Raw genomic sequence first — 56,293 nt, 5'->3', positions numbered from 1 at the left:
TGGTACGAGCTGCGCTACACCGACCCTCACAACACCGAGCGCATCGCCGATCCGGCCAATGAGCGCTACTGGATGGGTCCGCAGGAGCAGCGTCGTGCCCATGACCCAGGAGGCGTCGACTTCTACATCGGCGGCGTCGAGCACATGGTGCTGCACCTGCTGTACGTGCGGTTCTGGCACAAGGTGCTGTTCGATCTCGGCTATGTCTCCAGCGAGGAGCCGTTCTATCGTCTCTTCAACCAGGGCTACATCCAGGCCTTCGCCTATACCGACGAGCGCGGCGCCTATGTGCCGGCCGACGATGTCACCGAGGCCGAGGACGGCACCTTCTGGTACGAGGGCCGGCAGGTCCAGCGCGAGTACGGCAAGATGGGCAAGTCCCTGAAGAATGTCGTCACGCCCGACGAGATGTACGACCAGTTCGGTGCCGACACCTTCCGCGTCTACGAGATGAGCATGGGCCCGCTCGACGTCTCCCGTCCGTGGGAGACCCGCGCGGTGGTCGGCTCGCAGCGCTTCCTGCAGCGCGTGTGGCGTCTCGTCGTCGACGAGGAGACCGGCGCGACGCGAGCCACGGATGACGAGCTCGACCGCGAGACCCTCGGCGTCCTGCATCGCACGATCGACGGCGTGCGCGGCGACATGGAAGAGCTGCGGTTCAACACGGCGATCGCCAAGCTCATCGAGCTCACCAATCACCTCACCAAGCAGTCGGTGACCTCCCGGGCGGCACTCCAACCGCTCGCGCAGATGCTCGCACCGTTCGCGCCGCATCTGGCCGAGGAGCTGTGGGAACGACTCGGACACGATGCCACGATCACCTACGTCCCGTACCCGCAAGCCGATCCGCGGTATCTGGTGGCCGAGGAGGTCACCTGTGTCGTACAGGTGCAGGGCAAGGTGCGCGGCAAGCTGCAGGTCAGCCCGGACATCGCCGAGGACGCTCTCACCGAGCTGGCGCTCGCCGAGCCCAATGTCGTGCGCACGATCGACGGACGCGAGATCCGCAAGGTGATCGTCCGTGCCCCCAAGCTCGTCAACATCGTCGTCTGAGCCGCATCCACCCTCCCTGGAGCGGTGACCTACGCACGTCTCGTTCCGCGGGGCGGTGGGTTACGCACCTCTCAACCGGCGCGGGGGGGGGGGTAACCACACCCCCCCCCGGGGCCGGGCGGGGGGGGGGGGGGCCCCCCCCCCCCCCGCCCGCGGGGGGGGCGCCCCCCCCCCCCCGCCCCGCAGGGCGAGGGGTGCGTAACCCACCGCCGACGGACGTGAGACGGATAAGGTGACGACATGATCGAGCGCGGGCGGGTGAACGCATGAGCGTCGCGATCGTCACCGACTCCACTGCCTCGCTCGACCCGGACGACGCGTCACGCGAGCGGATCGCCGTCGTCCCCACCACGGTCGTCATCGGATCGCGCGTCTATACCGAGGGTGTCGACATCGACGCCGAGGTGATCGCCGGTGCCCTGCGCGACAAGGCCACGGTCAGCACCTCGCGTCCGAGCCCGGAGGCCTTCGCGGCGGTGTACGCCGGTCTCGTCGCCGAGGGAGCGACCGAGATCGTGTCGGTACATCTGAGCAAGCGAGTCTCCGGGACGATCGACTCGGCTCGACTAGCGGCCTCACGGTGCGAGGTGCCGGTGCATCTCGTCGATACCGGCCAGGTCGGCATCGCGACGGGTTTCGCCGCCGGCGCGGCGGCGCGCATGCGCGATGACGGCGGATCGAGCGCCGAGATCGTCGCCGCGGCGCGGCGCGCCGGACAGCAGTCCACCGTCCTGCTCTATGTCGACACCTTGGAATACCTCAAGCGCGGTGGTCGTATCGGCGCGGCGCAGGCATTGATCGGGTCGGCCCTCGCCGTCAAGCCGATCCTCACTGTCGCCGACGGAGCGGTCGTGCCGCTGGAGAAGGTCCGGACGTCCTCCAAAGCGCTCGCGCGCGTGGTGGAGCTGGCGGTCGAGGCATCGCAGCGGTTCCCCCGCGGCTTCGACACCGGGGTGCAGCATCTCGCGGCCCAGGAGCGTGCCGATGACGTCGCCGGGCGCCTCGCCGAGGCGTGGGGGCGAGGGTCCGTCCCCGTCGACGAAGTGGGCGCCGATATCGGTGCCCACGTCGGCCCCGGGATGATCGCCGTCACCGTGACCGGTCGCTGATCTCGGGAACGAGGAACCGCCGGACGAGACCCGGTTATCCCCAGGACCCGGACCTTCAGCGGCTGTCCACAGATGCCGTCTGAGGTGGTGACGAGTCGCTGACCGGCTTCGTACGGTGCTGACGTGGCCAGACGAATCGTTCCCGGGGTACCCGACGAGACGCGTGCCGAGATCGCGCGTCGACGACTCGCGGAACTCGCCACGGCCTTCGACGCCACCTGGCAGCCGGCTCCGGACGACGAGCCGGCCGATCCCGAGGAGCCGCTCGATGACGACACCGAGCCACGACATGCGCGAACGATGCAGCGGCGCTGGGGTGACCGTCAGCTCGCCGTCGTCGCCGTCCTCGGTCTCGCGGCCGCAGTGCTCGTCGCGTGGTGGGTGATCGCCGGACGCCCCACGGAGTCCGACGACTCCGCGCCCCTCGCCTCCATCTCGGCCTCGACGCCGCCGTCAGCGCCGGCGGACGAGGCCGAGAGTCCAGAGGAACTGGTGATCCACGTGACCGGGGAGGTACAGACTCCGGGCATCGTCATCGTGGCACCGGGAAGTCGCGTGCACGAGGCGATCGAGGCTGCTGGCGGCGTGGCTGGGGCACCCGACCTGTCGACCCTCAACCTGGCCCGGGAGATCCAGGACGGAGAGCAGATCGTCGTGGGTGGCCCGCCCGCCGAGTCCTCGAACGGAGACGCTGGCGGAGGAGCGGCCCCCGGCGGTCGGATCAACATCAACACGGCCGACTCTTCCACGCTGGAGGAGCTCCCCGGGGTCGGGCCCGTGACGGCCCAAGCGATCATCGACCGCCGCACCGACCACGGCCCCTTCCGTGCCGTGGAGGATCTGCTCGATGTCAAAGGCATTGGTGAAGCGACCCTCGCCGAGCTGCGCGACCGTGTCGTGGTGTGATGCTCGGCCACGACCTGCGCATGGTGCCGGGAGCCTGTGCCGTCTGGGCGGTGGCGGTCTGGGCCGTCACGAGTACCGGTCACGTCGTGGCGATCGTCGCAGCGGTGGCAGCGCTCGCTGCGGTGCTCCTTCTCGGGCGCCGGCCGGGTCTCGCGGTCATCGCGATGGCGATCGGCCTCGTGGCGATGTCGGCGGGAGCGCGGATCATGGCGGTGGAACATCATCCTCTGCATTCCTGGGCGGAGGACGGCCGCTGGGTGACGGTCGAGGCCACCGTGCATCAGGACGTGCGCGCGTTCGGGCCTCAGCGAGAGCAGGGAGTCGTCGAGCTCACGGTGCAGCGTGCGCGCAGCAGTGGCGGATCGACCGAGGGCCGGGCTCGGCTGACCGCCTTCGTCCGCGGTGATCTCGATGGGCTCGTGGTCGGACGGCGGGTGGTGGTCGAGGGCGCTCTCACCGCAACGGAGGACTCCGATGCGGTCGGCGTCCTGGCGGTCCAACGGTGGCAGCGAGTCGGTGATGCCGCCTGGTGGTGGGAGGCGAGCGAGCGGGTGCGTGAGGGCGTCCGGTCCGCGGTGGCCCCCTATCCGGGAGCAGGAGCCGCGATCGTACCGGCCCTCGTCACCGGCGATGTCACGGCAGTCGACGATGATCTTCGGGAGGACTTCCAACGCTCTGGTTTGACACATTTGACGGCTGTATCAGGCAGCAATCTGACCATCGTCCTCGGCGCGGTGCTGCTGATCGTGCGAGGCATCGGCGCGAAGCGTCTGACGATCCCGGCGGCGCTCCTGGCCGTCATCGTGTTCGTGCTGGTCGCCCGCCCGGAGCCGAGTGTCCAGCGCGCGGCCGTCATGGGCACGGTGGCGGTGGTCGGACTGGGGTGGGGGACGAGGGACGGCCTGCGGGCAGTGGCATGGGCGGTCATCGCGCTGCTGGTGATCGACCCGTGGATGGGTCGCGCGGCGGGATTCGTCCTGTCGGTGTGCGCCACCACGGGGATCGTCACGCTGGGGCCGATGTTCACGCGGCGGTTGGAACAGTGGCTGCCGACGTGGATCGCGATGGCGCTCGCGGTCCCCCTGGCGGCACATCTGGCCTGTGTGCCGATGGTCGCGGCGATCTCCGAGGAGGTCTCCCTGGTCGCCGTGGTGTCGAATGTCGCGGCCGCACCGGCCGTCGCCCCGGCCACGATCCTGGGACTGGCCGGTGGTCTCGCCGACCTGCTGTGGGCTCCGGCCGCACGGTTGATCGGTGCTGGTGCCTTCGGCGCTGCCTGGTGGATCGCCGAGGTGGGCCAGCGATCGGCGTCGTGGGACGGTGCGGCGATCGCCTGGGAGCAGCCGTGGTGGTCGCTCGTGTTCGTCGTCCCGGTCGTTACGGCGATCGTGCTGGTGGTGCTCAGCCGTCCCGTGTTGGCGGCCGGGCTGTCACTGGGTCTGCTGGTGGCGATCGTCCGGCCTCCGCAGACCGGGTGGCCGCCCGACGAGGTGATCGCGGTGGCGTGCGACGTGGGGCAAGGCGATGCGAGTGTCGTGCCGTTGGGGGAGGGCGATGCGATCGTGGTGGACACCGGCATGGACCCGGGGCCGATCGATCGATGCCTGCGCCGGCTCGGTATCGAGCGAATTCGGCTGCTGGTGTTCAGCCATGCCGATGCCGATCACGTGGCGGGCTGGCGCGGGGCTGTCCGCGGGCGCGAGGTCGAGCACGTCATGGTCGGCCCCTCCGGCGGGCCGGAACTCCCCGATGTCCCGCGGTCCACACCCGGCCCCGGGGAGTCCGTCATGGTCGGCGAGGTCGAGATCGAGACGCTCTGGCCCGATACGGACCACCCGGCGACCGACCGCAATGACGCGAGCCTCGTGCAACGCTTCACGATCAACGGTGTGCGGGTGCTGTTCACCGGCGATCTCGGCGAGCAGACGCAGACGCGGGTCGCCGCACGCGAGGATGTCACCGCCGACGTCCTCAAGGTGCCGCATCATGGCAGCGCCGATCAGTCGGCGCGATTCCACCAGCAGACGGGTGCGGTGGCCGCGACCGTGAGTGTCGGGGAGAACGACTACGGGCATCCGACACGGCGTTCCTTGGACATCCTCCGAGACGCGGGGATCCGCACGTGGCGCACTGATGAGCTCGGTGACATCGCCATCGTCCAGCGCGACGGGGAGCTACGCGCGGTCTCACCCTGATCTCGCGAGCGGGGCGTCCCGGACTGCGACGGGGATCGCCGGCTGTCGGCTCGCGCAGATATCCTCGACACGTGGCCACGGCATTCGGCAAGATCCTGCTCATCACCGGCAATGCCGAGTTCCTCGCCGAGCGTACGCGCCGTCGCGCGCTCGACGCCGTGCGCGAGGAAGTGTCCGATGTGGAGGTCTCGGAGACCTTGGCCGGACAGCTCGCGGCGGGCGAGCTGGCGTCGCTCACCAGTCCGTCCCTCTTCTCGGCCGCGACCGCGGTCGTCGTGCTGGAGCTGGAGAACCTCGCGGAGGCGCCTGCCGCCGAACTGGTCGCCTACGCCGGCTCTCCGCAGGACGATGTCGCCGTGATCGCGGTGCACGGCGGGGGCAACAAAGGCAAGGGAGTCCTCGATCGTCTGCGCAAGGCATCCGTGGTGCATGAGGTCAAGGTGCAGCCACCCAAGTACGAGCGGGATTTCGCCGGATGGGTGCGCTCGGAAGCACGCGATCTCGGACGCTCGATCGATGAGGCGGCCGCGGCCTTCCTGGTCACGGCCGTGGGCCAGAATCTGCGGGCGCTCGCGGGGGCGGTCGATCAGCTGGCCGTGACCTCCGCACCGGGGGAGGCCATCACCCTCGACATCGTCCGACGCTATTTCGGTGGGCGAGCTGAGGTTCGCGGCTACGAGATCGCCGATGCGGCGATCGAGGGCCGGCTCGCCGACGCTCTCGAGCGGGCCCGATGGGCCGAGGCGGCCCGCGTCGCTCCTGTGCTGGTCACCTCGGCCTTCGCTAGCGGGCTGCGACAGCTGGCGCAGTTGGCGAGCGCCCCCGGAGGGATGCGCGACAATGAGCTCGCGTCCCAGGTCGGAGCGCCGCCGTTCAAGATCCGCGCCCTACGTCAGCAACTGCGCTCCTGGGAGCCCACCGGCCTCCAGCGGGCGCTGCAGGCAGTCGCCGAGGCCGATATCGCGGTCAAGGGCGGAGGAGCCGAGCCCGGCTATGCCGTGGAGCGCATGATCCTGCGCGTCGCCGCCGCCCGCCAGCGCCACTGAGCCTCACGCGCGGTCAGCCATCACGCCGGACCGCGGTCTGACTCTCGTTCCCTCATCTTTCCGCAAACCTGCCCTGGATGCCGTCGAGATCCCCTACGATCAGCGCAGGTGGGACCGGGCCATGGCCCGAACGGGTGAAAGGGAGATCTCTGATGGAGGACGAGACCCTTGCGCGCGCTCGACATCACCTGGCGATCAATCAACCACGGCGAGCGGTGGACGTGCTGCAGTCGGCCGCTGGAGAACTCTCGGCACAGCGGTACGAGGCGATGGCCTTGGCCTTCTCCGATCTGGGTGAGTATGAGGAAGCCGCCAGAGTCGCTCGTCGTGGATTGACCCTCGATCCGGCGAATCGCGAACTTTCGGTCGTGCTCGGAGTGGCGTTGAGTCAGTTGGGCGAGCACGCCCAGGCGCTGCAACTGCTGTACCGTGCGGTCGCCGCGCAACCGGAGAACCTCTGGTTCGGGGCCGTCTATGCGGAGGGACTGATCAACGCGGGCAGTCTGGCTGCGGCGAGCCGGGCGATCGTCCAGCTCAGCTCCCTGGCGCCGAACGCGTTGATGACGCGCAGAATCCTCGCGCGTTATCACTTCGTCACGGGGGATCTCGAGGCGGCGCAGAGGGTCGCTCGGGGGCTGCTCGCCGACCACCCCGACGATGACTTCGCTCCGCTGATCCTGGGGGACATCGACGCTGCCCGATATCGCCATCAGGAGAGCGCCCGGTGGTTCTCTCGGGCGGCACCGCACCACCTGGACAACCCGCGGGTCATGGCGGTCGTTCGCGAGGAAGTCGCGCTGACGCGATGGTTCATTCGGCCGTACACGGGCCTCACCCGCGGGCAGGGGGCATGGTGGGGCTGCCTGGCGCTGATGGCCTTCCTCGTCGCCCAGGGGCTGATTCGGGCGGGTCATGAGGGGTGGGCTCTCGGGCTGCTCGGCGTGATGACCGCCGCTGGGTGCTATCTGTTGTGGGCCCATCTCTTTGTACGCGCCGCAGCTCGTTCCCGCAGTGGACCTCGGACCTAGTGGACCGACCGGTCCCACGACCTTCTATCAGACCCGTCCCGCTACTCGGTGAGGAACCCATGTCCGACCGGATCGAAGCCCTGCGAGCAGCCGTGGAGGCTGATCCCGCCAATGCGACCTTGCGCACGATGCTTGCCGAGCTGCTCATGGAGTCCGGTGATGTGTCCGAGGCGCTCGACCACTACGAACGTCTCCTCACCGAGGGTGAACTCAGCGGTGCCGATGCGGTCGGTATTGCCCGGCTGGCTCTGAGCGTCGGGCGTCTAGGTATGGCGCGCGGATGTATCGAGATGGCCCGCCATACCGGTGAGGTCGAGGGGCTCGGTGAACTGGACCGGCAACTCGGGGAGCTTCTCGGCTCGGCCGTGGCAGCGCGCGAGGACCGACGAGCGAGCTATCTCCCAGGTGAGGGGGTAGCACTGACGTTCGCCGATGTCGGGGGAATGAAGGACGTCAAGAAGATGCTGCATCGGATGATCATCATGCCCTTCGTGCGACCCGAACTGTATGAGAAGTACGGACGTCAGGCCGGCGGAGGCGCTCTGCTCTACGGGCCGCCGGGGTGCGGGAAGACGCTTCTGGCCCGCGCCATCGCCGGCGAGTGCGGGCTTCCCTTCGTCGATCTTGGCATCGACGATGTCCTTTCTCCCTTCCAAGGGCAGGCCGAACTCAATCTCTCGCAATCATTCGAGATCGCTCGGGATATTGCGCCGTGCGTGGTCTTCATCGACGAGATCGATGCGCTTGGTTACGCGCGTTCGCGGGCGCACGGCGAGATGGCCCGACGGATGACCAACACTCTGCTGCAGGAACTCGACGGAGTGGGACGCGATATGCGGGGTATCCTCGTCCTCGCCGCGTCCAACGCTCCATGGGATATCGATGGCGCCCTGTTGAGGCCGGGCAGACTGCATCGGCAGGTCTTCGTTCCACCGCCTGACGAGGCGGCCAGGGCCGAGGTCGCGGCAGTGCGTCTTCGTGACATTCCGGACTCGGCGGTCGACCCCCAGCGTCTGGCACGGCTCACGGAACTGTACTCGGGTGCGGACCTGCATGCGCTGATCGATCTGGGAATCGATCAGGCCATCGAGCGCGCCTTGGAGACTGGGAATCAGGGCGATCTACGACATGAGGATGTAGAGGCGGCGTTGACCACGATCAAGCCGTCCGTGATCGACTGGCTCGTTCGGGCTCGTGACTACGTGGAGTTCGCCAATTCCACTGGGCGGTGGGCTGATGTCGAGAGCTATCTGTCCAGGCGTGCCGTCCGCAGGAGACTGTCAGGCTCTTCATAGTGAGGGCGGGCGGCATTCGCAGGAGACGAGATCCGCCCGGGAATGACGAAAGCCCCGTCCGCGGACGGGGCTTTCGAGGACGACCGGCTCAGAGAGCGGCGGCCTTCTTGTCGATGGCCGACTTGCGGTTGGCGGCCTGGTTCTTGTGGATGACGCCCTTCGAGGCGGCCTTGTCGAGCTTGCGCTTGGTCTCGCGCGCAATCTCCTGCGCCTTGTCCTGCTCACCGGCCTCGGCGGCCTCGTTGAAGCGACGGACGGAGGTCTTCAGAGCCGAACGCACGGCCTTGTTGCGCTCGCGCGCAGCCTCGTTCTGGCGGTTGCGCTTGATCTGCGACTTGATGTTCGCCACGGGGCAAAACCTGTTCTCTCGTGAAACTGCTGATGAAGATGGTGATGGCGCCGGACGTCGACAGACGTGATCGGGCACGCGATCCTCAACGATAGCAGCACACGCGCTGCCGACTCAAATCGCATCGACCTCTACGATGGAGGCCGTGGCTACCCTCTTCACCATCCTCGTCATCCTGCACGTCCTGTTCTGGGCCGTCGCCCTGTTGGCGATGAACTTCACTCCGCCGCAGATCACCCCCGGTACGGCTCACGCCACGGCCGCGGCGCTGGTGACCGGCCTGCTGCTGGTCGGGCTGTGGGAGATGACCGATGTGTACGACGAGGGGCCCAATCACGCCAAGATCGGCGTCAAACTCGTCGTCGCGCTCGCTGCCGTCGTGGTCGCGTACACCCAGCAGCGCAAGCCCGCCCCCAACTCGATGGCCTACGTGCTGGCGGGCCTCATCGGCCTGAACGTCGTCATCGCGATCGCCTGGTAGCCGCCTCGTGTCCACTCTCCACGGCCCGGCCCCGGGTTCGACCCCGGCCGAGGTCCTCCGCAATTTCTGCATCATCGCGCATATCGACCACGGCAAGTCCACCCTCGCCGACCGCATGCTCCAGATCACCGAGGTGGTCGACGAGCGTGCCGCGCGGGCCCAATATCTCGACCGCATGGACATCGAGCGCGAGCGTGGCATCACGATCAAGAGCCAGGCCGTGCGCATGCCGTTCACGCCTGCCCGAGGCGAGAGCGCCGGCACCGTTCATGTGCTCAACATGATCGACACGCCCGGTCACGTCGACTTCACCTACGAAGTGAGCCGCAGCCTCGAGGCCTGCGAGGGTGCGATCCTGCTCGTCGACGCCGCCCAGGGCATCGAGGCGCAGACCCTCGCCAATCTCTACCTCGCGCTCGAAGCCGACCTGCACATCATCCCGGTGCTCAACAAGATCGACCTGCCGGGAGCGCAGCCGGAGAAATACGCTGAGGAGCTCGCCGGCATCATCGGCGGAGACCCGGCCGACGTGCTCCGGGTATCGGCCAAGACCGGCGAGGGAGTCGCGGACCTGCTGGAGGCGATCGTCGAGCAGGTGCCCGCCCCGGTGGGCGATGCCGACGGCCAGCCGAGGGCATTGATCTTCGACAGCGTCTACGACACCTACCGAGGGGTCGTCACCTACGTGCGCGTGGTCGACGGCCAGCTCAACCACCGTGACCGCATCAAGATGATGTCGACCGGGGCCGTGCACGAGATGCTCGAGGTCGGGGTGATCAGCCCTGAGCCGATCAAGGAGCGCAGCCTCGGCGTCGGCGAGGTCGGCTATCTGATCACGGGCGTCAAGGAGGTCCGTCAGTCGCGGGTCGGCGACACCGTCACCTCCAACAACCGCCCCGCTGATGAGGCGCTCGGCGGTTACCGGCATCCCAACCCGATGGTGTTCTCCGGGCTCTACCCGATCGACGGTGACGACTACCCGACGTTGCGCGACGCCCTCGACAAGCTGCAGCTGAACGACGCCGCGCTCCAGTTCGAGCCGGAGTCCTCCGGGGCCCTGGGCTTCGGCTTCCGTATCGGCTTCCTGGGGCTGCTGCACCTGGAGATCGTGCGCGAGCGGCTGGAGCGCGAGTTCAACCTCGACCTCATCTCCACCGCACCGAATGTGATCTACCGGGTCGTCATGGAGGACGGCAGCGAGGTGGTCGTCACCAACCCGAGCGAGTACCCCACGAGCGGCAAGATCGCCGAAGTCTACGAGCCGATCGTCAACGCCACGCTGCTCGCACCCGCGGACTACATCGGCGCGATCATGGACCTGTGCCAGTCGCGTCGCGGCAAGCTCGAGGGCATGGACTATCTGTCCGAGGACCGTGTGGAGATCCGCTACACGCTGCCCATGGGCGAGATCATGTTCGACTTCTTCGACCAGCTCAAGTCGCGTACCAAGGGATACGCCTCCCTGAACTACGAGCCCTCGGGCGAGCAGGCCGCCGACCTGGTCAAGGTCGACATCCTGTTGCAGGGCGAGATCGTCGACGCCTTCAGCGCGATCGTGCACCGCGACTCGGCCTATGCCTACGGTGTCGCGCTGGCCGGGAAGCTCAAGGAGCTCATCCCTCGACAGCAGTTCGAAGTGCCGATCCAGGCCGCGATCGGAGCGCGCATCATCGCCCGCGAGACGATCCGCGCGATGCGCAAGGATGTCCTCGCGAAGTGCTACGGCGGCGATATCAGCCGTAAGCGCAAGCTGCTGGAGAAGCAGAAGGAAGGCAAGAAGCGCATGAAGATGGTCGGTCGTGTCGAGGTCCCCCAGGAGGCCTTCATCGCCGCCCTCTCCACCAGCGAGCCCAAGCCGTCCTGACCTCCGTTCCCGTCGCGCGCGGTTCCTCGTTGAGTGTGGGGGGGGTATCTCCCTGGACGGAGCGCAGCGGAGTCCTTGGGGGAACGTTTGGACGAACCCCACCCTCTATGCTCGAGCGATGGCGCGGGTCGAGTCGGTCAATGTGGGACGGGTCCGACCGACCGCACACGGGAAGCTGAAGCGGACCGCGATCGACAAGCGGTCCGTCGCAGGCGCCGTATGGATCGGCGAGCTCGGCATCGACGGTGACGAGATCGCCGACCTGGCCCATCACGGTGGCCCTGACAAGGCCGTCTACGCCTTCGCGCGGGAGGACTACGCGCATTGGGAGACCGAGCTGGGCAGGCAACTGGACAGCGGCGTCTTCGGCGAGAACCTGACGACCATCGGCCTCGACATCCAGAACGCGCGGATGGGGGAGCGGTGGCGCGTCGGTGACGCCCTGCTCGAGGTCACCTCGGTGCGCATCCCCTGCTCGGTGTTCGCGGGATTCCTGGACGAGCCCCGGTGGGTCAAGCGGTTCACCGCCCACGGTGTCCCCGGCGCGTATCTGCGCGTGCTCGAGCCCGGGCACGTGGCGGCCGGCGCCCCGGTCGTCGTCGATGAACGCCCCGACCACGACCTCACGGTGGGACTGGTGTTCCGGGCTTGCACCACGGAACGCGAACTGTTGTCGCGGGTGGCCGAGGAACCACGGATCAGCGCCGCGCTCCGTCAGAAGGCAACAACTCGGTGAAGTCGGTGTGAGACAAGCTACTCATCAGTTAAGGTGATCTCCACCACAAGTCCCCCGCGAAGGAGCACGATGCCTGCCCCGACCCCCACGCCCGAGCAGCTGGAGATCATCAACAACCGTGCCCGCAGCGTCGGAGAGATGTTCTTCGACCGTGTCGCCAAGTCCGGCGGTGGTGAGGCATTCCGGTACCCGGACGACCAGGAGAACTGGCAGTCGATCACCTGGTCAGAGGCCGGCGAGCACGTGAGCAAGCTGGCCGCCGGGCTCATCGCCCTCGGCATCGAACGCGAGCAGCGCGTCGCCATCGCCGCCGGTACTCGCTACGAATGGATCCTGGCCGATCTCGCGGTCAACTCCGCCGGTGCGGCCACCACCACGGTCTATCCCACATCCGTCGCCGATGATGTCGCGTACATCCTCGCCGACTCCGACAGCCGTGTGGTCTTCGCCGAGGACGACGAGCAGCTCGCCAAGCTGCGCGAGAAGCGTTCGGAGCTGCCGAGCGTCGAGAAGGTCGTCCTCTTCGACGGCGAGGGTGACGACGACTGGGTCATCACCTTCGCGGAGCTGGAGACGATGGGTCAGTCCTATCTGGAGGAGAACCCCGAGGCGGTGCGGGAGCGCGTGGCGGCCACCGAGCCCGACGATCTCGCCACCTTGATCTACACCTCCGGCACCACCGGCCGGCCGAAGGGCGTCCGGCTCAGCCATGACGGCTGGACCTACGAGGGTGCCGCGGTCGCGGCCGGTGGATTCCTCACCGTCGACGACCTGGAGTTCCGCTGGCTGCCGATGGCGCACTCCTTCGGCAAAGTCCTGCTGACCACGCAGCTGCAGGTCGGGTTCCCGGCCGCGATCGACGGCCGGGTGCCGAAGATCGTGGACAACCTCGCGGTCGTCCAGCCGACCTTCATGGGTGCTGCGCCGCGCATCTTCGAGAAGGCCTACGGCCGCATCGTCGGGATGATGGAGGAAGAGGGAGGCGCCAAGCTCAAGATCTTCCGCTGGGCCGAGAAGGTGGGGCTGGAGCACTCCCGTCTCGAGCGTGCCGGTAAGTCCATTCCCGCGGTCCTCAAGATCAAGTACGGCATCGCCGACAAGCTGGTCTTCACCAAGATCCGCGACCGCTTCGGCGGCCGGGTCCGCTTCTTCATCTCGGGTGCGGCGGCGCTGTCCTCCGATATCGCCGAGTGGTTCCACGCCGCGGGCGTCCTGATCCTGGAGGGTTACGGGCTCACCGAGACCTCGGCCGGGTCCTTCGTCAACCACCCCGACGACTTCAAGATCGGCTCGGTCGGCCTACCGATGCCGGGCACCGAGGTCAAGATCGCCGAGGACGGCGAGGTCCTCATCAAGGGCCCGGGTGTCATGCGCGGGTACCACAATCTCGAGGCGGAGTCGGCCTCCTCACTCACGGGCGACGGTTGGCTCGCCACGGGCGATATCGGCGAGCTCGATGCCGATGGCTTCCTGCGGATCACCGACCGCAAGAAGGACCTGTTCAAGACCTCCGGAGGCAAGTACGTCGCCCCATCGCATATCGAGGGCGCGTTCAAGGCGGTCTGCCCGCTCGCGAGCCAGATGGTCGTCCACGGCAATGAGCGCAACTTCTGCTCCGCGCTCATCACCCTCGACCCCGACGCGGTGGAAGCGTGGGCGCAGCAGCACGGCATGGCCGGAGCGTCGTACAGCGAGGTCGTCTCCTCCGACGCGATGCAGAGCGAGATGGAGGGCTACGTCAAGGAGCTGAATTCCAAGCTCAACCAGTGGGAGACGATCAAGAAGTGGGCCATCCTCGATCACGATCTGTCGATCGAGTCCGGGGAGATCACGCCGAGCCTCAAGGTCAAGCGTCGCGTCGTGGAGGACAACTACAAGGACATCCTCGACGGCTTCTACGCCTGACGCCTGAGATCAGCGTCGCCCCCAGCCAGTAGGCTGGTTCCGTGACCGCCGAAGGAGCGACCGCCAGGGAGTGGGGTCGCTCCTTCGGCTTGTATCTGCACGTGCCGTTCTGCGATGTGCGCTGCGGTTACTGCGATTTCAACACCTACACGTCCGATGAGCTGGGGGAGGGCGCTACCCGCGCGCAGTACGCCGACTCGGCGCTCCGGGAGATCGACCTGGCCGCCCGGACGACCGGCCCGCGCGAGGTGGACACGGTCTTCGTCGGCGGTGGCACGCCGACCCAGCTCGCCTCGGCCGAGCTCGTGCGGATGCTGCGGGGGATCGACGACGCCTGGGGCCTGGCCCCGGATGCGGAGGTCACCACCGAGGCCAATCCCGACAGCGTCACGCCCGCATCCCTGGCGGAGTTGCTTGAGGGCGGTTTCACCCGGATCTCCTTCGGCATGCAGTCCGCTGCCCCGCATGTCCTCGCGATGCTCGACCGCACGCACGACCCGGCCAATGTGCCGCGGGCGGTGCGATGGGCGCGCGAGGCCGGCTTCGAGCAGGTGAGCCTCGATCTCATCTACGGCACGCCCACCGAGTCGATCCAGGACTGGCGGCGCAGCGTGGAGGAAGCGCTGTCGATGGAGCCCGACCATGTCAGCGCCTATGCGCTCATCGTCGAGGACGGCACGGCCTTCGCCCGCAAGGTGCGTCGTGGCGAGGTGACGATGCCCGATGACGACGAGACCGCCGACAAGTATCTGCTCGCCGACGACCTCTTCGAGCAGGCGGGTCTCGGCTGGTACGAGTTGTCGAACTGGGCACGCGACGACGACGCCCGGTGCCGCCACAACCTCGGCTACTGGTATTCCGGCGACTGGTGGGGCATCGGCCCCGGCGCGCATTCGCATCTCGACGGCGAGCGGTGGTGGAATATCAAGCATCCGGCGGCCTACGCGCAGCGGCTCGCGTCCGGCGGATCGCCGCGGGCCGACGGCGAGACCCTCGACGAGGACATCCGCGCACTCGAGGACGTCATGCTGCGCATCCGGTTGCGTGAGGGCATCGAAACGAGGGCGTTGGCGGGAGACCCCGCTCCGATGATCGCCGAGGGTCTGCTGACGGCGCAGGACGATCGCGTCGTGCTCACCCGCGAGGGTCGCCTCCTGGCCGACCACGTCGTCCGCCGACTCACCTGATGCACCGCATCCCAGTTGTGGCCAGTTGTGGCCCGTTTTCGGATCGGAGAACGGGCCACAACTGGCCACATCTGGGAGGTACGGTCCTGGCGTCTCAGTCGGTAGGCAGCGTGGCGAAGTCGATCAGTTCCTCGACGCGGCCGAGGAAGGCCGGTTCGAGGTCGGTGTAGCTGTCGACCCGGCTCAGGATGTGCTTCCACGCGCGAGCGATATCCGCCTGGTCCTGGTGCGGCCAGCCGAAGGAGGCGCAGATGCCCTTCTTCCACTCGACCGAGCGGGGGATGGTCGGCCATGTCTCGATCCCGAGCCGTTCGGGCTTGACCGCCTGCCAGACGTCCACATACGGGTGCCCGACGACGAGGACATGCGGCTGTCCCGAGAGCTGCTCGGCGATGCGCGATTCCTTCGAGCCCGGGACCAGGTGGTCCACCAGTACGCCGAGGCGGCGCTCGTTCGTCGGCGCGAAATCGCGCACGATCGCCGGCAGATCGTCGATGCCACCGAGATACTCCACGGCCACACCCTCGGCCCGCAGGTCGTCTCCCCAGACCTTCTCGACGAGCTCGGCATCGTGACGTCCCTCGACGTAGATACGACTCGGCAGCGCGACCTTGGCACGGGTGTCGACCGCGATCCGCGAGCCGGAGGCGGTGCGGGTCGCCTTCTGCGGCGCGGCGCGGACCGGGGCCACGAGCACGACGGGCTTGCCCTCGAGGAGGAAGCCCGGGCCGAGCGGGAAGGTGCGGCGCGTGAGGTGGCGGTTCTCGAGCTCGACCGTGCCGAGATCGCGTTCGACCTTCATGATCTCGCCGACGAAGCCGCTGGTGGCCTCTTCGACCACGAGTCCCAGGTCGGCCGGCTGCTCGGTGGAGCGCCCACGCGGGGGCTTGCGCCAGTCCCCGCCGAGCACATCGGAACCGTAGCGGTCAAAGGTCATGGACGACCTCCAGCAGTCGTTGGTGGAAGGACTCGATCTCGTCCTTGGAGCCGCTGTCGAGGGTGGAGTCGGCGATGAGGCCCAGGGCGAGGTCGACCGCGGCCGGCCAGCTGTCGGGGACATCGGCAGAGGGGGCCTCGGGCGCGATGAGGGCGCCGAGCGCGACCCGCGGTGGTTCGCCGGGGAGCGTCACGACCATGACGAGCTCGCCGCCCGCCGGGCCGTCGCCGAGATAGGAGACCTCCACGAAGGCGTCGCCGACCTGCGCGGACCACACCCCGACCAGCGAGCCGCCGCGAGACTCGTGCGCGATCCGCTGCCCGTCCGGTGTCGTCACGGCATAGGGGGTGTAGGTCAGCACGTCATCGCCGGAGGTGACCGTGATCGCTCCGTCGGGCCGTATGTTGAGCTCGGTCATCTGGCTAGACTGGCACTTGACCATCGAGAGTGCCAGCGCGACACGGGGAGGTGACCGCGATCATGTCGGAGGAACGCCGGCTGGACGTGCTCCGCGCCATCGTGGAGGACTATGTCGCGACCCAGGAACCGGTGGGGTCGCGCGCGCTGGTCGACCGGCACCATCTCGGCGTCTCGCCGGCCACTATCCGCAACGACATGGCCGCCTTGGAGGACGAGGGGTACATCACCCAGCCGCACACCAGCGCGGGTCGCATCCCGACCGACAAGGGTTACCGGATGTTCGTGGACCGGCTGGCGACGGTCAAGGCGATGTCGCCGGCCGAGCGCCGCGCCATCGAGACCTTCCTGGCCGAGGCCCTGGACGTCGACGATGTGGTGCGCCGCAGCGTCAAGGTGCTGGCGCAGCTGACCAATCAGGTCGCGATCGTCCAGTACCCCTCCCTGACGCGCTCGACGGTGCGTCACGTCGAGGTCGTCGCGCTGGACGGCGCGCGGGTGCTGCTGGTGGTCATCACCAGCAGCGGACGCGTCGAGCAGCGCATCGTGGAGCTGGTGGAGACACCGAGCGAGGACCTCCTGTCGGATCTGCGCGGACGGCTGGTGCGCGCCACGGTCGGCCAGCGCCTGCCGGAGGCGGCGTTGCGGCTGGCGGAGCTGATCGACGGGGTCGATCCGCGTGACCGCCCGATCGTGACGAGTATCGTGACGACGCTGAGCCACACGCTGTCGGGGGAGCGCTCCGAGGAGCGCATCGCCGTCGGCGGCACGGCGAATCTGGCGCGTTTCGGTGCCGACTTCGACACCGCGATCCGTCCGGTGCTCGAGGCGTTGGAGGAACAGGTCGTCCTGTTGAAGCTGCTCGGCGAGGCGACCCGCGGCCCGGGTGACGCGGCACAGGTGCGCATCGGGATGGAGACCGGGCACGACGGCCTGTCCGGTACGGCGGTGGTCTCGTCGGGTTATGGGTCCGATGCGGAGATCCTGGCGCGGCTCGGTACCGTCGGACCTACGCGCATGGACTATCCGGGCACGATGGCCGCCGTGTCGGCCGTGGCCCGTTACGTCGGACGAATCCTCGCGGACGGTTGATCCCGCGATCGGGTGAGAGAAGGACATGGCACAGGACTACTACGCACTGCTGGGTGTCTCGCGTGATGCGAGCGCCGAGGAGCTGAAGAAGGCTTATCGCAAGGCCGCGCGGCGGCTGCATCCGGACGTCAACGACGCTCCGGATGCCGCCGAGCAGTTCAAAGAGGTCTCGCTGGCCTATGAGGTCCTCGCGGATCCGGACAAGCGAGCCGTCTACGACCGTGGCGGCGATCCGCTCTCCAGCGGCGGCATGGGCGGCGGCTTCGGCCAGGGTGGCTTCAACTTCGACGACATCATGGACGCCTTCTTCGGCCAGGGCGGCGCGAGCCGCGGGCCCAAGTCGCGGGTCCAGCGCGGATCCGACGCGTTGCTGCGCGTGGTGGTCACGCTTCCCGAGGCCGCCTTCGGCGTGACCCGCGAGCTCAAGGTCGACACCGCGATCGTCTGTCTGCTGTGCAACGGGTCTGGGGCGAGCGAAGGCTCCGAGCCCGTCACCTGCGGCACCTGTCACGGACACGGCGAGGTGCAGTCGGTGCAGCGTTCGCTGCTCGGTGATATCCGTACGGCTCGGCCGTGCCCCACCTGCCGTGGTTTCGGCACGATCATTCCCGACCCGTGCTCGGAGTGCGGGGGCGACGGACGCGTCCGGGCTCGTCGCACGATCTCGGTCAACATCCCCGGGGGCGTCGACGACGGCAACCGCATCCAGCTCGCCGGGGAGGGCGAGGTCGGCACGGGCGGCGGCCCTGCGGGCGATCTCTACGTCGAGGTTCGCGTGCAGCGGCACGAGGTGTTCACCCGCCAGGGGGATCAGCTCGCGTGTCAGATCGCCGTTCCCATGACGGCCGCCGCGCTGGGCACCCGCATCGAGATCCCGACCCTGGAGTCCGAGCGTCCCGATCTCGGGGACGTGCCGGCCACGGTCCCGATCGACATCCCCTCGGGGACGCAGTCGGGCGAGACGGTCACGGTGCGCGATCAGGGGGTCCAGCGGCTGCGCGGCAGTGGACGTGGGGACCTGACGGTGCAGGTGATCGTCGAGACCCCGAACGACCTCGACGATCGCCAGCGTGAGCTGCTCGCCGAGCTCGCCTCGCTGCGCGAGGAGGAGCGCCCCGAACCGGTGGTCGGTCACTCGCATCGTCACGGCGTCTTCGGCCGCATCCGCGACGCCTTCAAGTGACCTGGCCTGGACCCCTCCCGTGGGCGGTGAGTAGGCGTCCTTTTCCGCTCAGGAGCGGTGGGGGGGGGTGGGGGGGGGGTGGGGGGGGGGGGGGGGGGCCGCCCCCCCCCCCCCCCGCCGCGGGGGCGATGGAGTAGTCGGCGGAGGGTCGCGGCCACCCTAGACTGACCGTATGGCTGCTGACTGCGTGTTCTGCAAGATCGTCGACGGACAGATCCCGGCCGAGGTGATCGCCGAGTCCGAGCACACCATCGCCTTCCGGGACATCAGCCCCAAGGCGCCGGTGCACGTGCTGGTCATCCCACGTGAGCACGAGCCCGATATCGCGAGCCTCGCCGAGGCCTCGCCGCTGGTGGCCGCCGAGCTCCTCGCGCAGTCGCGGGCCATCGCCAGTCAAGAGGGGTACGAGGACTACAACCTGGTCTTCAACACCGGCGCGAATGCCGGCCAGACGGTCTTCCACGCGCACGCGCATGTGCTCGCCGGGGTCGACGTCTCCAAGCTCTTCCTCGCCTGAGCGCGACGGTGGCGGTAGATCGTCAACCTTTCGTCCCCGTCGGCGGTAGATCGTCAACCCCATCGGCCGCGGATAAGGTTGATGGTCTACCGCCACCGTCGAGGTGACGTTGATGAGATACCGCTACCTCGGGACGTGGGACTCTGTAGCGAGACGCCTGTCGGCGCGACAGCGTAGACTGGCACCTGTATGACTGATGACATCAAGGCTCGCCACGTGTTCACCGTGCCGTCGAGCGTTCCCGCCGTGGCCCTGTTCGGCCCGGCCGATGAGTTCCTGAGACTGGTCGAGGATTCCTTCGATGCCCGCGTCCACGCCCGCGGCAATGAGATCACCGTCGAGGGCGACCCCGCCGAGGCGGCGCTCGTCGAGCGCCTGCTCGATGAGCTCGTCACGATCCTGCGCACCGGCCAGGCTTTGAGCCGCGAGACGGTCGAGCGCAGCATCTCGATGCTGCGTACCGAGACCCAGGAGCGGCCCGCCGAGGTGCTGAGCCTCAACATCCTCTCCAGCCGCGGCCGCACGATCCGTCCCAAGACCCTCAATCAGAAGCGCTATGTCGATGCGATCGACAAGCACACCATCGTCTTCGGTATCGGCCCGGCCGGCACCGGCAAGACCTACCTGGCGATGGCCAAGGCCGTGCAGGCGCTGCAGGCCAAGGAGGTCACGCGGATCATCCTCACGCGCCCGGCCGTCGAGGCGGGGGAGCGGCTCGGGTACCTGCCCGGCACGCTGAGCGAGAAGATCGACCCGTACCTGCGTCCGCTCTACGACGCCCTGCACGACATGCTCGACCCGGAATCGATCCCCAAGCTGCTCACCAGCGGCGTCATCGAGGTGGCCCCGCTCGCGTACATGCGCGGCAGGAGCCTGAACGACGCCTTCATCATCCTCGACGAGGCGCAGAACACCACCGCCGAGCAGATGAAGATGTTCCTGACCCGCCTCGGCTTCGGTTCCAAGATGGTCGTCACCGGCGATGTCACCCAGGTCGACCTCCCCGGTGGTGCCACCAGCGGCCTCCGGATCGTCGAGAACATCCTGGGCGATGTGCGCGACATCCACTTCTCCCGGTTGACCAGCAACGACGTCGTCCGGCACAAGCTCGTCGGGCGCATCGTCGCCGCCTACGACCAGTACGACGCGGGGCGGCGCGACGATGCCGGCCGCGAGCGTGCCTGAGCGGGTGGGTGACGGTGAGCGTTGACGTCCTCGACGAGTCCGGCGAGGGCGTCGACGTCCTCGATCTCACCCGGCTGTGTCGCTTCGTGCTCCGCCGGATGCGGCTGCACCCGCAGACCGAGATGACCATGCGACTGGTGGATGCCGACACCATCGCCACGCTCAATGAGCAGTGGATGGGCAAGAAGGGCCCTACGGATGTGCTCTCCTTCCCGATGGACGAGCTGACCCCGGGCCGCGAGGAACCCGATGAGGACGACGATCCGGGGTATCTGGGCGACATCGCCCTCTGCCCGCAGATCGCAGCACAGCAGGCCCCGGCCGCCGGACACGACCGAGACGACGAGATTGCCCTGCTCACGGTGCACGGCATGCTGCACCTCATGGGTTACGACCACGCGACCCCCGAGGAGCATGCCGAGATGTTCGGCATCCAGGGACGTCTCCTCGTGGAGTGGCACGAAGCCGCCGCCGGACAGGACCCGGACGCACCGTGAACGACCGGGTGACGAGATGGGGGTGACGACCCCGCTGGTGCTGGCGGTGGTGCTCGCGGTGCTGGCCGGCATCCTGGTGAGCATCGATGCCGCCATCTCCTCCTTTTCACGGGCCCGCGCCGAGGAACTGGCCGAGTCCGGCAGCGCCGGCGCCAAGAGGCTCGGCACGATCCTGGAGGATCCGGCGCCCTATCTGAACACGGTCCTCCTCTTGCGCATCCTGGCCGAGACCGCGAGCATCGTGCTCGTCGCGGCGGTGGTCGCCGACCATGTCGAGGGACTGTGGACCAATGTGCTCATCGCCATCGCCATCATGACGGTGGTGAGCTTCGTCGTCATCGGCGTCGGTCCTCGCACGATCGGCAAGCAGCACGCCGAGCGCATCGCGGTCGCCTCCGCCTTCGGCGTCGTCGTGCTGACCGCCCTGCTGGGGCCGATCCCCAAGCTCCTGATCCTCATCGGCAATGCGCTGACCCCTGGCAAAGGGTTCAGCGAGGGACCGTTCGCGTCCGAGGTCGAGGTGCGCGAGCTGGTCGATCTCGCCGCCCGCAGCTCGGTCATCGAGACCGACGAGTCGCGGATGATCCAGTCGGTCTTCGAGCTCGGCGACACCATCGTGCGCGAGGTCATGGTGCCCCGCCCCGATCTGGTCTTCATCGAGCAGCACAAGACGCTGCGACAGGCGATGAGCCTCGCCCTGCGCAGCGGATACTCGCGCATCCCGGTGGTGGGGGAGAATCTCGACGATGTCGTGGGCATGGCCTATCTCAAGGACCTCACCAAGCGAGTCTTCGACAATCACGCGGCCGAGACCGCCGAGAAGGTCGACTCGATCTGCCGCCCGTGCCTCTTCGTCCCCGACACGAAGAAGGCCGACGACCTGCTGCGCGAGATGCAGGCCGATCGCACCCACGTGGCGGTCGTCGTCGACGAGTACGGCGGCACAGCCGGGATGGTCACGATCGAGGACATCCTCGAGGAGATCGTCGGTGAGATCACCGATGAGTACGATTCCGAGCCCGACGAACGCGAGCAGCTCGCCGACGGGTCCTGGCGGGTCAGCGCTCGGTTCGATGTCGACGACCTCGAGGAGCTCTTCGGCGTGCCCATCGAGGACGACGATGTCGACTCCGTCGGCGGCCTGATGGCCAAGCATCTGGGCAAGGTGCCGATCCCCGGCAGCGTCGTCGAGGTCGACGGGCTGAGGCTGGAGGCCCAGACGCCCGCCGGCCGCCGCAACCGAATCGGCCGGGTGCTCGTCTCCCGTCTCGGTGACTGAGGCGACGGGGACGTGCCGATACGCTGAGGGCATGGATCTGTCGGCTGAGGATGCCAAGCTCGTCACGCTCGCCCGCGCCACCCGTGCCCGGCTCGGAGTCGCCCAGGGCGCGGCGGTCCGCGATCTCGACGGACGCACCTACGCCGCCGCGACGATCGCGCTGGAATCGCTGACACTCTCGGCGCTGGACCTCGCTGTCGCGATGGCCGTCTCCTCGGGGGCCAAGGGGCTGGAGGCCGCGGCCGTCGTGACCGAGGGAGACGTGCCGATCCGCACCGAGACGGTGCGCGAGTTCGCGGGCTCCGGGACCTCGGTCGTGGTCGCTGGGCCGGATGGCACCGTCGACACCGTGCTGGAGGCCTGAGATGAGCGATTTCCATTCCGGCTTCGTGAGCTTCGTCGGCAGGCCCAATGCGGGCAAGTCGACCCTCACCAATGCGCTGGTGGGTGAGAAGGTCGCGATCACCTCGTCGCGTCCTCAGACCACCCGTCACGCCGTGCGCGGTCTCGTCCACCGACCCGACGGCCAGCTGATCCTCGTCGACACACCCGGCCTGCACCGGCCCCGCACGCTCCTGGGTGAGCGCCTCAACGACCTCGTCCGCTCCACCTGGTCCGAGGTCGACATCGTCGGCATGTGCTTCCCCTCGGACCAGCGGATCGGGCCGGGCGACCGGTACCTCATCGGAGAACTGGCGGCGCTGCGGTCCAAGCCGATGTTCGCGATCGCCACCAAGACCGACCTCGTCTCACCCGAGCGACTGGCCCAGCATCTCCAGTCGATCGCCACCGCCGGTCAGGAGGCCGGTGTCGAGTGGACCGAGATCGTGCCGGTCTCGGCGGTCAAGGGCGAACAGGTCGAGCTGCTCGCCGAGCTGCTGGTACGGGCGCTGCCCGAGGGGCCCGCGTTCTACCCCGAGGGCCAGCTCACCGATGAGCCGGAGGAGACGCTGGTCGCCGAGATCATCCGCGAAGCGGCCCTCGAAGGTGTCCATGACGAGCTCCCGCATTCGCTCGCGGTCGTGGTCGAGGAGATGGTCCCGCGCGAGGGACGTTCGGAGAACAAGCCGCTGCTCGATGTCCGCGTCAACGTCTATGTCGAGCGCGACAGCCAGAAGGGCATCATCATCGGCAAGAAGGGCGCCCGGTTGCACGAGATCGGCGTGACCTCCCGTGGCCAGATCGAGCGACTGCTCGGCACCCCGGTCTACCTCGACCTGCACGTCAAGGTGGCCAAGGACTGGCAACGTGACCCCAAGCAGCTGCGCAAGCTGGGCTTCTGACGCGGCCGCGACCCAGGCCTCCCCAGCGCGAAGCCGACGAAGGATGTGCCTTCCCGGTCGCGATAGCAACCACCGAAGCACATCTCGCGTGAACCCACCTGCCCGCTTCTGGCTCACTCCCTGCGCACCCAGGCGAGAAGGTCGTCCAGGGGCCAGGTGGTGACGATGCGCTCGGCCGGGACTCCGCAGGCCACCGCTCGCGCCGCGCCGTAGTCGAGGAAGTCCAGCTGACCCGGGGCATGGGCGTCGGAGTCGATCGAGAAGAGGCAGCCCGCATCGAGGGCGATCGCGATGAGATCGTCGGGAGGGTCCTGGCGCTCCGGTCGCGCGTTGATCTCCACGGCGACATCGTGCTCGGCACAGGCCTCGAAAACCGCCCGCGCGTCGAACTCCGAGGGCGGCCGGGTGCCTCGCCCGCCGGTGACGAGTCGTCCCGTGCAGTGGCCCAGGATCCGTGTCCGCGGATTCGACACGGCATTCAGCAGTCGCCGGGTCATGGCGGGTGCGCGCATCCGCAGCTGGGAATGCGCCGAGGCCACCACGACATCGAGGCGTTCGAGAAGGTCGTCCTCCTGGTCGAGGTCGCCGTCGTCGAGGATGTCGACCTCGATTCCGCTCAGCAGGGCCGTTCCCTCCGACCGTTCGCCGAGGTCCGCGACGATGCCGAGCTGATCGCGCAGACGCTCGGGGGAGAGCCCACGGGCGACCGTGAGCCGCGGCGAATGGTCGGTCAGCGCGATGTACTCCCGGCCGAGCCGGTTCGCGACGCGCAGCATCTCCTCGATGGGCGAGCCGCCGTCGGACCAGTCCGAATGCAGGTGCAGGTCACCGCGCAGCAGGGATCGGAGTGGCTCACCGCCGTCGGCGAGCGGTGCCGCACCCCGGTCTCGTAACTCCGTCAGATAGTCCGGGACCTCGCCCGCGATGACATCCTCCACGACGCCGACGGTGCGAGGACCGAGACCTTTGAGGCGTTTGAGACTGCCCTCGCGCGTCCGGCGCTCGACCTCGGCGGGCGAGAGCGAGGACAGCACGTCGGCGGCCGTGCGGAAGGCCTCCACGCGATAGGTGGACGCACGCTCTCGCTCGAGCCAGAAGGCGATCTCGCGGAGTATGTCAGCGGCGTCCATAGGCCGATGCTCCCACCTTGCGAGCGCTTCCGCCGCATGCCTTCATGGAGACATGCCCTCTCTGATCAGCCGTCATCTCGTCGTCCACGGTCGCGTCCAGGGGGTCTATTTCCGTGCCTCGTGCGAAGACGTGGCCCGCCGGCTCGGCCTCGCCGGATGGGTGCGCAATCGCGACGATGGCGCCGTCGAGCTCGTGGCCCAGGGGGAGGCCGATGCCGTCGAGGAACTCGTGCGCTGGTGTCACCAGGGGCCGCAGCAGGCATCGGTCACGTCGGTCGAGGTCAGCGAGGCCGAGGTCGACGACGGTCTCGGCGAGTTCAGCACCCGCTACTGAAGGTCACTCTTCCGCCGGCTCCGGAGTCGCGCCGAGTGGACCACTCGCGGACCCGCGAGGAGGTGCTCGGCCGCGCCGCTCACCCCATGAGCAGGGCGGCGAGGGTGCCGCCCAGTTCGGTCGCCTCGTCGAGATGAGGCTCGATGTCGCCGGTGAAGACGAGCGGCTCCGCTGCCAGCGACCACTGCAGTCCCGTCGTGATGGACTCCATCGCCCGCTCCGCTCCCGTCGTGTCGTAGCCGCCGCGGATCCAGAACGAGAACGGTCGCTTGGCTGTCGGCTCCCGGACGTCGTTGTAGACGGAGTCGAAGAAGTGCTTCAGCGCCCCGGAGATATAGCCGAGATTGGCGCTCGTGCCGAGAAGATAGCCGTCCGCGTCGAGCACGTCCTCGACCGTGGCGTCCAGTGCTTGGCGCTCGATGACCTCGACTCCCTCGATGGCCGGATCGCGGGCACCGCCGAGGACGGCATCGGTGAGCCGGAGCAGCGTGTCGGTGGGGGAGTGGTGGACCACGAGCAGACGGGACATGATCCGACGCTAACGCGGTGCTGGCGGAGGTGCGCGCGTCGGCGGCGGTTCCCGCCACCGCTTAGGATCGGAGCATGGACCTCGCTGCCGCCGCGATGTCGATCCACGCGAATGTCGAACGCGTCATCGATGGCAAGTCCGAAGCGATCGACACGGCCATCACGGTGCTGCTCGCCGAAGGTCACCTGCTGATCGAGGACGTTCCCGGCGTGGGAAAGACCGCCCTGGCGCGCGCCCTCGCCCGCTCGATCGACGGCACGGTCCACCGGGTGCAGTTCACCCCGGATCTCCTTCCTTCCGATATCACCGGCGTCTCGGTGTTCGACCAGGCCAGGGCAGCGTTCGAGTTCCGTCCCGGAGCCGTCTTCGCCAATATCGTGATCGGCGACGAGATCAACCGGGCGTCCCCCAAGACGCAGTCGGCCCTGCTCGAGGCGATGAGCGAGCGTCAGGTCTCCGTCGACGGCACGACGTACCCGCTGGCGCCCCCGTTCATGGTGGTGGCGACCCAGAACCCGGTGGAGATGGAGGGCACCTATGCGCTGCCGGAGGCGCAAAGGGACCGTTTCATGGCCCGGATCTCGATGGGATATCCCGACGCGACCGCCGAGCTGGCGATGATCCACGGCCACGATCGGGTGGAGCCGGTCGAGGAGCTGGAATCGGTGGTCCCGCTCGCGGACTTCACGGCGATGATCGGCGAGGCTCGTGCGGTGCACGTCTCGGACGCGGTGGGGCGCTATGTGGTCGCGATCAGCACCGCGACACGTGAGCACCCCCGGATCTATCTCGGGGCGAGTCCCCGCGCCACCTTACAGCTCGTCAGGGCCGCGAAGGCACGGGCGGCGATGGCCGGGCGGGAGTTCGTGCTGCCCGATGACATCGACATCCTCGCGGAGGCCGTGCTCGCGCACCGGCTCATCGTCGACCGCGGCGCACCCGCTGCGGCGACCCTGGTGCGGGAGATCGTCGCGGCGACCGCCGTCCCTCAAGGAAGCTGACCCGGTGGCCTGGTCGCGATGGCCGACCCCGACGGCCCGGGGCGCGGTCTCACTCGCCGCGGCGGTCGGCTGCGCGGTGAGTGCCTTCTGGTGGGGTGTCCCGGTGCTGTTGAGCGTCACCGGCCTCCTGGTGACCGTGGTGGTCCTGGCGCATGTCGCGGTCGCCGTCAGCCATCCTCGATGGGAGGTGCGCCGCAGCGTCGTGCCTCACGTCGCGGAGCCGGGTGAGCCGGTGGACGTCCGGTTCAGCCTGATGAGCACCCGGCGCAGCGCGCTCGATGTCGCGGAATGGTGGGAAGACGCGAGCGGCGGTGGACACAGCGGCTCCTTCGTCGCTCGCGGAGCCGGCACCAGCGCACCCCACGGACACTATGAGGTCCGGCTCTCGCAGCGCGGTCGCCATCTCCTCGGGCCCACGAGCGTGCGCGTGACCGATCCGTTCGCCCTCGCCACCCGCTGGACGCAGCTCGAGGGCGAGAACACCGTCATCGTGCTCCCGCACCGTTACCCGCTCGACGGGCGGGTCGAAGCGCTGACGGGAGCACAGGATCGCGAGGACTCCGCCCTGCGGCTGCGCCCCTCGGGCACCGGGGACGCGGATGTGCTCGCGCGACCGTACCGGACCGGCGACGCCGTGAAGCGCCTGCACTGGAAGGCCACGGCCCACCGGGGCACGCTGATGGTGCGTCACGATCAACAGCAGTCGCAACGCCAGGTGCACGTGGTGGTGGACCTACGCGGTGACTCCGCTCGCGACCTCGACTGGCGCGTGTCGGCGGCAGCCTCGGTCCTCCAGCATCTGCATCACGAGGACATCGACCTGCACCTGTCGGCGGGCTGGTACGAACAGCCGGTGGGGCGCGACGACGCGCTGCGCCCCGCGCTGGTCGACCTGGCTCTCGCGGAACCGCAACCGCACGGCCCATCCCTCGATCCTCATGCGCCGATGATCGTGGTCGCGGGACGGATCGATGCCTCATTCGCGCGCGAGTGGCTGACCACCCGTCGCCGCCCGGCCTACGCGATGCTGCACGATGCCAGCGATGCGGAGGCGCTGACGCTGCTGCGAGAGGATGCCTGGCGGATCGTGACCTATCGCGATCGCGACGATGTCGGACGCGCGTGGAGCCGGCTCGGCGAAGGTCCCGGTCGATGAGGGCCGAGCGTTCTTCCTTCTTCGGTGTCCTCGGTCTCGTCGGCGTCCTGCTTGGGCTGCGCGTCGTGCTCCTGGGCGCCTGGTGGTGGCGAGTCGTGCTGGTGGTGGCGGTCGTCTACGTCGTCGCGGCGGCGGTGCGACGCGTGCGTCCCCTGGCGGCTCCGTTCGCGGCGGTGGCAGCCCTCGCTCTCATGGTGGTCTGGGTCTTCCTGCCCACCACGACCGTCGTGGGCGTGCCGACAGGTGCCACCTGGAGCGCCGTCGGCGATCAGCTGAGTCTTGCGATCGCGGTGGTCGCGGAGGAGCAGGCTCCTCTCGCGCCACCGGAGGCGCTGGTGATGTTCATCGCCCTCGGCTTCGGCCTGGTGGCTCTGGTGGTCGACGACCTCCTCTCGCGACCCGTCCCCGGGGCGGCGGTCGGGTGCGGGATCCTGTACGCCGGGGGCCTGGCGGCGGCATCCCTGATCGTCGGGGTCACACCCGATCCGCTCGCGGTCGCGGTCACCGCGGCCGGTTGGCTCGGCGTGATCGTGAGCCGGGGCGGTGTGCCGACACCGGCTCGTGGGGCGCTCGCCGCCGGCATCGGAGCGGTGGCGGTCATCGCGGCCCTGTTGACGCCGTCCCTCGCGGCTCCCGGCCTCGAACCCACGGTCACCTCCTGGGGACGGCCCCCCGCGGACGTGTTCGGTCGCGGCATCAACCCCATGCTGCGGCTGGGGGAGAACCTGCGCCGCGGCGAGTCGGTGGAGGTGGCCCGGTCGATCACCACCGCCGACGATCCGCCGTATCTCAAGGTCGCGACCCTCATCGACGTCGACGGCGAGACCTGGCGACAGGTCGGTGACGGTGCCGGCCTGCCCACCGAGGAGCCGCTCGGCGACATCGGTCCCGACATTCCCACGAGCACCGAGGAGATCCGGGTCGAGATCGGCGACCTGGACACCACGATGCTGCCGGTTCCGTACCGTTTCGACGAGCTGCGAGGACTGGCCGGAGCCTGGGCGCGGCACCCGGTCGGCGGAACCGTGCGGTCGCGCGGCGACACCACACGCGATCTGACCTATGCCGCGTCCTATGTGGAGATCGAGCCCGATGCCGAGCAGATGCGCGGACGTTCCACCTCGATGGCGCCGGGGGTATTCCGGCGATACACGGAGTTACCGGCCGGCACCCCGGCGGAGATCGGCGGCGTCGCGCGCGAGCAGACCGCCGGTCTCACCAATTCCTATGACCGCATCGTGGCTCTCCAGGACTGGCTGCGCGGTAGCTTCTCGTACTCCGAATCCGCTCCGGTGGCCGAGGGGTACGACGGCAATGGGCTGGATGTCGTCGCCCGTTTCCTCACCGAGGAGCAGTCGGGCTACTGCGTGCACTTCGCCTCGGCCCTCGCCGCGATGGCGAGGTCGCTGAACATCCCGGCGCGTATCGCGGTCGGTTACGCGCCGGGCCGGCCCGCGGGGCGCACCGCCGACGGGGACCAGGTCTACTCGACGCGCTCGGACATGCTGCATGCCTGGACCGAGGTGTGGTTCGACGGTGTCGGCTGGGTGACCTTCGATGCGACGCCGGGAGTGGGATCGCCGACGGAGTTCGACGAGCCCCGGATCGAACCGGGCACGACCGCACCCGATGTCAACGTGCCGGACGGGCCGACGGCGGCTCCCACCGCGGGTCCTGACTCCGCACGCCCCGATGCGGATCAGACGACGGAACAGGGCGCGGGCCGGCAGTCAGTAGGGGGGCTCGGCGTCGCGCTCGCCGTGCTTCTGGGCGCGCTCGGTCTGGCTCCCGCGCTGGTGAGGCAGGTGCGCCGCTCGATGCGCTGGAGGAGGACGCGGGTCGAGCCCTGGTGGCGTGAGCTCACCGACACCGCCACCGATCTGGGGATCTCGGTCCCGCCCAATGCCACGGCTCGGGGACAGGCCGAAGCGCTCGCTCCTGCCGCCGGGCCGGAGGTGCGCGAGGTCGTCGCGCTACTGGAACGTGAACGCTACGCCGCCTCGGCTCCCGGCGTCGACGAGCAGAGCCGCCGGACGGCTCGCAGCGCTGAGCGCCGGCTCAGGGCGTCGTCCTCGCGCCGGCACCGGCTGGTCGCCCGTGTGTTCCCCCGCTCGCTCTGGCGGTGATCCCCGTGGGCGTCAGCCGCGGCCGTGCGGCTCCAGCCAGACGGCCGGGTCCGGGCCGAGCGGCACGATCTGCGTCGGGTTGATATCCGTGTGCACGACGTAGTAGTGCTTCTTGATCTGCTCGAAGTCGATCGAGTCGCCGAAGGCGGGGATCGAGTAGAGATCGCGGGCGTAGCCCCAGAGATTCGGCATCTCGGTGAGCTTCTGCCGATTGCACTTGAAGTGCCCGTGGTAGACCGCATCGAAGCGGGCGAGGGTCGTGAACAGCCGGACGTCGGCCTCGGTGATCGCGTCGCCCATCAGGTAGCGGCGGGTGGACAGCCGATCCTCGAGCCAGTCCAGCGCGGTCCACAGCCGCTCATAGGCGTCGTCGTACGCCTCCTGAGATCCGGCGAAACCGCAGCGGTAGACGCCGTTGTTGACCTCGGTGAACACCCGCTTCATGACATCTTCCATCTCGTCACGGACCTCGGCCGGCCAGAGGTCGGGAGCGTCCGGACGATGGTGTTCGCGCCACTCGAAGAAGAAGTCGTGGGTGATCCACGGGAAGTCGTTGGTCACGACGCCGCCGGAGGCGATCTCGACGATCGCGGGGACGGTGATGCCGCGCGGGTAGTCGGGGTACCGCGCGAAATAGGCCTGCTGGAGCCGCTCGATGCCCAGCACCGGGTCGACTCCTCCCGGATCCAGGTCGAAGGTCCAGCTGCGCTTGTCGTGTGTCGGGCCGGCCAGGCCGAGGCTGATGACGTCCTCCAGCCCGAGCAGTGAGCGCACGATGATGGCGCGATTGGCCCACGGACACGCCTTCGCGGCGATCAGCCGGTACCGTCCCGGCTCGACGGGCCACCGCGGCGCATCGGAGGGGCTGGCCTTCCCCGTGCCCGCGCGGTCGTCGACCGGCTCACCGCCGCGGGCGGTGATGCGATCGGGGATGTAGTCCATGTCGCGGTCGAACGCCTCGCCGGCGGTGACGTAGGAGCCGGCGGTCGACTGTTCGGGGTCTGAAGAGCTCACCTCTTCAGTCTGCCGCACGCGGTCGAGCTGCGTCCGATGACGACGGATGCGAGGCTGGCCGGTATGAGGAAGCGGATGCTGGCGGTCGGAGCGGCGGCGGTGGTGTTCGCCGCTGTCGGCGCGGGATGCAGCGACGACGACGAGACGAGTGCCGGCCCGGCCGCGGCCACCACCGATCTGGCGACCGCCGATCTCGCACTCTCGTGGCAGGACGCGGTGACGCTTGCCCAGGACTCCTTCGACGGCGAGCTGGCGTCCATCGAGCTCGACGAAGGTCACGAGGGTCTGGTCTACACGATCGAGCTGGTCTCCGCGGACGAAGAGTATGAGGCGGTCATCGGGGCGGACGATGAGCGGGTGATCGCCGAGGAGACCGAGCGAATCGACGACGATGACCGCGCCGAGAAGGCGGCCGAGACGGTCGCCGTGGACGACGTGGTGGAGCTCGACGAGGCGATGCGGACGGCGCTCGCCGAGTACGACGGCCAGGTCGTGGAGTGGAAGCTCGAGGGCACCTCGCGAGGTCCGCAGTACCAGTTCGACATCCGCGCCGACGGCGACACAGAGGATGTGGAAGTGAGCGTCGACGCGATCACCGGCGACCTGATCGGCCGCGACGACTGAGGTTCGGCGAGCGTTGACCCTATGGTCGGCGCCGCATAACGTGAACGAGTGTCCTTCATTGCCCGGAGTCGTGCGATCGGGCTCGTCGCCCTGGTGGCTGTGTTGTCGGTGGTCGGCGTGAGCGCCTGCGGCCCGTCGTCACCGGAGCCCTCTCGGAGTGAACAGCGCGGCGATGTCGACTATCGGCCGGTCTCCCTGTCGCAGGCAGCGGCGACGCAGGAGGTGGTGGAGGCCACGACGGACCTCGGCAACGACCTTCTCGCGGGTGCCGGTGGCGACAACCGGGTGGTGTCCGCGGCGTCGGTCGCCCTCGTGTTCGCCATCGTCGCGGAGGGAGCGCGGGGGCCTGCCGCCGACGCGCTCGACGAGTTCCTCGGGGCGGGCGGCACGGACCGCCGCGACGCCTTCAGTGCCTTGCAGGCCGCGATCGCCGAGTACGACGGCGACCCGTCCGTGGTCCAGGACGACGAGCTGCCGGAGCGTCCACTGCTGCATCTAGCCACCGGCATCGTCGAGGCGGAGGGCCACGAGGTCGAGTCGGACTTCCTGGACGTCATCACTGAGTACTTCGATGCAGGTGTGGCCACCGCCGACTTCGCCGATGCGAACGCGAAGGCCGTGCTGGACGCCTGGGTCCAGGAGCACACCGGCGGGCTGATCGAGGAGTCGGCCATCGAGCCGGACGCCGACACGGTCTTCGTGCTGCAGAACGCGGTCCTGCTGGCGGCGCGCTGGCAGAGCCCCTTCGCGAAGTCGGCGACGACGGACGAGCCTTTCACCGACTCCTCGGGTGATCAGCATCGGGTCGAGACGATGCATCAGAGCCTCCAGGCCGCGTACACCGATGAGCCGGGCGGTCAGGCCGTCCGGCTGCCCTACACCGAGGGCTTCGCGATGGACGTGCTCCTTCCCGAGGAGGGCACGGCCCCTGAGGATCTGACGACGCAGGACTGGGCCGCCTACGACGGGGCGCTGCGTGCGGAGCCGGAGACGACGGTGGACCTGGCGCTGCCCAAGGTCGACATCGACTCGTCGGCTTCCCTGGTGGAGCCGCTGCGGCGACTCGGCCTGGCGCCTGTGCTCGCCGGCGACGACCTCAGCGGTATCGCCGGGGGCGTGTCCATCGACGAGGTCGCGCAGCAGGCGCTGCTGCGCATCGATGAGGAGGGGACGGTGGCCGCGGCCGTCACCGAGATCGCCGGGCTGACATCGGCGCCCGCCGTCACCGATGAGGTGACCATGATCGTCGATCGGCCCTTCGCGCTGAGGATCGTCCACGTCGACACCGGCTGGCCGCTCTTCCAAGCCGTCGTCAACGACCCGCGGGGTTGAGGGACCGGATGATGTCGTGAGCGGTGACGTACGCACCCCTCGCAAGGGCGGGCGGTGAGATAGGCACCTTTCGCGGCAGTCGAGACGTGCGTAACCCACCGCCCGACGGAGCGAGAGGTGCGTAACCCACCGCCCGACGGAGCGAGAGGTGCGTAACCCACCGCCCGACGGAGCGAGAGGTGCGTAACCCACCGCCCCTGGCGTCATCATCAGGTCCCTGACCGGTCGAATGCCATTGCGACGGAAAGCCGTCCGTGCAGGCCTGATATGCTGAGCACGTTATGCGCTACGCGAACCTGCTCCTTCGCTGCCGCGTCGAGGTCCACTAGGTCGGACACCTCGCCGCGGAGTTCGTCGTGACCGGCCGCCTGACGAACCCACCCGAGGAGCCCGCAGTGAAGAACAACCCCGTCTCTCCCCAGCAGACGTCGCCGATGCCGTTCGACCGGTACCGCGCCTTCCCCCCGATCGACATCCCCGATCGCACCTGGCCGAGCAAGACCATCACCTCCGCCCCGCGCTGGCTGTCGACCGATCTGCGCGACGGCAACCAGGCACTCATCGATCCGATGACCCCCGCCCGCAAGCGACGCATGTTCGACCTGCTGCTGCGCATGGGGTACAAGGAGATCGAGGTCGGCTTCCCCGCCGCGAGCGACACCGACTTCCAGTTCGTGCGCGACCTGATCGAGCAGGACCTGATTCCCGATGACGTCACGATCTCGGTTCTGACCCAAGCGCGCGAGGACCTGATCGAGCGCACCACGCAGTCGCTGACCGGCGCCAAGCGTGCCAACATCCATCTCTACAACGCGGTGGCGCCGCTGTTCCGCAAGGTGGTCTTCAACGCCTCGCGCGACGAGATCCGCGCGATCGCCACCCGCGGCACCGAGATGGTCATGAAGTACGCCGAGCAGAATATGAACGACACCGCCTTCGGCTACCAGTACAGCCCGGAGATCTTCACCAGCACCGAGCTCGACTTCTCCGTCGAGGTCTGCGATGCCGTCATGGACGTCTGGCAGCCCGAAGCTGGGCGCGAGATCATCCTCAACCTGCCCGCGACGGTCGAGATGGCCACCCCCAATACCTATGCCGATCAGATCGAGTGGTTCGGCCGGCACGTCAAGAACCGCGAGCACGTCGCCATCAGTCTGCACCCGCACAACGATCGCGGCACGGCGGTGGCGGCGACGGAGCTGGCGATGATGGCCGGGGCCGACCGCGTCGAGGGCTGCCTGTTCGGGCACGGCGAGCGGACCGGCAATGTCGATCTGGTGACGCTGGGCATGAACTTGTTCAGCCAGGGGATCGACCCGCAGATCGACTTCAGCGATATCGACGAGATCCGCCGCACGGTCGAGTACTGCACGAATCTGCCGGTGCACCCGCGTCATCCGTACGCCGGAGACCTGGTCTACACGGCCTTCAGCGGATCGCACCAGGACGCCATCAAGAAGGGCTTGGAGCACCTGGACCGGGTCGCCGCCGAGCAGGGCGTCGATGTGCGCGAGGTGGACTGGGAGGCGCCGTATCTGCCGATCGATCCGCACGATGTCGGCCGCACCTACGAGGCGGTCATCCGGGTCAACAGCCAGTCCGGCAAGGGCGGCGTTGCCTACATCCTGCGGGCCGAGCATCAGCTCGAGCTGCCCCGTCGCCTGCAGATCGAGTTCAGCCGCGTCATCCAGGGCATGAGCGAGGGTGAGGCCGGTGAGATCGATGCCGACCAGATCTGGCAGGCCTTCCAGCGCGAGTACCTCGAGGTCGAGGAGCCCTACTCCTTGGCGGGGCTGTCGTCGACGACGAGCGCCGACGGGCGCGACGAGCAGATCGTGGACCTGATCGTGCGGGGCGAGCATCGTTCCTTCAAGGGCGAGGGCAACGGTCCGGTCGACGCCTTCGTCGACGGGATGCGTCAGGCCGGGGCGGAGATCCGTGTGCTCGACTACAGCGAGCACGCGCTGTCCTCGGGCGGCGACGCGTTGGCCGCCGCCTATGTCGAGTGCGAGATCGCCGGCGAGGTGGTGTGGGGCGTGGGCATCCATCCGAGCATCGTCACGGCATCATTGCGCGCCGTGGTCTGTGCCGCCAATCGCGCCGCCGGGGTCACCATCCCGCGCGACTGACGCTCCCGCCGGGGCGGTGCGTGAGCGTCCATTCGCACCCGGTGAGCGGTGGGTGAGCGTCCATTCGGCACGTCCGGATGGACGCCTACCCACCGCTCACGTGCACCACGCCCACTGACCGGGGACTGGACCGTCTGGACGGTTTAGTGAATGCTGTGGCCATGGTCACACGATCGATCGAGACGGTAGCGGTGATCGGGCTGGGCAAAGTCGGCGAGCTCGTCGCGTCGCTGTTGGTGCGGGCCGGCTTCGAGGTCATCGGCTTCGACGCGGTCGAGCGTCCGTGCGCCGATTTCGAGACGCGGCTCCTGGATGTCGTCGACGGACAGGCGATCCGTTCTGGACTGAGCGATGTCGACGCTGTCGTCGCCTGCCTGCCGTACCACCTGAACATCGCCGTGGCGGAGGCCGCCTACCATGCCGGCGTCCACTACTTCGATCTCACCGAGGACGTCCCCACCACGGAACGCGTGGTCGAGCTGTCGGCCGCCAGGCCGGAGTCGGTCTTCGTGCCGCAGTGCGGGCTGGCGCCCGGCCTCATCGGCATCGTCGGCGCATCCGTCGCCGCGACTTTCACCACGACCCGCAGCATCGAGCTGAAGGTCGGCGCGCTGCCTCAGAACCCCACCGGACTGCTCGGCTACGCCTTCAACTGGTCCGCGGAGGGAGTCGTCAACGAGTACCTGAACGACTGCGAGGTGTTGCGTGGTGGCCGTCGGCAGATGGTCCCGGCGCTGGCTGAGAAGGAGCGCGTCGTCATCGGCGGGATCGAGCTGGAGGCGGCGCTCACCTCCGGGGGACTCGGGACGATGTGCCGAACCTACGAAGGACATGTGCAGCGGCTCGACTACAAGACGCTGCGCTACCCGGGGCACTTCCGGCAGATGCACTTCCTCTTCGATGAGCTGAACCTGCGCGACGACCGCGCCCTCATCGGCCGGATCCTCCTCGATGCCAAACCACCGGTCAACGACGACATCGTCTACCTGCACGTGGCCGTCGAGGGCGTGAAGGACGGTCAGCCGTTCCGCGAGAACTTCGTCCGGGGCTATCTGCCGATGGACATCGACGGACGCCGGTGGCGCGCCATCAGCTGGACGACGGCAGCATCGGCCGTCGGAGTCGTGGAGCTGGTGGCCGAGGGCGTCCTGCCGCACACGGGATGCGTCCATCAAGAGGACATCCGGCTCTCCGACCTGCTGGCGACGCGCTCAGGAGCGTTGTTCGCGGCGGCATCCTGACCGGATCAGATCGTGAGCATGACTTTGCCGGTGGTGCGGCGAGCCTCCAGGTCCTCGTGCGCTCGCGCGGCGTCGCGCATCGGGTAGGCGGCACCGACGCGCACGTCGATCTCGCCGGCGGCGACCGCCGCGAAGAGGTCGGCGGCGCGCCAGTCGAGCTCGGCGCGATCGGCGATGAAATCGTTGAGGGCGGGCCGGGTCAGCACCAGCGAGCCCTTGGCATTGAGCGTCTGTGGGTCGACGGGAGGCACCGGACCGCTCGCGGCACCGAACAGCACCATCGTCCCGCGGGTGCGCACGGCGTCGAGGGAGCGGTCGAAGGTGTCTCGGCCGACGCCGTCGTAGACGACGCGGGCGCCGAGGCCGTCGGTCAGCTCGCGGACCCGCTCGTCGAATCGGTCGTAACCGACGATCACCTCCTGGGCTCCGGCCTCGCGTGAGAGACGGGCCTTCTGCGATGTCGAGACCGTGGTAAGCACCCGGACGCCCCGGTGGCTCAGCATCTGGGTCAGCAGCAGCCCGACACCACCGGCACCGGCGTGGAGGAGCGCGGTGTCGCCCGCATCGAGCTGGACGATGGAATGCGTCAGGAAGTGCGCGGTCATGCCCTGGAGCAGCACGGCCGCCGCCTGCTGGTCGTCGACATCGTCCGGGACACGGACGGCCAGGCTGGCGGGCACGACGACATGCTCGGCGTAGCCGCCGTCGCCCATCGCCCAGGCGACACGATCGCCGGGAGCGAATCCGGTGACTCCGTCGCCGACGGCGGCGACCTGTCCCGCCCCCTCCTTGCCCGGAGTGAAGGGAAGCGGCGCGCGATAGGTTCCCGTCCGCAGATAGGTGTCGATGAAGTTGACGCCTGCGGCGCCCACCTCGACGAGGAGCTCACCCGGCCCCGGCTCGGGCCGCGGGACCTCGCGCCATTGCATGACCTCGGGGCCGCCGGTCTCCTCGATGACGATCGCGTGGCTCATGCCGCCAGACTAGCGACGAACCATCCACCTCACCCACCCTCGAGGCGCCGCCCGGCGGGGGCGGTAGCTGGTCAACCCTACGTCCGTCCTCGAGGTAGGGCATCAACCTCATGGCACCCCGATTCGGTTGCTCCTCTACCGCCACACGGGGCTCACTTGGGGATCGCGGCGTCGGCGATGCCGAACATCGCCGTGGTCTTCACGATCTGCTGCGGCAACTCGATCGCACGCAGCGTGGTCAGGGCGATCCAATCGTCCTTGGCCAGCTCCATCCCGCGTCTCTTGGCCCGCTCCTTGAGCTCGCGTCTCGCCAGGCCGCCCTTGGGAGCGGCCGCGGGGGAGTCAAGCACGATGTCGAGCAGAGGCCCGGTATCGCCGTCCCCGACGGCCAGCAGCGCGGCGAGGCGCCGGATCGTCTCGTCGGGCTCCCCACCATCGACCAGCGTCGCGCGGAGACGTCCGAGCAGATCGTCGCGATGGCGCGGGTCGAGCACCGGGTAGCGCTTGCCGAACATCCCGGATCTCTGGAGCGGTCCGAGCACTCCCTCGGTCACCAGACCGCCGTAGATCCCGTCGCGCAGCTTGGTACCGCCACCGAGCCTGAGCACCGCGTTGCGGGGCCACTGCTCGGGATGGTTCCGCACCCGCGCGAGGCCGTACTCCAGCGATGGTTCGGCGACCGGGGACGGATCCAGCACCACGACTCGCGACTTTCGTCCCTCGCCGGTCCGCCCGAGCCGTCCTCGATCGACGAGGTCGTGCAGGGCCGCACCGCCGAGGACCTTGTAGCCGTGATCCCTGACCCGAATGATCGACTCTCCGGTGTCGGGTCGCGTCATGATCGAGACGATGTCGGCGAGAACGGTCATATCGGCAGGCTATCGGGACGCCGCTACTCCTCCTGCGGATCCCGAGCGGCCTCGACACCGAGGGCGACGAGCAGCCGGGGGAGCGCGATGGCGGCGATCGAGGAGACGATCCACACGACGAGAGCGCCCCATGCCCAGGCGGACAGTCCCGAGATCCACAGTGCACGACCGAACCAGGAGGCGATGACCAGCGCGATGACCGTGGCGCCGAGGCCGGTGAGTCCGACCAGGTAGCGTGCACGCTCCGCCGCGACTCGGCTCAACCACGGCGTGACGAGTCCTTGGACGATGGCGTAGATGACGACGGTGGTCACGAATCCGAAGACACGTACCCGGAACCCGTCGACAGCGACGGCGGCCGCGAGCAGTCCGAGGGCCGCCGAACCGAGGTAGACGCCGATCATCACCGCGAGTCTGGCCATGGCGACATCGTAGAACCTCCATCCACGACGGTGCGCGCGCCGAGCGGGGACTGTCGGGAGGACGCGGCACAATGGGGAAGTGAGCCTCTACCGTGACGCGGGCATCGTGCTGCGCACCCACAAGCTGGGTGAAGCCGACCGCATCATCACGCTGCTCACGCGCGAACGAGGCGTCGTGCGCGCGGCGGCTCGCGGCATCCGCAAGACCACCAGCCGATTCGGCGCACGGCTCGAGCCCTTCATGCACGTCGATCTGCAGATGGGCGAGGGCAAGTCCCTCGACTTCATCACCCAGGTCGTCACGATCAACGCCTTCGCCCGGGATCTGGGTGCCGACTACGGCGCATACACGGTGGGCTGCGCCATGCTCGAGACGGCAGAGCGGCTGGTCGCCGATACAGCCGAGCCGTCGGTCCCGCAGTTCACCCTGCTCGTGGGGGCACTGCGCGCGTTGACGGAACGGCGCGAGGACCCGGGGCTGATCCTCGACTCCTTCCAGCTGCGCTCCCTCGCGATCGCCGGCTATGCCCCGTCCTTCGAGGCCTGTGCGCGTTGCGGCGTCGAAGGTCCGCACACGTTCTTCCAGGTGGCGGCGGGCGGCATGCTCTGTGACCGGTGCCGGAGTGCGGGAGCGACGGCACCGTCGCCGGCCACGGTCCAGCTGCTCGGATCGCTGCTGGCGGGGGACTGGCCGACGGCCCGGTCATCGGACGACCGCGCGCGGCGCGAGGCGAGCGGTATCGTGGCCGCCTACCTGTCCTGGCATCTGGAGCGCGGCCTGCGCTCCCTGGCTCACGTGGATCGATACTCATGACCCTGCCGGCTCCCCGGCCCCCGCGCCCCCACCCCTCGGGCGCCCGGCCTCCTTCGTTGGCGCCATCGCAGGTGCCGCGTCACGTCGCGATCGTGATGGACGGCAATGGGCGCTGGGCCAAGCAGCGCGGCCTGCCTCGCACGGCCGGTCATGAGATGGGGGAGGCGGCGCTGTTCGATGTCGTCGAGGGCGCCATCGAGATCGGCGTCGAGGCGGTCTCGGCCTATGCGTTCTCCACCGAGAACTGGAAGCGGTCGCCCGACGAGGTCCGCTTCCTGATGGGATTCAATCGCGATGTGATCCGTCGGCGTCGCGACGAGATGCATGAACTGGGGGTGCGCGTGCGATGGGCCGGACGCCGGCCCCGGTTGTGGCGCAGCGTGATCCGTGAGCTCGAGGTCGCCGAGGAGCTGACCCGGCACAATACGGTCATGACGCTGACGATGTGCGTCAACTACGGCGGGCGCGCTGAGATCGCGGATGCGGCGGCCGCGCTCGCGCGCGATGTGCAGGCGGGCAAGCTCAATCCCGATCGGATCGATGACAAGGTCTTCGCGCGCTATCTCGACGAGCCGTGGATGCCCGATGTCGACCTGTTCTGGCGCACCTCGGGGGAGCAGCGCACCAGCAACTTCCTGTTGTGGCAGTCGGCCTACGCCGAGATGGTCTTCAGCGATATCGCCTGGCCCGATGTCGATCGCCGTGCCTTCTGGGCCGCCGTCGAGGAGTACGCCGATCGCCAGCGCCGCTTCGGCTCCGCCTGACCGGGGAACTCAACGGGTTCTGGAGGAGGGGCGCTCGATAGGGTGGCGGCATGCGCGTTGCCCGCTTCTCCTTGGACGATGAACCTCGCTTCGGTGTGATCGGCGATGACAACGGAACGACGGTGATCGCCCCCCTCAAGGGTGACCCGATGTACGCCGGTGTCGAGCTGACCGGACAGAAGCTCCCGCTGGACGATGTCCGGCTGCTGGCCCCGGTCATTCCCCGCAGCAAGGTGGTCTGCGTCGGCAAGAACTATGTCCGGCATGCCGCGGAGATGGGCGGCGAGGTCCCCGAGGAACCGCTGATCTTCTACAAGCCCAATACGAGCGTGATCGGCCCTGACGAGCCGATCTTCTACCCCGAGCAGACCCAGAATCTGCACTTCGAGGGCGAGCTGGCCGTGGTGATCGGCCGGATCTGCCGCAAGCTCGACGCGGCGGATGCCGCCAAGGTGATCTACGGCTACACGGTCGCCAACGACGTGACGGCGCGGGACCTGCAGGCGAAGGACGGCCAGTGGGCGCGGGCCAAGGGCTTCGACACCTTCTGCCCACTCGGACCCTGGATCGAGACCGACCTGGACCCGTCCGACGTGCGAGTCTCCACCTCGCTGAACGGCGAGCCGCGACAGGATGGCCGCACGAGCGACATGGTCTTCTCGGTGGCCGATGTCATCGAGTACGTCACGAGCTTCACCACATTGCTGCCCGGTGACGTGGTGCTCACCGGCACTCCCGAGGGCGTCGGCCCGATGCAGGTCGGCGACTCGGTGAGCGTGACCGTCGAGGGCATCGGCACGCTGACCAATCCCGTCGTCGCCGATATCGACGACGAAGACGATGACCTGGAGGTGCCGGCATGACCAAGCCGGTCGTAGCCCGTTTCTGCCCCTCGCCGACCGGCAATCCCCATGTCGGCATGGCACGCACGGCGCTGTTCAGCTGGGCTTTCGCCCGGCATCATGGCGGCCGTTTCGTGTTCCGCATCGAGGACACCGATGCCGCGCGCGACAATGAGGAGTCGTACCGGCTGCTGATCGACGTGATGCGCTGGCTGGGATTGGACTGGGACGAGGGTGTCGAGGTCGGTGGGCCGAACGGACCGTACCGGCAGTCCGAGCGGATGGACGTCTACGCCGATGTGGCGCAACGGCTGGTGGACGCGGGCTTCGCCTACAAGGCGTACGACACGGCTGAGGAGCTCGAGGAGCGCCGGGAGAAGGCCCGCGCGGAGGGCCGCCCGAGCGGTTACGACGGCTTGCACCGCGACCTGACCCCCGAGCAGCAGCAGGCCTTCGAGGACGAGGGCCGGCAGCCGGTCATCCGTTTCAAGATGCCGGCCAAGGACTGGACCTTCGACGATCTCGTGCGCGGACCGATCACCTTCGGCGCCGAGAACGTGCAGGACTTCGTCATCGTGCGCGCCAACGGCCAGCCCCTGTACACGCTGACCAACCCGACCGATGACGCGCTCATGGGCATCACCCACGTGCTGCGCGGTGAGGATCTGTTGAGTTCCACGCCGCGTCAGATCGCTCTGTATCAGGCCTTCGCGGAGATCGGTGTGGGGGACGGTTCGACCCCGCAGTTCGGACATCTGCCCTATGTGATGGGGGCGGGTAACAAGAAGCTGTCCAAGCGCGATCCCGAGTCGAACCTGCTCGGCTATCGGGAGCAGGGCTTCCTGCCCGAGGGACTGCTCAACTATCTGGCTCTGCTGGGATGGTCGATCGCTGAGGACCGCGACATCTTCAGCCTGGCCGAGATGGTCGAGGCCTTCGAGATCTCGCGGGTCAATCCCAACCCGGCGCGTTTCGACCTGAAGAAGTGCGAGGCGATCAACGGCGATCACGTCCGGCTGCTGTCGCTCGAGGAGTTCACCGAGCGTCTCGTGCCGTACTTCCAGTCGGCCGGGCTCGTCGACGATCCGATCACCGATGAGCAGCGAGCCACGCTCTCCAGCGCGGCTCCGTTGGTGCACGAGCGCACGAATCTGCTCACCGAGGCGGTGGCGATGCTGCGCTTCCTCTTCGTCTCGGACGCCGATTTCACGATCGACGAGACCGACCGCGCCAAGCAGCTCGACGAGAAGGGTCTGGAGGTCGTGCGTGCCGCCCGGGAGTCCCTCGCCGGTCTGGGGGAGTGGACGACGGAGTCGATCGAGGGTGCGCTGCGGGCGACGCTCATCGAGGGACTGGGGCTCAAGCCGCGGCTGGCCTTCGGCCCGGTGCGGGTGGCGGTGACGGGCAGCCGGGTGTCCCCGCCGCTGTTCGAGTCCCTCGAGCTCCTCGGCCCTGAGACCTCTCTCGCTCGCCTCGACGCCGCCCTCGCCTGAGGGCTCGCCCGCCGCACCCCGGTTTGGGGTGCGGTGGTGCCGTCGGGTAGAGTTTCACTTCGGTTCCCTGGCTTCCGCAAGGAGCGCGAAGGGTACCCCCTTGGGGTATGGTGTAATTGGCAACACGGCTGATTCTGGTTCAGTTGTTCTAGGTTCGAGTCCTAGTACCCCAGCCACAAACCTTGGTATTGCGTGGTTAGTCACCGACTTCTGCTCGAAGCCTGCTCGGCATCGTTCCTCCACGGCTGGCGCAGCGCCTACGCTTGTTCCCCCGACCGCGCACCGCGACGAGTTGATCCCGCTGATCGAGGGCCTCCCCTGACGATCGGGTCGAGGTCGTGTTCGCGGGCGGATTCGGCACCCGCCGCTCGTGATCCTCTCCGACACCGGGCCCACTATGCGGCCGCGAGGCACCGGGATGCGGGCCACCACGGGCGCGTCGAGTTGCTCACCGGCCTTCGGCTCGCGTGCCGCCGTCTTCTCGTGCCTCACGTGGTGCGGGGTGTAGCTGGGGTCGTGGAGTCATGCCCCGCCCTCGATCCAAAGTTTGGCGCTGAAGCCCGTGAGCTTCTATCGCAGAATCGTCGCCTTCGCTGCGATGGGGAGATGCCAATAGCGTACCGTTTTTGGTACTGTATTGGCTAGGGAGGTGGCGTGATGAGTTACCGGCGTGACTTGTGGGAGATTGCCGCATCTCGAAACGGCGTGGTGACTGTCGCTGAGGCGGAGGATGCGGGTGTGCCCGCTGTCGAGGTTCGGAAGCTTGCTGCTCGGGGGGCGCTCCAGGCGTATCAGCAGGGTGTCTACACGCACCGCGATGTGCCGACGACGCCGTTCACGGAGCCGACGATCGCTGCGGCCCTCGCGGGAGAAGGTGCGTTCCTGCACCGTGAATCCGTGCTCGACCTTCTTGGGCTCGGGCAGTTCAACCCGCCGAAGGTGCGCGTGGGTACGCGCCGCCGCGTGCGGCGCACTCTGCCGAAGTGGGTCGACCTGGAGAACCGGTCCGACGTGCCCGATGAAGAAATCGTCCGTTACGAGGGCGTCCCGGCGACGACCGTCCAGCGGGCGCTGGAGGACATGCGGCATCGGATGCCAACCGACCGATGGGAATCTCTGGTCGTCGAGGCGCTGCGCCGAGATCTGATCGGAGGGCAGGGCGTTGCTGGGTGGAAGGCTGTGTCGGCATGAGGGGAATGACTCCGCCGCTGAACGTCGCTCAGCTCAATGACCGGCTCACGCGGGTGGCAACTGAGCTGGGCATCCCTGTTGCACGTGCGCGGGTGATGCTGTGCACGCTGATCGTGTCGCAGATGCTCCCCGAGGCGGTTGCGGTCAAGGGCGGCATGGGCGTGAAGCTGCGCTTCGGGGAGCGCGGCACACGCGCTACCTCCGACCTGGATGTCTCCACCTACGTCCGCGGCGACGAGTTCGAGCAGGCGTTCCGTGCACGTCTAGCGGTGGGGTGGGGAACGGTGCCGCCGTCGAAAGGTGAGTAGCGCCGCAATTCGGATGCACCGGATCGCGTTGCGTTCACCGCGACGGTGCGCGCCGTGAAGGCTCATGATCCAGGGCTCGCTCGCCCCGAGTATGTGATGCATCCGTATCGCGTGTCGATCGCGTTCCTCGGCGATGCCTGGGGCGCGCTCGATGTCGAAGTGTCTGATCCCGAGATCGGTCCGGACGCACATATGCGAAAGGAGATGGACGGCGAACTCCTGCGGTTCGGCGCCCACTTCGGTTTCGGCGAGCTGCAGCCCGTCGAATTAGTCGACCTGGAGTACCAGATTGCGCAGAAACTCCACGCCGTCTCCGATCCGGCCTACGTGCGAGCGCACGATCTGGTCGACCTGCAACTGCTCTGGGACGCCGGTCCCGATTTGGTGAATCTGCACCGTCTCTGCATGCGTACGTTCGACTGGCGACAGCGTCAGGCCTGGCCGCCGCTCCCACTGCGTCCGATGGACGGGTGGGAACTCGCCTACGCAGACGCACGCGCCGAGACCGAGGTCGACGGACAAACCCTGGTGATGCCGGACATTGTCACGGCGCGTGAGTGGTTGAGTCGGATCATCGACGTCATTACCTCGTCACCTGTGCTCGATTGACGATCTTCGGGAGGGCACTCGATCGTTGTGACGTCTCATCGCCGCGAGGCTGAAGGGCGCGATGATCATCATGGAGCTGACGGATGTGCCAGATGAGCTCCAGGTGGCCTCGCGGGGTTCGGGGTCTCATCCGGGCCGCGGGCGCGGTCGATATCCTCATCGCGCGGGTCAGCGATGTGCAGCACGAGTACATCGCGTCCTAAGCCTGAGGTGGGAGACTGCACGCCGAGGACGAGGATCAGTGTGCTGAACCCATCCTGCCCGATGCCGCGGCGATACCTGGGTGCCCGTGCAGCAGGCGTATCGTGAAGCCATGACCGTGCGGCGCATCGTTCCTGATATCGAGAGCGCCGATGTGCCGGCGTCCGTCGAGTTCTACTCCGGCCTGCTGGGTATGGAGCCCGTCATGGACCATGGCTGGATCGTGACCTTGGCCGATCCGGCCGATCCGGCTCGGCAGCTGAGCGTCGCATCGCACGACGCTTCGGCTCCGGTCGTGCCCGATGTGTCGATCGAGGTCGACGATGTCGACGACGCCTATGCCACGGCCCGGCGACTGGGAGCCGAGATCGTGCATCCGCTCACCGAGGAGCCGTGGGGAGTGCGCCGGTTCTTCGTGCGCGATCCCGATGGGCACGTGGTGAACATCCTCGGTCACGGCTAGCTAGTCGCCCAGGAGGGCCGCTGGCGTGAGGGGAAGGTCGCGCAGCCGTAGGCCCGTCGCGTGATGGACGGCGTTGGCGATGGCGGCCGCCGATCCGACGATGCCGATCTCCCCGGCGCCGCGTGAGCCCATCGGGGTGGCGAGTTCGTCGCTGTCATCGAGCCAGCTCGCGTCCATGTCCTCGATATCGGCATGCACCGGGACGTGATAGCTCGCCAGATCCTGTGTCACCACATGACCGAACCTCGGATCCCGCACACTCCTCTCGTGCAGGGCCATGGACACCCCCATCACCATCCCGCCGAGGAGCTGCGAACGGACCGTGCGGGGGTTGATGACCCGGCCGATCGAGAACACCCCGCGCATCCGCGGCACCCGCACTTCGCCGGTGCCCGGGTGCACGCGCACCTCGACGAAGTGAGCGCCGAAGGAGGCGGCGGTGTATCCCTCGGCCAGTGGATCCTCCGCGACACCGCCGGTCGTTTGCGCCTCGGCGTCGGGATCCTCGCCGTGCTGTCGGCGGAACATCTCGGCGGCCGCGACGATCGCCGAACCCCACGAGCTCGTCCCGGACGACCCGCCCGCGACCGTCGCCGTCGGCAGCGACGAGTCGCCGATCTCCATCGTCACCCGATCCGGCGAGATCCCCAGCGCATCGGCGGAGATCAACGTCAACGTGGTCCAGGCTCCCGTGCCGATATCGGCCGCGCCGGTGCGCACGGTGTAGCGGCCGCCGCCCTCGTGGCGGATCGTCGCCTTCGTGCCCGGCATCATCGTGTGCGGGTAGGTCGCGCTGGCCATGCCGGTGCCCACCAGCCACTCACCGTCACGCCGCACCCCGGGGCGAGGATCCCGGTCCTGCCAGCCGAACTGGCGCGCGCCCTCGCGCAGGCAGTCGACGAGCCGCCGGGAGGTCCACCGATTGCCGGTTGCGGGGTCGCGGGGCGGGTCGTTGCGGATGCGCAGCTCGACAGGATCGACGCCGGCGGCCACCGCCAGCTCGTCCATCGCCACCTCCAGCGCGAACATCCCCGGGGCCTCGCCCGGCGCGCGCATCCAGTGCGGCGGCGGGACGTCGAGCGGGACCAGGTGATGAACGAGGCGACGGGCGTCCGCGGCGTACATGCTCGCCGAGATCGACGACGCGCTCTCCGAGAAGCTCCCGACCGGCGATACCTGAGAGAAGGACTCATGGTCGATGGCCGTCAGAGTGCCGTCGGCGCGGGCGCCGAGACGCAGACGCTGCTGCGTGGGGGAGCGGTAGCCCACGAACACGAAGCCCTGCTGACGGGTGATCGCATATTTCACGGACCTGCCGGGTACAGCCATGGCGCCCAGCGCGGCCAGCACATCGTGCGCATGGGGCGCTGCCTTGGACCCGAAGCCGCCGCCGACGTGCGGCGAGACCACCCGTAACTGCTGCGGCTCCAGGCCGAGCAGTGGCGCGAGCGTGTCGACGACGCTGTGCGGGCCCTGTGTGGCGGTCGTGAGCGTCAGGTGCTGCTCCTCGGCATCCCAGCGGGCGACCGAGGTATGCGGCTCCATCGGCGTATTGTGCTCCTCCGGTGTGGAGTACCGCTGGTCGATCACGATCTCCGCCTCCGACAGCGCCTGATCGACATCATCGCCGATGGTCTGCGGATCGTCCTCGGGATAACGGTCCGGATGGTCGGTGCGGAGGACGGTGTCGTGCTCCTGCTCGGCATACCCGATCTCGATGAGCGACTGAGCGTGCCGGGCGATCTCGGGGGATGTCGCGATGACCGCGCCGATGACCTGACCGCGGAACCTCACCTCCGGCCCCTGCAGGAGCGTCAGCTCGGGGTCCGAGATGTCCGCGAGGCGGGGACCATTCCAGGGAGACAGGACGGCCAGCACGCCGTCCACCTCCTCGGCGGCCGACGCGTGGAAGGTGTCGACCTTCCCCCGAGCGATCGTGGCCTGCACGGGATAGAGGTACACGGGGTCGGTGAACGGATGCTCGTAGGCATACCGCGCCGTCCCGGTGACCTTCGCGATGCCATCGACCCGCGCGGTCGAGGTGCCGATCGCGCCGGTCATGCGTCCTCCCCGGTGAGCTCCTCGAGGGCCGCGACCATCATGGTGCGCGCCATCGGCACCTTGAAGGCATTGCCCTCCAGGGGACGGGCGTGGTCGAGTTCGGCCTCGGCGGCCGCCGTGAAGGTCTCGGTGGTGGCGGGCGCGCCGCGCAACACCTCTTCGGCGCGATGGGCGCGCCAGGGCTTGTGCGCGACCCCGCCGAGCGCCAGCCGCGCGCCGGTGATGACGCCGTCCTCGACCACCGTCTCCGCCGCCAGCGAGACGAGAGCGAAGGCGAAGGACGAGCGCTCGCGCGCCTTGCGATAGGTCGACCGGGCGCCCGGGGGCGGTGCAGGGATGCGGATGGCGGTGATGAGGCGACCCGGATCGAGGACCGTGTCCTGCTCGGGGGCATCGCCGGGCAGGCGGTGCAGCTCCTCGGCTGTAACGCTTCCCGGGCCGTCCGGGCCGAGGAACAGGACTTCGGCATCGAGGGCCGCGAGCGCCACGGCCATATCGGACGGGTGGACGGCGATGCAGTGTTCCGAGGCGCCGAGGATGGCGTGCTGCTCGGTGTGGCCACCGATGGCGGAGCAACCGCTGCCGGGGACCCGCTTGTTGCACGGGGTGGTCACGTCCTGGAAGTACACACAGCGCGTGCGCTGGAGGAGATTGCCGCCCGTCGTGGCCAGGTTGCGCAACTGGCCCGATGCTCCCGACAACAACGCCCGGGAGAGGACCGGATGACGGCTCTGCACGAGCGGATGGGCGGCGAGGTCGGCATTGCGGACATTCGCGCCGATGACGAGGGCGCCGTCGGCCTCCTCCTCGATCGTCGTGAGGGGGAGGTGGGAGATGTCGACCAAGAGCTCGGGCGAGGTGATCCCGAGCTTGAGGTGGTCGACGAGATTGGTCCCACCGGCGAGGAAGGTCGCGCCAGGGCGTGCCGCGACGCTCGTGACCGCCCCGGCCGCGTCGGTGGCTCGTTCGTAGTCGAAGGGATTCACGCGGCACCCTCCTCGGCCGCCTGCTTGACCGCGGCGACGATATTGACGTAGGCCCCGCAACGGCACAGATTGCCGCTCAGTCGTTCCCGGATCTCCGCGTCGGTCAGCGACGGTGCCTCCGCGAGATCGTCCGTGACGAAGCTGGGAGAGCCGTCCTCGGCCTCGGCGAGCATGCCGATGGCGGAGCAGATCTGCCCGGGAGTGCAGTAGCCGCATTGGAAGGCGTCCTGGTCGATGAAGGCCTGCTGCATCGGGTGGAGGTCGTCGCCACCGCTCAGACCGCTCGCGGTCACGATGCTCGCGCCGTCGTGGGCCACGGCGAGCGAGAGGCACGTGGTCACGCGGCGGTCGTCCTCCAGCACGGTGCAGGACCCGCATTGCCCGTGATCACAGCCTTTCTTGGGTGCTGTGGACCCGAGGTGATCGCGCAAGGCATCGAGGAGCGTGGTGCGGTTGTCCACGACGATCGTGTGCTCCTCACCATCGACGGTCAAGTCGAGTTTGGACTCCATGGGACACCTTCGGGGGTCGGCGGATCGCTGTCGGGCGTACCTGGCCATTGAATCAACGGAGCCGCGGTGATGCCTCCCGAGAGACCGGCCCGTCCGGGCTATAGCCAATATCCAGAATATTGGATAGATTGTCGTCATGACCCGGATGCACGTGCTGATGTCGAAGGCGGGTGCCGTCGCTCACCGCCTCGCACTCGAGCTCTCGGCAGCCTCCGCGGGGGACCGCATGCCCACCGTGCAAGACCTCAGCGACCGCCATCAGGTCGGCAAGGGGACGGTGCAGGCCGCCCTGGCATTGCTGGAGGAAGCGGGCGCCGTCGAGATCCGGCCACGCGGCAAGCTCGGCACCTTCGTCACGAGCATCGATCATCGGCTGCTGTGGGAGCTGGCGGGCGGATCGAGCGTCTCGGTGGCGATGCCGTTGCCGTACTCGCGCCGCTACGAGGGTCTGGCCACCGGCCTGCACGCCGCCTTCATCGAGGTCGGGGTGCCCCTCACACTGATGTTCGTCCGAGGAGCCGCCGACCGTGCCGCCGCGCTGCATCGCGAGCGCGCCGACTTCGCCGTCATGTCGAGGCTCGCCGCCGAGGGCGACCCCGAGCTGGAGATCATCCGCGACTTTGGACCCCACACCTATGTCGGCGCCCACGGTCTCGTGCTCGCGGAGGGTCGCGATCCCGAGGATCCCGACCTGCGTGTCGCCGTCGACCCGTCTTCCACCGACCAGACGGCGCTCACCATGGCGCGCTTCCCGCAGCTGCCCGATGACCGGCTCGTCGAGGTCTCCTACAACCAGCTCGGCCGCTACTTCGCCGACGGGTTGGTCGACGCGACCGTATGGAATCTCGACGAGATCGACGCCCACATCACCGTCCCCGTCACCACGCATCCGCTGGACGGCGTGGACATCGCCGCGACCACCTCGGCCGTGATCGCGGCACGCCGCGACGCCGGCCCCACCCCCACGCCCGTCACCCGAGCCCTCGGTGCCGACCTCATCATGCGGTCCGCCGAGGAGGTCGTGGCCGGCCGGCGCATCCCGACCTACTGAGACCAGGAGACCCTGATGGACGACACGCTGCGTCAGCGGCTGGCCCTCTACGAGGCGATGGACGACACCCCCGACGGCGTCGTCGACTTCGTCCGCGAGGAGCTGGAACGACTCGAACCGCAGTTCGACGTCACCGAAGAGTCGGCAGGGGCGCTCACCTCACATCTCATCGCCGCGCTCGGCCGGATGATCCGCCGCGATCCGGACATCGACCCACCGGGTGACACCGTCTACCGCGAGGTCGTCACGCACTTCCCCTCCGCCGTCGCCGATGCCGCCGCGGTCTCGACCCGCGCGGAAGAACGACTCGGCGTCCCCTTGTCGTCGATCGAACAGCAGTACCTCAGTCTCCACCTGGGCACCCTCGCCCTGACCTCTACCAAGGAGCAGTCATGAAGATCATCGCCGGAGGAGTCGCCAAGTCGGAGGTCGCGGACGCGCTGCGACCACTGCTGGGCGACGGCGACACCGTCACGATCGGCACCGATATGGATGCGGCCGTCCAGCTGCAGTCCGGTGCGGTCGACTTCTACCTCGGCACGTGCCACACCGGCGCCGGGGCGAGTCTGGGCGTACTGGTTGGCTTCCTCGGGTCGCAGCGCACCCACACCTTCGGGCGCTCGCTCCCCTCGCAGGAGCAGATCGACGCCGCCGTCGAGGCGGGCAATGTCGCCTTCGGCTTCTCGATCGACCAGGTGCAGGACATCGTGCCGATGCTGTGGAGGGCCCTCGAGGCCCGTCAGGGGGCCTGAGCCATGCTGCTCGCCGCCGAGACGTCGACCGTCTCCTTCGAGCCCTGGCAGGGCGTCCTCGTCATCGTGCTGTCGGCCTTCGCGGCCCTCATCGCCAATGCCGCGCTGGCCGTCTTCAACGACGGCGCCCGGCCGTTCCTGCTCGACTACATCCGCGGCAGCTCGACCCGACTGGCCACCGCGACCATCGTCTTCGGCCTGTCGGCCGGCTTCATCTTCGGCCTCGGTGCGCCGATGGCGCTCTCGACCGGCGTGCTCAACCCGTGGCTGGTCTTCCTGCCCGTCGAGATCCTGGGCCTCCTGGCCCCGTGGCGCTGGCTCGCCGCGGTCGCCGGCGGCGCCTGGGGCGCCGTGTGCGTCTTCGGACTGAACGCCGCGAACTCGGCCGCCACCGCGTTGCCGATCGACTTCATCACCTCGCTGCAACAGATCTCGACGCCGATCCTGTGGCTCTTCACGATCTTCCCGGTGCTGGCCATCACCCGGCAGTTCGGTCGTCTCAAGGGCGTACTCACGCTCGTCGTCGAGATCGCCGCCATCCTGCTCTCCATGAACCTGTGGCCCGATCTGTTCGCCGGTTCCATCGCCATGGCGGTCGGCGTCATCATGCTGCTCGTGTTCGCGGTGACCAGGGACCGCACCACGCGGCGCCGGGAGCTGGCCGAGCTCGCCGACAAGAGCGCCGAGGAGCAGGAGGCGTACGAGACACAGCGCGCCGCGACCGCCGAGGTCTCGAACCAGCTCTTCGGCCCCAACGCGATCCGTCTGCGCAAGAACATCGTGTGGTTCGCGATCCTCGGTGGCCTGGTGTGCATGCTGGCGGCGAGCGGGATCTTCGGCGGGGGCGAGGCCACCAGCTTCCTCGTCGCGGAGGGATCGTACGCCGAGGCGGCCCAGGTCGACTTCCTGCGCGCCTTCGGCTTCGTGCCGCTCATCGCCACGACGGCCCTCGCCTCGGGTGCCTACGCGATGGCGGGTTTCACCTTCGTGTACCCGGTGGGCTATCTCACGCACATGTTCGTCGACTCGTGGCCGCTGGCGCTCGCGGTGGCCTTCGTGCTCGGCGCGCTCATCATGACCGTCGAGGTCTTCCTCCTCAGCGCACTGGGCCGCTGGCTGCAGCACTGGCCGAGCGTGCGCGATGCCGCCGATCACATTCGCAACGCGATCACCGAGTCTCTCTCGCTCGCGATCCTCGTCGGCTCGCTCATGGCGGGCCTGGCGATGGGCGGAGGCCTGGGCATCGCCCTCGTCGGCGGTCTCTACCTGCTCAACGAGTCGATGGGACGCCCCGTGGTGCGGATGGCCGCCGGACCGTCGGCCGTGATCGTCAGCGGTATCGCACTGAATCTGCTGTACCTGGTCGGACTCGTGGCGCCGGTGGCCTCCTGATGCCGATCCGCACTGCCACCGGGCGGAGACTCGAGGCCGGGGATGTCTCCGGCTCGGTGCTGGCCCACGAGCACCTGCATCTCGATCTGCGTACAGAGAGCGACGCCGAGGCGACGCTCCACGATACCGGCGCGGTGACCGCCGAACTCGCCGATGCGCGGCGCGACCACGATCTCGGGTTGGTCGTCGACCTGACCTGCCGGGGTATGGGCGGCGACGCTCGCGTGGTCCGGCGGATCAGCGAGGACTCCGGCGTCGAGGTCGTAGTGGCGACGGGCTGGTACTACGAGCGATTCCACCCTCGTGGCGAGCCGGGCACGTCCGTCGAGGAAGCGACCGAGCTGCTGCTCGCGGACATCCTCGGCGGTCTCGATGACGGCATCCTGCCTGGGGTTCTCGGTGAGATCGGCAGTCATGGGGAGCGGGCGAGCGACGCCGAGCGCACCGGGTTGCGCGCCTCGGCGCGAGCCGCGGTGGAGAGCGGACTCTCGCTGGGCACCCACGCGCACCTGGGACAAGGGGCGCGCGAGCAGCTCGACCTGCTGACCGCCGAAGGACTCTCGCCGCACCGCGTGTCGCTGGGGCATCAGGACCTGTGCGATGACGGCCGCCAGCACGTCGACCTCGCGCGAGCGGGGGCCTACATCGCCTTCGACACCGTCGGCAAGACCGGCTATCAGAGCGATGAGCGGCGCGCCGAGCTGCTCTTGGATCTGCTGGAGGCCGGTTTCGAGCGTCACCTCCTGCTCAGCAACGACATCTCCCGTGACACCTATCTGCGCGATCGCCAGGGCCAGGGCTACGGACACGTCCTCGGCCCGTTCCGCCGGATGCTCACGGACAGGGGAGTGGGCGCCGACGTACTCGACCTGCTCTACCGCGCCAACGCACTGCGGTGGCTGACCGGAAGCGAGGAACCATGAATCGTCCCCTCCTGCCCGCCACGACCCCGCTGCCGATCATCAGCTCCGCGCAGGCCTGGGAGGCCCAACAGCGGCTCGTGGCAGCCGTCGCCGAGCATCTGCCCGATGGCGCTGTGTTCCGCAGCGATGCCGGGGTGGTGCCGGGCCTCGGGCAGCCAGACACCACGCGTCGGGTGGAACGTGCGCTCGCGCAGACCTTCGGTGCCGACGACGCCTGTCTCGTGCAAGGTGCCGGCACCGGTGCCATCCGTGCCGCGCTGTCCGCCGGCCCGTGGGCCGAGGGCTCGCGCCGGCTCATCGTCCATGACGCCCCGGACTACTCGACGACGGCGACCACCTTCCGCGACGGCCTCGTCGAGCCGGTCCGCGTCGACTTCGAGGACATCGAGGCCGTCCGTCGGGCGTTCGAGGAGGAGCCGGCCGCATGGGTGTACGTGCAGCACACCCGACAGCGGCTCGGCGACGCCCACCAGCCCGCCGAGGTGATCGCCCTGGCGGCCGAGGCCGGACGGCGGGTCATCGTCGACGACAACTACGCGGTGTTCCGCGCGCCGCGTATCGGCGCCGAGCTCGGCGCCGATGTCTCCGCGTTCTCGCTCTTCAAACTGCACGGCCCCGAGGGCGTCGGCGTGGTCGTCGGCGCCGGCGATGTCGTCGAGCGGGTGCGCCATGCCAACTACTCGGGGGGCGGACAGGTCCAGGGCCATCAGGCGCTCGCCGCCCTCCAGGCCCTCGTCATGGTGCCGCTCAACTGGGCGGCCCAGGCCCAGGCCTCCGTCGAGCTCGCTGCCTCGCTGTCCGAGGGCGGCGTCCCGGGCATCGTCGACGCCCGTCTCGCCAATGTCCAGGACCTGTGCGTCATCGCCCTCCTGGACGAGCCCGTCGCCGAGCATGTGCCCCAGTGGGCCGCGGAGCACGGTGCCGCCCGTTTCCCGGTCGGTTCCAACTCCCGCTACGAGATCACCCCGCTCGTCTACCGGCTCTCGTCCTCGACCCTCGAGGCACAGCCGGAGCTGCGGGAGTGGGCCGTGCGCGTCAATCCGATGCGTGCCGGGGCCGGGCTGACCGCCGACATCCTGCGCCGAGCCCTGGCCGAGAGGGGAGCCTGAGTGTTCCTGCCCACCACCCAACGCCGCAATCCCGAGTTGGTCGACGCGGCCGTCGCGCTCCACCGCGACGGTGTCATCGAGCCCGACACCTACGTCATCGACCGCGATGCCGTCGCTCGCAACGCCGCCGCCCTCGCGACCGCGGGGCGTGAGCACGGCGTCGACCTGTGGTTCGTCGCCAAGCAGTACGGCCGCAACCCCCTCGTGAGCGCGACCATCGCCGAGCACATCGGCTCCGCGACCGCGATCGACCACCGGGAAGCACAGACCCTCCTCGACGCCGGTGTGCGGCTCGCTAACCTCGGCCACCTCGTGCAGATCCCCGTCCGCCGGCTGCCGGCACTGCTGGCCGCCGATCCCGGCTACGTGACGGTGACCGATATCGAGAACCTGCGCGCCGTCGCGGCCGCCTCCTCGGCACTGGGCCGCACGCAGCGGGTGTTCCTGAAGGTCCGCGGTGCCCAGAACGTCACGTTCCCGGGGCAGGACGGCGGCTTCGAGCTCGACGACATCGAGGGAGCACTCGCCCTGGCCCGCGGGATCGACGGCGCCGAGATCGCCGGCGTGACCGGGTTCCCCTGCATCAGCTTCGACGAGTCCGCGCAGCGTCCGGAGCCGACCGAGACCTACCCGAGGGTGGTCGAGGCGGCACGCCTCCTGAGCAGTCATGGCATCGATCCACTGCTGTCGCTGCCCAGTCATACGAGCGTCAGCACGATCGGGCAGATCGCCGACCTCGGCGGACACATCGGTGAACCGGGCCACGCGCTCACCGGGACGACTCCCGAGCACGCGGTCCGTGACGATCTCGTCGAGCAGCCGGCGCTCGTGTACGTCTCCGAGATCGCCCAGCTCGGCTCGGCGCCCAGCGTCTTCGGCGGCGGCTTCTACTCACGGGGTCACGCGCGGCGGATGGTCGTGCACACCGATCACGGACCCAGGGCCGCGACCCTGCACAAGGCCTCCGCCGCGAGCATCGACTACTACCGCAGGTTCGACTGGGACGAGGAGGGTCCGCAGGCGCGGATCGGCGACACCGCCGTCATGGCCTTCCGCACGCAGATCTTCGTGACCCGCTCGCAGGTCGCCGTCGTCTCTGGCATCGGAGCCGGTGCTCCCCGTCTGGACGGCGTGTTCGACCCACAGGGGAGGAGGCTGCGATGACGAATCGCTCGGCCACGATCGTGGTCGTCGACGGCTTCGGGATCGGGGCTACGGCCGATGCCGGGACGCTGCGCGCATCGGATGTCAGTGCCGACACGCTCGGCTCGCTCACCGCCTGGTCGCGTCGCGAACGGGGCCGGGCCCTCCGCGTCCCGTGGCTGGCCCGGCTCGGTCTCGGCACGCTGCGACCCGATCTCGGCGACGATCTCGCAGACCCCCTGGCCGGGCCGCCGCTCGACGCCGTCGCGCGGCGCAGCGCGCTGGGTTACCCGGGGGCCGACTCCTTCGCGGGGCACCAGACGCTCATGGGCGCCGACATGTCCCATGTGACCCTGTGCCTGCTGGCCGAAAGGCTCGATATCGTCACCGATGCGCTGCGCGCGGCGGGCCACGAGGTCGATCGCCTCAACGGGCTCCCGCTCCTGGTGGTCGACGGAGTCGCTCTCGTGCACGACAACCTGGAAGCCGATCCGGGCCTGAACTGGAACGTCTCCTGCCGGCTGACCGATCTGCCTTTCGACGAGATCGTCGCCATCGCGAGGATCGTCCGATCGGTGGCTCCCGTCGCCCGGGTGATCGCCGTCGGCGGTCACACCGACCGGCCGCTCACCGAGGCCGTCAGGGAGGGGGCAGACGGTGCGATCGGCATGGACACCCCGGCGAGCGGGCTCTATCGGCACGACGGGCTCGAGGTCCTCCATCTGGGGGCCGAGGTCGACCATGAGCGTCAGCTGCACGAGGTCGCAGCCCGTCACGGCATCGATGTCGCGCTCGTCGGCAAGGCTGCCGACCTGCTCGTCGGCGACGCGGATCTCCGTCGTGAGCCGGCGGTGGATACCGACCGGATCATGGACACCGTGGTCGAGGGCGCCGGCCATGGGCTGGTGGTGGCCAACGTGCAGCAGACCGATCTCGCCGGTCACTCCCAGGATCCGGAGGCGTATGCCGATCTGCTCGAATACGTGGACGAGCGGATCGGCGAGATCGCCCGTGCCGGTGGTCCCGACGACCTACTGGTGATCACCGCCGACCACGGCAACGACCCCTCCATCGGCCATCCCTTCCACACCCGCGAATGGGTGCCCGTGCTCGCCTGCCGAGGCGCGACCGAGGCCCACCTGTCCAAGGGGCACGACCTGACGTCCCTGGCCGATGTCGGTGCCGGCGTCGCGCGCTGGCTCGGCCTGCCCGCCGAGCTGGCGGTCGGCACCCCCACTGAACTGCTGCGACCCG

56 protein-coding genes and 1 tRNA gene (2 of these 57 cut by a window edge) are annotated in these 56,293 nt (G+C 68.6%); 45 read left to right on the top strand and 12 right to left on the bottom strand.

Annotated features, from left to right (window positions below; translation table 11 throughout):
- The 7 genes from leuS to JL108_RS00555 form a co-directional block, all read left to right on the top strand.
- Window positions 1-1,053: the end of a leucine--tRNA ligase gene (gene leuS / locus JL108_RS00585; RefSeq protein ID WP_307837141.1), read on the top strand. The gene continues 1,791 nt to the left of window position 1, outside the view; the window shows 1,053 of its 2,844 coding nt (coding positions 1,792-2,844); the start codon falls outside the window, past its left edge; it ends in the stop codon at window positions 1,051-1,053.
- A gap of 266 nt (window positions 1,054-1,319) precedes the next feature.
- Entirely contained in the window at window positions 1,320-2,162 is an 843-nt protein-coding gene (locus JL108_RS00580; protein ID WP_205196442.1) for a DegV family protein, read from the top strand.
- Between the two features lie 123 nt (window positions 2,163-2,285).
- Window positions 2,286-3,068 carry a ComEA family DNA-binding protein gene (locus tag JL108_RS00575; RefSeq protein WP_205196441.1) on the top strand — a complete coding sequence of 261 codons (783 nt, stop codon included), beginning with the start codon at window positions 2,286-2,288 and terminating at the stop codon, window positions 3,066-3,068.
- On the top strand, window positions 3,068-5,263 hold the full coding sequence (locus JL108_RS00570) for a ComEC/Rec2 family competence protein (RefSeq protein WP_205196440.1): 2,196 nt from the start codon (window positions 3,068-3,070) through the stop codon (window positions 5,261-5,263). The genes JL108_RS00575 and JL108_RS00570 overlap by 1 nt, the downstream gene beginning before the upstream one ends.
- A gap of 71 nt (window positions 5,264-5,334) precedes the next feature.
- A complete protein-coding gene (holA, locus tag JL108_RS00565; RefSeq protein ID WP_205196439.1) occupies window positions 5,335-6,309 on the top strand; it encodes a DNA polymerase III subunit delta in 975 nt (324 codons plus the stop codon).
- Between the two features lie 152 nt (window positions 6,310-6,461).
- On the top strand, window positions 6,462-7,337 hold the full coding sequence (locus tag JL108_RS00560; protein ID WP_205196438.1) for a lipopolysaccharide assembly protein LapB: 876 nt from the start codon (window positions 6,462-6,464) through the stop codon (window positions 7,335-7,337).
- 59 nt (window positions 7,338-7,396) lie between these two features.
- Entirely contained in the window at window positions 7,397-8,632 is a 1,236-nt protein-coding gene (locus JL108_RS00555; protein ID WP_205196437.1) for an AAA family ATPase, read from the top strand.
- A gap of 88 nt (window positions 8,633-8,720) precedes the next feature.
- Here the strand turns inward: JL108_RS00555 and rpsT are convergent, their stop codons facing one another.
- Window positions 8,721-8,981, bottom strand: a complete 261-nt coding sequence (gene rpsT / locus JL108_RS00550; RefSeq protein WP_143913798.1) for a 30S ribosomal protein S20 — start codon at window positions 8,979-8,981, stop codon at window positions 8,721-8,723.
- A 145-nt stretch (window positions 8,982-9,126) separates the two neighbouring features.
- Here rpsT and JL108_RS00545 point away from each other — a divergent pair, with 145 nt between their 5' ends.
- The 5 genes from JL108_RS00545 to hemW all read left to right on the top strand — a co-directional run bounded on the left by JL108_RS00545 (window position 9,127) and on the right by hemW (window position 15,154).
- On the top strand, window positions 9,127-9,462 hold the full coding sequence (locus tag JL108_RS00545) for a hypothetical protein (RefSeq protein ID WP_143913799.1): 336 nt from the start codon (window positions 9,127-9,129) through the stop codon (window positions 9,460-9,462).
- A gap of 7 nt (window positions 9,463-9,469) precedes the next feature.
- Window positions 9,470-11,326: a translation elongation factor 4 gene (gene lepA / locus JL108_RS00540; RefSeq protein WP_205196436.1), complete on the top strand. Its 1,857-nt coding sequence runs from the start codon at window positions 9,470-9,472 to the stop codon at window positions 11,324-11,326.
- Window positions 11,327-11,444: 118 nt separating this feature from the next.
- Window positions 11,445-12,062, top strand: a complete 618-nt coding sequence (locus JL108_RS00535) for an MOSC domain-containing protein (protein ID WP_205196435.1) — start codon at window positions 11,445-11,447, stop codon at window positions 12,060-12,062.
- A 69-nt stretch (window positions 12,063-12,131) separates the two neighbouring features.
- A complete protein-coding gene (locus JL108_RS00530; RefSeq protein ID WP_205196434.1) occupies window positions 12,132-13,967 on the top strand; it encodes a long-chain fatty acid--CoA ligase in 1,836 nt (611 codons plus the stop codon).
- Between the two features lie 41 nt (window positions 13,968-14,008).
- Window positions 14,009-15,154 (top strand): radical SAM family heme chaperone HemW, encoded by a 1,146-nt coding sequence (gene hemW / locus JL108_RS00525; protein ID WP_205196433.1) that lies wholly within the window; start codon window positions 14,009-14,011, stop codon window positions 15,152-15,154.
- Between the two features lie 94 nt (window positions 15,155-15,248).
- On the opposite strand, the gene JL108_RS00520 is transcribed toward hemW, so the two are convergent.
- Entirely contained in the window at window positions 15,249-16,091 is an 843-nt protein-coding gene (locus JL108_RS00520; protein WP_205196432.1) for a DUF3097 domain-containing protein, read from the bottom strand.
- A complete protein-coding gene (locus JL108_RS00515; protein ID WP_205196431.1) occupies window positions 16,081-16,509 on the bottom strand; it encodes a hypothetical protein in 429 nt (142 codons plus the stop codon). Before JL108_RS00515 ends, JL108_RS00520 begins: the two co-directional genes overlap by 11 nt.
- Window positions 16,510-16,571: 62 nt before the next feature.
- On the opposite strand from JL108_RS00515, the gene hrcA reads away from it, so the two are divergent.
- The 8 genes from hrcA to era all read left to right on the top strand — a co-directional run bounded on the left by hrcA (window position 16,572) and on the right by era (window position 23,544).
- Window positions 16,572-17,600, top strand: coding sequence for a heat-inducible transcriptional repressor HrcA (hrcA, locus tag JL108_RS00510; protein ID WP_205196430.1), 1,029 nt, complete (start codon window positions 16,572-16,574; stop codon window positions 17,598-17,600).
- A gap of 25 nt (window positions 17,601-17,625) precedes the next feature.
- Complete coding sequence (gene dnaJ / locus JL108_RS00505) at window positions 17,626-18,783, top strand: molecular chaperone DnaJ (protein WP_205196429.1); 1,158 nt, start codon at window positions 17,626-17,628, stop codon at window positions 18,781-18,783.
- Window positions 18,784-18,955: 172 nt separating this feature from the next.
- On the top strand, window positions 18,956-19,300 hold the full coding sequence (locus JL108_RS00500; RefSeq protein ID WP_205196428.1) for a histidine triad nucleotide-binding protein: 345 nt from the start codon (window positions 18,956-18,958) through the stop codon (window positions 19,298-19,300).
- Window positions 19,301-19,489: 189 nt separating this feature from the next.
- Window positions 19,490-20,485 carry a PhoH family protein gene (locus tag JL108_RS00495; protein WP_205196427.1) on the top strand — a complete coding sequence of 332 codons (996 nt, stop codon included), beginning with the start codon at window positions 19,490-19,492 and terminating at the stop codon, window positions 20,483-20,485.
- A 14-nt stretch (window positions 20,486-20,499) separates the two neighbouring features.
- Window positions 20,500-20,982: an rRNA maturation RNase YbeY gene (gene ybeY, locus JL108_RS00490; RefSeq protein WP_205196426.1), complete on the top strand. Its 483-nt coding sequence runs from the start codon at window positions 20,500-20,502 to the stop codon at window positions 20,980-20,982.
- Window positions 20,983-20,998: 16 nt separating this feature from the next.
- On the top strand, window positions 20,999-22,261 hold the full coding sequence (locus tag JL108_RS00485; RefSeq protein ID WP_205196425.1) for a hemolysin family protein: 1,263 nt from the start codon (window positions 20,999-21,001) through the stop codon (window positions 22,259-22,261).
- 31 nt (window positions 22,262-22,292) lie between these two features.
- On the top strand, window positions 22,293-22,625 hold the full coding sequence (locus JL108_RS00480; RefSeq protein WP_143913830.1) for a cytidine deaminase: 333 nt from the start codon (window positions 22,293-22,295) through the stop codon (window positions 22,623-22,625).
- A gap of 1 nt (window position 22,626) precedes the next feature.
- Complete coding sequence (gene era / locus JL108_RS00475; protein WP_205196424.1) at window positions 22,627-23,544, top strand: GTPase Era; 918 nt, start codon at window positions 22,627-22,629, stop codon at window positions 23,542-23,544.
- Between the two features lie 113 nt (window positions 23,545-23,657).
- On the opposite strand, the gene JL108_RS00470 is transcribed toward era, so the two are convergent.
- Window positions 23,658-24,674, bottom strand: a complete 1,017-nt coding sequence (locus JL108_RS00470; RefSeq protein WP_205196423.1) for a PHP domain-containing protein — start codon at window positions 24,672-24,674, stop codon at window positions 23,658-23,660.
- Window positions 24,675-24,726: 52 nt separating this feature from the next.
- Between JL108_RS00470 and JL108_RS00465 the strand changes: the two genes are divergently transcribed.
- Window positions 24,727-25,008 (top strand): acylphosphatase, encoded by a 282-nt coding sequence (locus JL108_RS00465; RefSeq protein WP_240190443.1) that lies wholly within the window; start codon window positions 24,727-24,729, stop codon window positions 25,006-25,008.
- Between the two features lie 79 nt (window positions 25,009-25,087).
- Here JL108_RS00465 and JL108_RS00460 read toward each other — a convergent pair whose 3' ends face one another.
- The gene (locus JL108_RS00460; RefSeq protein ID WP_205196421.1) at window positions 25,088-25,537 is read right to left on the bottom strand and encodes a flavodoxin family protein; all 450 of its coding nucleotides are present in this window, start codon (window positions 25,535-25,537) and stop codon (window positions 25,088-25,090) included.
- 74 nt (window positions 25,538-25,611) lie between these two features.
- Here JL108_RS00460 and JL108_RS00455 point away from each other — a divergent pair, with 74 nt between their 5' ends.
- Genes JL108_RS00455 through JL108_RS00445 form a run of 3 tightly spaced genes read left to right on the top strand, consistent with a single transcriptional unit; the run spans window position 25,612 to window position 29,820 of the window.
- Window positions 25,612-26,538, top strand: a complete 927-nt coding sequence (locus JL108_RS00455; protein ID WP_205196420.1) for a MoxR family ATPase — start codon at window positions 25,612-25,614, stop codon at window positions 26,536-26,538.
- 4 nt (window positions 26,539-26,542) lie between these two features.
- A complete protein-coding gene (locus JL108_RS00450; protein WP_205196419.1) occupies window positions 26,543-27,694 on the top strand; it encodes a DUF58 domain-containing protein in 1,152 nt (383 codons plus the stop codon).
- The gene (locus JL108_RS00445) at window positions 27,691-29,820 is read left to right on the top strand and encodes a DUF3488 and transglutaminase-like domain-containing protein (protein ID WP_205196418.1); all 2,130 of its coding nucleotides are present in this window, start codon (window positions 27,691-27,693) and stop codon (window positions 29,818-29,820) included. The genes JL108_RS00450 and JL108_RS00445 overlap by 4 nt, the downstream gene beginning before the upstream one ends.
- A 12-nt stretch (window positions 29,821-29,832) precedes the next feature.
- Here the strand turns inward: JL108_RS00445 and JL108_RS00440 are convergent, their stop codons facing one another.
- The gene (locus JL108_RS00440; RefSeq protein WP_205196476.1) at window positions 29,833-30,762 is read right to left on the bottom strand and encodes a glutathione S-transferase C-terminal domain-containing protein; all 930 of its coding nucleotides are present in this window, start codon (window positions 30,760-30,762) and stop codon (window positions 29,833-29,835) included.
- A 135-nt stretch (window positions 30,763-30,897) separates the two neighbouring features.
- Between JL108_RS00440 and JL108_RS00435 the strand changes: the two genes are divergently transcribed.
- The 4 genes from JL108_RS00435 (at window position 30,898) to JL108_RS00420 (ending at window position 36,160) form a co-directional block, all read left to right on the top strand.
- Entirely contained in the window at window positions 30,898-31,458 is a 561-nt protein-coding gene (locus JL108_RS00435; RefSeq protein WP_205196417.1) for a PepSY domain-containing protein, read from the top strand.
- A 48-nt stretch (window positions 31,459-31,506) separates the two neighbouring features.
- Window positions 31,507-32,790 (top strand): serpin family protein, encoded by a 1,284-nt coding sequence (locus JL108_RS00430; RefSeq protein ID WP_205196416.1) that lies wholly within the window; start codon window positions 31,507-31,509, stop codon window positions 32,788-32,790.
- 434 nt (window positions 32,791-33,224) lie between these two features.
- Window positions 33,225-34,919, top strand: a complete 1,695-nt coding sequence (leuA, locus tag JL108_RS00425) for a 2-isopropylmalate synthase (RefSeq protein ID WP_143913883.1) — start codon at window positions 33,225-33,227, stop codon at window positions 34,917-34,919.
- 161 nt (window positions 34,920-35,080) lie between these two features.
- The gene (locus JL108_RS00420) at window positions 35,081-36,160 is read left to right on the top strand and encodes a saccharopine dehydrogenase family protein (protein ID WP_205196415.1); all 1,080 of its coding nucleotides are present in this window, start codon (window positions 35,081-35,083) and stop codon (window positions 36,158-36,160) included.
- A 5-nt stretch (window positions 36,161-36,165) separates the two neighbouring features.
- Here the strand turns inward: JL108_RS00420 and JL108_RS00415 are convergent, their stop codons facing one another.
- From JL108_RS00415 to JL108_RS00405, 3 genes are all read right to left on the bottom strand, one after another.
- Window positions 36,166-37,134, bottom strand: a complete 969-nt coding sequence (locus JL108_RS00415) for a quinone oxidoreductase (protein WP_205196414.1) — start codon at window positions 37,132-37,134, stop codon at window positions 36,166-36,168.
- Window positions 37,135-37,286: 152 nt separating this feature from the next.
- On the bottom strand, window positions 37,287-38,003 hold the full coding sequence (locus JL108_RS00410) for a GPP34 family phosphoprotein (RefSeq protein ID WP_205196413.1): 717 nt from the start codon (window positions 38,001-38,003) through the stop codon (window positions 37,287-37,289).
- A gap of 23 nt (window positions 38,004-38,026) precedes the next feature.
- The gene (locus JL108_RS00405) at window positions 38,027-38,425 is read right to left on the bottom strand and encodes a phage holin family protein (protein WP_205196412.1); all 399 of its coding nucleotides are present in this window, start codon (window positions 38,423-38,425) and stop codon (window positions 38,027-38,029) included.
- Window positions 38,426-38,504: 79 nt separating this feature from the next.
- On the opposite strand from JL108_RS00405, the gene recO reads away from it, so the two are divergent.
- The 9 genes from recO (at window position 38,505) to JL108_RS00360 (ending at window position 45,110) form a co-directional block, all read left to right on the top strand.
- Window positions 38,505-39,239, top strand: coding sequence for a DNA repair protein RecO (recO, locus tag JL108_RS00400; RefSeq protein WP_143913845.1), 735 nt, complete (start codon window positions 38,505-38,507; stop codon window positions 39,237-39,239).
- Complete coding sequence (locus JL108_RS00395) at window positions 39,236-40,003, top strand: isoprenyl transferase (RefSeq protein ID WP_205196411.1); 768 nt, start codon at window positions 39,236-39,238, stop codon at window positions 40,001-40,003. Before recO ends, JL108_RS00395 begins: the two co-directional genes overlap by 4 nt.
- Window positions 40,004-40,053: 50 nt before the next feature.
- The gene (locus tag JL108_RS00390) at window positions 40,054-40,866 is read left to right on the top strand and encodes a fumarylacetoacetate hydrolase family protein (RefSeq protein WP_205196410.1); all 813 of its coding nucleotides are present in this window, start codon (window positions 40,054-40,056) and stop codon (window positions 40,864-40,866) included.
- Window positions 40,863-42,338, top strand: coding sequence for a glutamate--tRNA ligase (gene gltX, locus JL108_RS00385; protein WP_205196409.1), 1,476 nt, complete (start codon window positions 40,863-40,865; stop codon window positions 42,336-42,338). The genes JL108_RS00390 and gltX overlap by 4 nt, the downstream gene beginning before the upstream one ends.
- Window positions 42,339-42,439: 101 nt before the next feature.
- Window positions 42,440-42,514: transfer RNA gene (locus JL108_RS00380), tRNA-Gln, on the top strand.
- 481 nt (window positions 42,515-42,995) lie between these two features.
- Window positions 42,996-43,529, top strand: coding sequence for a type IV toxin-antitoxin system AbiEi family antitoxin domain-containing protein (locus tag JL108_RS00375; protein ID WP_205196408.1), 534 nt, complete (start codon window positions 42,996-42,998; stop codon window positions 43,527-43,529).
- 5 nt (window positions 43,530-43,534) lie between these two features.
- On the top strand, window positions 43,535-43,837 hold the full coding sequence (locus tag JL108_RS00370) for a hypothetical protein (RefSeq protein ID WP_205196407.1): 303 nt from the start codon (window positions 43,535-43,537) through the stop codon (window positions 43,835-43,837).
- A 54-nt stretch (window positions 43,838-43,891) separates the two neighbouring features.
- Window positions 43,892-44,446, top strand: coding sequence for a nucleotidyl transferase AbiEii/AbiGii toxin family protein (locus JL108_RS00365; RefSeq protein WP_205196406.1), 555 nt, complete (start codon window positions 43,892-43,894; stop codon window positions 44,444-44,446).
- A 313-nt stretch (window positions 44,447-44,759) separates the two neighbouring features.
- The gene (locus tag JL108_RS00360; protein WP_205196405.1) at window positions 44,760-45,110 is read left to right on the top strand and encodes a VOC family protein; all 351 of its coding nucleotides are present in this window, start codon (window positions 44,760-44,762) and stop codon (window positions 45,108-45,110) included.
- Here JL108_RS00360 and JL108_RS00355 read toward each other — a convergent pair whose 3' ends face one another.
- The 3 genes from JL108_RS00355 to JL108_RS00345 are packed head-to-tail and all read right to left on the bottom strand — an operon-like array spanning window position 45,111 to window position 48,669.
- On the bottom strand, window positions 45,111-47,171 hold the full coding sequence (locus JL108_RS00355; protein WP_205196404.1) for a xanthine dehydrogenase family protein molybdopterin-binding subunit: 2,061 nt from the start codon (window positions 47,169-47,171) through the stop codon (window positions 45,111-45,113).
- Window positions 47,168-48,157, bottom strand: a complete 990-nt coding sequence (locus JL108_RS00350) for a xanthine dehydrogenase family protein subunit M (RefSeq protein WP_205196403.1) — start codon at window positions 48,155-48,157, stop codon at window positions 47,168-47,170. The genes JL108_RS00355 and JL108_RS00350 overlap by 4 nt, the downstream gene beginning before the upstream one ends.
- A complete protein-coding gene (locus JL108_RS00345) occupies window positions 48,154-48,669 on the bottom strand; it encodes a 2Fe-2S iron-sulfur cluster-binding protein (RefSeq protein ID WP_205196402.1) in 516 nt (171 codons plus the stop codon). The genes JL108_RS00350 and JL108_RS00345 overlap by 4 nt, the downstream gene beginning before the upstream one ends.
- Before the next feature lie 136 nt (window positions 48,670-48,805).
- On the opposite strand from JL108_RS00345, the gene yhfZ reads away from it, so the two are divergent.
- The 8 genes in view from yhfZ to JL108_RS00305 are tightly spaced (at most 15 nt apart) and all read left to right on the top strand, a layout consistent with a single transcriptional unit that may run on beyond the window.
- Complete coding sequence (gene yhfZ, locus JL108_RS00340; RefSeq protein WP_205196401.1) at window positions 48,806-49,720, top strand: GntR family transcriptional regulator YhfZ; 915 nt, start codon at window positions 48,806-48,808, stop codon at window positions 49,718-49,720.
- Window positions 49,721-49,735: 15 nt separating this feature from the next.
- Window positions 49,736-50,116: a PRD domain-containing protein gene (locus tag JL108_RS00335; RefSeq protein ID WP_205196400.1), complete on the top strand. Its 381-nt coding sequence runs from the start codon at window positions 49,736-49,738 to the stop codon at window positions 50,114-50,116.
- A complete protein-coding gene (locus JL108_RS00330; RefSeq protein WP_205196399.1) occupies window positions 50,113-50,472 on the top strand; it encodes a DUF2620 family protein in 360 nt (119 codons plus the stop codon). Before JL108_RS00335 ends, JL108_RS00330 begins: the two co-directional genes overlap by 4 nt.
- 3 nt (window positions 50,473-50,475) lie before the next feature.
- Window positions 50,476-51,864 (top strand): YhfT family protein, encoded by a 1,389-nt coding sequence (locus JL108_RS00325; RefSeq protein ID WP_205196398.1) that lies wholly within the window; start codon window positions 50,476-50,478, stop codon window positions 51,862-51,864.
- Window positions 51,864-52,787: a phosphotriesterase gene (locus JL108_RS00320; RefSeq protein ID WP_205196397.1), complete on the top strand. Its 924-nt coding sequence runs from the start codon at window positions 51,864-51,866 to the stop codon at window positions 52,785-52,787. Before JL108_RS00325 ends, JL108_RS00320 begins: the two co-directional genes overlap by 1 nt.
- On the top strand, window positions 52,784-53,896 hold the full coding sequence (locus JL108_RS00315) for an aminotransferase class V-fold PLP-dependent enzyme (RefSeq protein WP_205196396.1): 1,113 nt from the start codon (window positions 52,784-52,786) through the stop codon (window positions 53,894-53,896). Before JL108_RS00320 ends, JL108_RS00315 begins: the two co-directional genes overlap by 4 nt.
- Window positions 53,897-55,060 (top strand): alanine racemase, encoded by a 1,164-nt coding sequence (locus JL108_RS00310; RefSeq protein WP_205196395.1) that lies wholly within the window; start codon window positions 53,897-53,899, stop codon window positions 55,058-55,060. It abuts the gene before it with no gap.
- Window positions 55,057-56,293 carry the 5' portion of a phosphopentomutase gene (locus tag JL108_RS00305; RefSeq protein WP_205196394.1) on the top strand. The gene runs 17 nt beyond the window's last position, so only the first 1,237 of its 1,254 coding nucleotides appear in the window; it begins with the start codon at window positions 55,057-55,059; the stop codon falls past the right edge of the window. Before JL108_RS00310 ends, JL108_RS00305 begins: the two co-directional genes overlap by 4 nt.

It is taken from the genome of Aeromicrobium sp. YIM 150415, assembly GCF_016918125.1.
Taxonomy (GTDB): Bacteria; Actinomycetota; Actinomycetes; order Propionibacteriales; family Nocardioidaceae; genus Aeromicrobium; species Aeromicrobium piscarium.
This window is presented reverse-complemented; position numbering and strand designations above follow the sequence as displayed.

What these genes read in the sequence shown, in the direction of transcription:
- JL108_RS00580 (WP_205196442.1), top strand. Translation starts at nt 1,320, where the DNA reads ATGAGCGTCGCGATCGTCACCGACTCCACTGCCTCGCTCGACCCGGAC.
- JL108_RS00570 (WP_205196440.1), top strand. Translation starts at nt 3,068, where the DNA reads ATGCTCGGCCACGACCTGCGCATGGTGCCGGGAGCCTGTGCCGTCTGG.
- JL108_RS00560 (WP_205196438.1), top strand. Translation starts at nt 6,462, where the DNA reads ATGGAGGACGAGACCCTTGCGCGCGCTCGACATCACCTGGCGATCAAT.
- JL108_RS00555 (WP_205196437.1), top strand. Translation starts at nt 7,397, where the DNA reads ATGTCCGACCGGATCGAAGCCCTGCGAGCAGCCGTGGAGGCTGATCCC.
- JL108_RS00535 (WP_205196435.1), top strand. Translation starts at nt 11,445, where the DNA reads ATGGCGCGGGTCGAGTCGGTCAATGTGGGACGGGTCCGACCGACCGCA.
- JL108_RS00530 (WP_205196434.1), top strand. Translation starts at nt 12,132, where the DNA reads ATGCCTGCCCCGACCCCCACGCCCGAGCAGCTGGAGATCATCAACAAC.
- JL108_RS00520 (WP_205196432.1), bottom strand. Translation starts at nt 16,091, where the DNA reads ATGACCTTTGACCGCTACGGTTCCGATGTGCTCGGCGGGGACTGGCGC.
- JL108_RS00515 (WP_205196431.1), bottom strand. Translation starts at nt 16,509, where the DNA reads ATGACCGAGCTCAACATACGGCCCGACGGAGCGATCACGGTCACCTCC.
- hrcA (WP_205196430.1), top strand. Translation starts at nt 16,572, where the DNA reads ATGTCGGAGGAACGCCGGCTGGACGTGCTCCGCGCCATCGTGGAGGAC.
- dnaJ (WP_205196429.1), top strand. Translation starts at nt 17,626, where the DNA reads ATGGCACAGGACTACTACGCACTGCTGGGTGTCTCGCGTGATGCGAGC.
- JL108_RS00500 (WP_205196428.1), top strand. Translation starts at nt 18,956, where the DNA reads ATGGCTGCTGACTGCGTGTTCTGCAAGATCGTCGACGGACAGATCCCG.
- JL108_RS00495 (WP_205196427.1), top strand. Translation starts at nt 19,490, where the DNA reads ATGACTGATGACATCAAGGCTCGCCACGTGTTCACCGTGCCGTCGAGC.
- JL108_RS00485 (WP_205196425.1), top strand. Translation starts at nt 20,999, where the DNA reads ATGGGGGTGACGACCCCGCTGGTGCTGGCGGTGGTGCTCGCGGTGCTG.
- JL108_RS00480 (WP_143913830.1), top strand. Translation starts at nt 22,293, where the DNA reads ATGGATCTGTCGGCTGAGGATGCCAAGCTCGTCACGCTCGCCCGCGCC.
- era (WP_205196424.1), top strand. Translation starts at nt 22,627, where the DNA reads ATGAGCGATTTCCATTCCGGCTTCGTGAGCTTCGTCGGCAGGCCCAAT.
- JL108_RS00470 (WP_205196423.1), bottom strand. Translation starts at nt 24,674, where the DNA reads ATGGACGCCGCTGACATACTCCGCGAGATCGCCTTCTGGCTCGAGCGA.
- JL108_RS00465 (WP_240190443.1), top strand. Translation starts at nt 24,727, where the DNA reads ATGCCCTCTCTGATCAGCCGTCATCTCGTCGTCCACGGTCGCGTCCAG.
- JL108_RS00460 (WP_205196421.1), bottom strand. Translation starts at nt 25,537, where the DNA reads ATGTCCCGTCTGCTCGTGGTCCACCACTCCCCCACCGACACGCTGCTC.
- JL108_RS00455 (WP_205196420.1), top strand. Translation starts at nt 25,612, where the DNA reads ATGGACCTCGCTGCCGCCGCGATGTCGATCCACGCGAATGTCGAACGC.
- JL108_RS00445 (WP_205196418.1), top strand. Translation starts at nt 27,691, where the DNA reads ATGAGGGCCGAGCGTTCTTCCTTCTTCGGTGTCCTCGGTCTCGTCGGC.
- JL108_RS00440 (WP_205196476.1), bottom strand. Translation starts at nt 30,762, where the DNA reads ATGGACTACATCCCCGATCGCATCACCGCCCGCGGCGGTGAGCCGGTC.
- JL108_RS00435 (WP_205196417.1), top strand. Translation starts at nt 30,898, where the DNA reads ATGAGGAAGCGGATGCTGGCGGTCGGAGCGGCGGCGGTGGTGTTCGCC.
- leuA (WP_143913883.1), top strand. Translation starts at nt 33,225, where the DNA reads ATGCCGTTCGACCGGTACCGCGCCTTCCCCCCGATCGACATCCCCGAT.
- JL108_RS00420 (WP_205196415.1), top strand. Translation starts at nt 35,081, where the DNA reads ATGGTCACACGATCGATCGAGACGGTAGCGGTGATCGGGCTGGGCAAA.
- JL108_RS00415 (WP_205196414.1), bottom strand. Translation starts at nt 37,134, where the DNA reads ATGAGCCACGCGATCGTCATCGAGGAGACCGGCGGCCCCGAGGTCATG.
- JL108_RS00410 (WP_205196413.1), bottom strand. Translation starts at nt 38,003, where the DNA reads ATGACCGTTCTCGCCGACATCGTCTCGATCATGACGCGACCCGACACC.
- JL108_RS00405 (WP_205196412.1), bottom strand. Translation starts at nt 38,425, where the DNA reads ATGGCCAGACTCGCGGTGATGATCGGCGTCTACCTCGGTTCGGCGGCC.
- JL108_RS00395 (WP_205196411.1), top strand. Translation starts at nt 39,236, where the DNA reads ATGACCCTGCCGGCTCCCCGGCCCCCGCGCCCCCACCCCTCGGGCGCC.
- JL108_RS00390 (WP_205196410.1), top strand. Translation starts at nt 40,054, where the DNA reads ATGCGCGTTGCCCGCTTCTCCTTGGACGATGAACCTCGCTTCGGTGTG.
- gltX (WP_205196409.1), top strand. Translation starts at nt 40,863, where the DNA reads ATGACCAAGCCGGTCGTAGCCCGTTTCTGCCCCTCGCCGACCGGCAAT.
- JL108_RS00375 (WP_205196408.1), top strand. Translation starts at nt 42,996, where the DNA reads ATGAGTTACCGGCGTGACTTGTGGGAGATTGCCGCATCTCGAAACGGC.
- JL108_RS00370 (WP_205196407.1), top strand. Translation starts at nt 43,535, where the DNA reads ATGACTCCGCCGCTGAACGTCGCTCAGCTCAATGACCGGCTCACGCGG.
- JL108_RS00360 (WP_205196405.1), top strand. Translation starts at nt 44,760, where the DNA reads ATGACCGTGCGGCGCATCGTTCCTGATATCGAGAGCGCCGATGTGCCG.
- JL108_RS00355 (WP_205196404.1), bottom strand. Translation starts at nt 47,171, where the DNA reads ATGACCGGCGCGATCGGCACCTCGACCGCGCGGGTCGATGGCATCGCG.
- JL108_RS00345 (WP_205196402.1), bottom strand. Translation starts at nt 48,669, where the DNA reads ATGGAGTCCAAACTCGACTTGACCGTCGATGGTGAGGAGCACACGATC.
- yhfZ (WP_205196401.1), top strand. Translation starts at nt 48,806, where the DNA reads ATGACCCGGATGCACGTGCTGATGTCGAAGGCGGGTGCCGTCGCTCAC.
- JL108_RS00335 (WP_205196400.1), top strand. Translation starts at nt 49,736, where the DNA reads ATGGACGACACGCTGCGTCAGCGGCTGGCCCTCTACGAGGCGATGGAC.
- JL108_RS00330 (WP_205196399.1), top strand. Translation starts at nt 50,113, where the DNA reads ATGAAGATCATCGCCGGAGGAGTCGCCAAGTCGGAGGTCGCGGACGCG.
- JL108_RS00325 (WP_205196398.1), top strand. Translation starts at nt 50,476, where the DNA reads ATGCTGCTCGCCGCCGAGACGTCGACCGTCTCCTTCGAGCCCTGGCAG.
- JL108_RS00320 (WP_205196397.1), top strand. Translation starts at nt 51,864, where the DNA reads ATGCCGATCCGCACTGCCACCGGGCGGAGACTCGAGGCCGGGGATGTC.
- JL108_RS00315 (WP_205196396.1), top strand. Translation starts at nt 52,784, where the DNA reads ATGAATCGTCCCCTCCTGCCCGCCACGACCCCGCTGCCGATCATCAGC.